Here is a 57,671-nt window from a genome sequence, read left to right on the forward strand (position 1 = left end):
AAGAGCCTCTAAGCTTGTGTCTACGGGAGCCAAAGTTGGGGTTAACTATTTAAAATATTACGGTGATAAAATGGTCAGCTCTAAGGAAGCGGCCAAAGAACGTCTTAATCAGAATAATGCCGAAGATATTTACGACAGTTTAAAAGAACTGAAAGGAAGTGCCTTAAAAGTGGCACAGATGTTAAGTATGGAAAAAAGCATACTGCCGCAGGCTTATGTAGAAAAGTTTTCATTATCCCAATTTTCCGTTCCGCCCTTATCACCACCTTTAGTAATCAAAACATTTAAAAAATACTTCGGAAAACACCCCGAAGATTTATTTGATACTTTTAACGCAACTTCAGTAAACGCTGCGAGTATAGGCCAAGTGCATATAGCAGAAAAAAATGGGAAGAAATTTGCTGTGAAAATCCAATATCCTGGAGTTGCTGAAAGTATAGCTTCTGATTTAGCGCTGGTAAAACCTATAGCGATTAAGATGTTTAATATTAAAGGAAAGGATTCTGACAAGTATTTTAAAGAGGTAGAAAATAAACTGACAGAAGAGACCAATTACATTTTAGAAATCGCTCAAAGTAAAGAAGTGGTGGCGGCATGTCAGCACATTCCGAATCTTAAGTTTCCATCCTATTACGAAGCCTATTCCTCCGAGCGTATTATCACTATGGATTATATGGAAGGTGAACATCTTTCAGAATTTGTAGCCCATAATACCGATCAGGAAAAGGCGAACCAATTAGGACAAGCCTTATGGGACTTTTACATGTTTCAGATTCACCATTTAAGAAAGGTCCATGCTGATCCGCATCCCGGAAACTTCTTAATTTCTGAGCAAGCCGAATTAATTGCCTTAGATTTTGGATGTATGAAGGTCATTCCTGAGAGTTTCTATATCCCGTATTTTGAATTAGCAGAAAAAGCATGCATTGAAAATCCGGAGTTATTTACCGCGAAACTCTATGAGTTAGAAATTCTTAAACCTGAAGATTCCGAAGCAGAAACCACGTTTTTTACGGCCATGTTTCACGAATTGCTCAGTTTGTTTACTCGCCCCTTTCATTCTGAAACTTTCGATTTTTCAAATCCTGAGTTTTTTAATCAGATTGCTGAAATGGGACAACGCTACTCTAAAAGCACCGAACTTAAAAACATGAATGGTAATAGAGGATCGAAGCATTTTATTTATATCAATAGAACCTTCTTCGGACTTTACAATTTAATGTTCGACCTTAAAGCAAAGCAAGTTCAAATCAATAATTTTAAAACGTTATAAGTGGCTGAATATTCACAAGAAGACCTAAAGCAATTAGAGCATCTCTTCAAAATTAATCTTATTAATAGTTGTTCTGGCTATAAATCGGCGAACCTCATCGGCACCAAAAGTAGCGATGGCATTTCTAATGTTGCTGTATTTAGTTCGGTGACGCATGTAGGTTCCGATCCGGCATTATTAGGCTTTTTTATGCGTCCCACAACCGTGATGCGAAACACCTATCAGAACATAAAAACCAGTAAACAGTATACGATTAACCCTATTTTTGAAGCGATTATTGAAGACGCCCACCATACGTCGGCTAAATATGATGGAGGGATTTCAGAGTTTGATGTCACCAAACTTGAAGAAGACTATAAAGATCAATTTTTAGCACCATTTGTAAAAAATGCGCCGCTACAACTCGCCATGCAATTTGTTGAGGAATACCCTATAAAAGCCAATAATACCATTTTAATTATAGGGGAAATTAAAAAATTATATGTGCCTGATACCCTGATAGAGCAAGATGGTTTTATTAACTTAGCAAAAGCCAAGGTGGCTGCAATCAATGGTTTAGACGGTTATAGTATTCCAAATTTAAAAACACGCTTAGATTATCAGCGTCCTAAACCTCAATTTAAAAACAGTGACGCTACATGAAAATTCTTATCACAGGAATCACAGGATACATCGCCAAACGACTTGCTTTACAACTGCTAGATCAAAATCACGAATTGGTTTGCTGTGTCCGCGATCTTAATCGAATTCCTGATGCTCTTGAAGAAGCCCCTAACTGTTCTTTTATAAAAGTTGATTTTCTAAAACCTCAAAATTCAGAAATTCCTAATGATATTGACGCCGCCTATTACCTTATTCATTCTATGGCGACCTCTTCCCAAAACTTTGAAAGTTTAGAAGAACAATGTGCCTCTAACTTTAAAGCCTTAGTCGCTAAAACCCAATGCCAACAAGTCCTTTATTTAAGTGGTATTGTAAATGCGGACACCTTATCTAAACATTTAAAATCAAGACTTTTAGTTGAAGACACACTAAAATCTGAGCATTATAGCCTTACGACCTTTAGAGCCGGAATCATTGTAGGCAGTGGAAGTGCATCGTTTGAAATTATAAGAGATATCGTAGAAAAATTACCTTTTATGATCACGCCCAAATGGCTAAACACCAAAACGCAACCGCTTGCTATTAGAGATGTCTTAAGTTTTTTATCTGGTGCCTTAGGGAAAAAAGAATTGTATAATAACGCTTATGATATTTTTGGACCCGAAATTTTAACCTATAAAGAAATGTTACTTCAATTTGCAGAAGTACGCGATTTAAAACGCTATATCCTTACCCTTCCGGTCTTAACCCCTAAACTATCTTCCTACTGGTTGTATTTTGTAACCTCAACCTCTTTTAAGCTAGCCGCCGCTTTAGTCGATAGCATGAAAGTTGAAGTTATTGGAAAACCCAGTGCAATTAACGACATTATTGGCATCACCCCTATCGATTATAAAACAGCGGTAGATTTGGCCTTTCAAAAAACAGAGCAAAATGCAGTAATTTCAAGTTGGAAAGATGCGGTAAGCAGCGGCAGATTTAAAGACCAACTATCAAAGTATATAGAGCTTCCACAATACGGATGCTTTACAGATACCCGACAACGTTCTATAACTAACGAAGCCTTAACCTTAGAGAAAATTTGGAGTATTGGAGGTAAAAATGGCTGGTATAGTTTTAACAAGCTATGGAGAATAAGAGGTTATCTCGATAAACTTTTTGGCGGTGTAGGCTTACGCCGAGGACGAACCCACGATACCGATTTAGAAGCCGGAGATCCCTTAGATTTTTGGCGTGTTTTATTAGCAGATAAAAACGAAAAACGTTTGCTTTTATTTGCTGAAATGCGATTGCCTGGAGAGGCTTGGTTAGAATTTAAAATTGAAAAAAACCAATTGTTTCAACGCGCGGTATTTAGACCCAAAGGCGTTTGGGGCCGTTTGTATTGGTATTCCGTATTACCGTTTCATGCTTTTATATTTAGTGGTATGATCAATGCTTTAGTTAAACCATGAAAACTCGTAAAAAAGTAAATTTCCCCTCCAAAGTCTGCCCCGTCTGTCAGCGGCCTTTTCAATGGCGAAAAAAATGGAAATTAAATTGGGATACCATCATGTATTGCAGTAAAAAATGCCGCAGTCAAAAAAACTAAAGCGATTTAATCTAAGCAGATCGAAAATATCAGACGAATCATTTGGCGGCAACACCAATTTTCTCTCATCCCTACCATCATTCAACATTTATCATCATGAAGACGAGTAAAGCCATACTTATATTTCCGCATCAACTCTTTAAGACGTCTGAAATTCTAGAGTTAGACCATCCTGTTTATCTTATTGAAGCTTTTTTATTTTTTAAACAGTATAAATTCCACAAACAAAAAATAGCCTTTCATAGAGCTTCCATGAAAGCCTATGCGGCATTTTTAAAGGAAAAAGGCAAATCGGTGACCTATATTGAGGCCACTTCCGAACGTTGTGATGTAAGAGCCTTACTCCCTCAACTCATTGAAGAGGGCATCAAAGAATTCCATATTATAGATCCCACAGATAATTGGTTAGAACAACGCCTACGTAAAGCTGCCGAAAAGGCTAGCATAACATGGTATAACAATCCGCTATTTATAAATTCTAAAGCCGATTTAGAACACTTTTTTAAGCCTTCTAAAAAGAGTTTTTTCCAAACTACATTTTACAAACAACAACGCAAAAAACATGATCTCCTTATGGTTGGCAAGGAACCTGAAGGGGGCAAATGGTCTTATGACAGTGAGAACCGAAAGAAATACCCCAAAGATAAAACGCCACCAAGCATTAAGTTTCCAGACTCCACAGCGTTTCACAAAGAAGCAAAAACCTATGTAAACACCCATTTTAAAGAGCATTATGGCCAACTGACAGATTTTAGCCTCTACCCTATTGATTTTACAACTTGCGAGGCTTGGTTAGACCAATTTTTAGAACAGCGCTTTCATGAGTTTGGTGTTTATGAAGATGCCATTGTAAAAGAAGCCCATTTTTTAAACCATAGTCTTCTGTCACCACTCATAAATGTGGGTTTATTAAAGCCTCAAGACGTTATTGACAAAGCTATAGATTATGCTAAAACAAACCATATACCTCTGAACTCTACAGAAGGTTTTGTGAGACAAATTGTAGGCTGGCGCGAATTTATAAGAGGTATCTACGAACTTAAAGGCAACGAAGAACGCACAAAGAACTTTTGGAATTTCAACCGAAAAATTCCCGATTCCTTTTATAAAGGCACTACAGGGATTCCTCCCATAGACGACCTGATTAAAAAGATTTTAAAAACAGGATATGCCCATCATATTGAACGCTTAATGTTATTGGGCAATTTTATGTTACTCTGTGAATTTGATCCTGATGAAGTGTACCAATGGTTTATGGAACTTTTTGTGGATGCCTATGATTGGGTGATGGTTCCCAATGTTTATGGCATGGCACTTTTTGCAGATGGTGGCCTTATGGCAACGAAACCCTATATTAGCAGCAGTAACTACATTTCAAAAATGAGTAACTACCCTAAAGCCGATTGGCAACCCATTTGGGATGGTTTATTCTGGAGGTTTATAGATAAGCAAAGAGCGTTCTTCTTAAACAACCCTCGATTAGGCATGCTTATTAGTACTTTTGACAAAATGTCGCCTGAAAAAAAAGAACAGCATTTAGATACCGCAGAATGTTTTATTGATGCACTTTAAACTCAAATGCCTCATCGTATTGTTTCTAAGCATGAAAACCACTTTAGAGTTTTAACTCTCTTAAAATGATCCTTCCAAACATCATTACGAGCTAGCACTCTCAAACCTATAGCGATAAGCACTTAACCCGTTATGAAATATGAGCATCTTTATAAGCTAAAATCCCTTTTACTACTGTGCTCTCCTAACGCTTAGAAATTGCTTTTTGGCTATTGAAAGTAATAGTCGTATAAAACGACTAAGACCGTAAGATGTTTGTGGAGGATCTCACTAAGAAATACCCATCATAATTAAGTGTTAATTTTTGTTTAACTTTTTAATATTTAAATTAAACATTTTGTACATTTGAGTAGTTATGATTTTAAACACAACACATTACAACGCTGAACATAAGCAGATCATTTCAGACTTAATTGGCAGACCTTTTAGTTTGGTACAAAAGTTGAGAATGAAAGGTATAGGCTCTAAGCGTATGATTATTGATGAGGTGAGTCCTAACATGAAATCCTTAATGAATAAAGTTTCTGATATCAATTATGCCAATATAGAATTAAGACCAAAGGGTATTGTGATTAGGATTAATAAAGGATTGAAAAATTTCACTTGGGTTATTCCCTACTATCAATTAGTACTTTATAAAACTAATGGATCTAGTATACATGCTCAAGGCCGATTCGTTCATTTTAGAAACAGTAAGACCTTCAAGGAAAATAAGAAATTCTTTGATAAACTATTAGACTTAAAAGTCCGTTATGATCTTACCTATACCATGCCGACCGATATATGAATTTAGAACCAAGAACCGTAGACCGTATTATAGAAATGGCCTGGGAAGATAGAACGCCCTTTGAAGCCATCTCTTTTCAATTCAAATTAAAAGAACAAGACGTGATTCAATTAATGCGAAGAGAATTAAAACCCAGTAGCTTTAGATTATGGAGAGCACGCGTACAAGGCAGAGCCACCAAACATCTTAAAAAAAGAACATTTGATAAAGGCCGCTTTAAATGCTCGCGTCAAAAAAGTATATCAAATAACTCTACTTCTAAACGTTAACCCGTGCTTTGATTTAAGGTAGGAGTCCTTAAATACAGCACATTAAAAAGATTTTATGACTTTAAAAGCCACTTCTCAATTAACGGAAACCACCTTAGAAAGCTTTTCTTCGGATGCTATCGGTGACGATCATTTATTTACTAGCCTAGACACCCCAATGCGAGCGAATGCTTTTGAGATGTCTCATGAAGACAAGAAAGACCGCATTTCATTATTATTTTCAGAAATTATGGATGTCCTCGGATTAGATTTAACCGACGACTCCCTGAGTGGCACTCCAGATCGGGTGGCAAAAATGTATATTGATGAAGTTTTTTCGAGCTTAGACCCTAGAAACAAACCCAAGGTATCGCTCTTTGATAATAAATACCAATACCATCAGATGGTGGTAGAGAAAAACATCACGTTTTATTCGTATTGCGAACATCACTTTGTACCTATTATAGGAAAAGCGCATGTAGCCTATAAATCATCAGGAAAGGTTATCGGACTGTCTAAACTTAATCGTATTGTACAGTATTACGCCAAACGTCCGCAGGTTCAAGAACGTTTAACCAACCAAATAGCCCATGAACTTAAAACGGTTTTAGAAACCAAAGATGTGGCTATAATTATAGATGCAAAACACTTATGTGTAGCCTCAAGAGGTGTTAAAGATGACGCTTCGGCTACCGTAACCACCTATTATGGCGGTGAATTTAATACACCTTCAAAAATTATTGAATTACAAAATTATATAAACCATTAAGCTATGAAAACAGTAGAAAAAGCTTTAGAATTTGAAAATAGAAAATTCTCATTTAAAACCACTAGCGATCGCATTTTAGCGGCGCGAGAAGCCAAAGATTTAATCTTAGAAATCAATGAAATTTATAAGAAAAAGAAGGACGCTCAACTTATGGATTTAATGAAGCGCCTAACGATGATTAAACAGAAAATTGAAAAAAGATTAAAAGGACGTCCATTAACAGCCTCATAAGTATGAAAAGACTTATAGTTATTGGAGGAAGTCGTGGAATTGGTAGCGCTATTATAAAGGCATCCCTATCGGTCTATGATGAGATTGTAAATATCAGCAGAACGGCTCCTGAAGTCAATCATGCTAATGTAACGCATTACACCTGTGATATTTTAAAAGATGATTTACCCGATATTGCGAGTGCCGACGGCTTAGTCTATTGTCCGGGAAGTATTAACTTAAAACCAATCAATAGACTAAGTTTGGAGGACTTTAGGACGGATTTTGAAATTAATGTGCTCGGGGCAGTTAAAGCCATTCAGCATTACATTCCGGCTTTAAAGACGGGGAACAAACCTTCTATTGTTTTATTTAGTACGGTGGCCGCAAAATTAGGTATGCCATTTCATGCTAGTGTTGCAGCTTCTAAATCGGCTATTGAAGGACTTACTAAAAGTTTGGGGGCGGAGTTAGCGCCAACGATTAGGGTTAATGCCATTGCCCCTACGGTTACCGATACGGACTTAGCGTCTAAATTACTTCGGAATGACCGTATGATGGACCAAATGAAGGAACGACATCCTTTAAAGAAGTATTTACAACCTGAAGAAGTGGCACAAATGGCCGCATTTTTACTTTCTGATGCCGCAGCATCCCAATCTGGACAAGTTTTCGAAATGGATTGCGGAATTGTGAGTTTTAAACTTTAATTGCTTAAATTTAAGCAATCATCAATTAAAATCCTTAATCATATGATCTCCACGGCAACATCGGCCTTTTATGATATTAGTATTAATAATTTACAAGGCGCCCCCATAGACCTTTCCACATTAAAAGGAAAAAAAGTACTTATTGTTAATGTAGCCTCAAAGTGTGGTTTTACGTCTCAATATAAAGACTTACAGAAACTACAAGATCGTTTTAAAAACCAACTTGTAGTTATGGGTGTTCCTTGTAATCAGTTTGGCCATCAAGAACCGGGTGCTCCTGAAGAAATTCGAGAGTTTTGTGATGTAAATTATAAGATTAATTTTTTAATGACCGAGAAAATTAATGTTAAAGGCGAAGAACAGCATCCGCTTTACCAGTGGCTTACCGATAAAACCTTAAACGGAAAAAATAGCTCAACGGTAAAATGGAATTTTCAAAAATACCTTTTAGATGAAGACGGGCAGCTTATAGATCATTATTATTCCATTACTAATCCTAGCAGTTCTAGGATTGTAAAACATATAGAATAACCCCCACAGTAATCCGAATAGGATCTCGCAGGACCATTCAAGGCGTGGATATAAAAATAAGGATTCATTTTAACCTTTAAAATTACCGTATAAATTGAAAGCAAAATATCTGTTTATTATATTTCTTATTCTCAATTTTGGTGGCCTTGCAATAGGTCGTTATTTTATGGGTGATGAAGTTTCAGGTGTTTGGTACAGCCAATTAAACAAAGCACCTTGGACACCTCCGGGGTGGGTATTTGGTGCAGCTTGGTCATTAATTATGCTCTGTTTTTCGATCTATTTAAGTTATTTATTTAGCATTAGAAATTCAAAAGTGGTCGTTTTTGTGTACAGCTTAGCGCTCCTCCTTAATGTGTTATGGAATTACCTCTTCTTTCATTTGCATTATGTCTCTTATGCCCTCATCAATATTGTCTTACTCACTATTGTAATCATCTATTTCTTTTGCACATTTGGAGATGAAAAATTATACCGCTTTAAGTATTTATTGCTGCCTTACATCTTATGGCTTTTTGTAGCGATCTCCTTAAACACCTACGTGGTTTTATACAATTAAAAACTTCAGTGGGCACTTTATTAATCCTTCACATCGTTTTTAATGCCATTATATTCCTATGAAAATTTATACCTTACACAAAAAGCAAAAGCTCCCTATTACAATGGATCAAGCTTGGGATTTTTTATCAGATCCGGCTAATCTAAAAATTATCACACCAGATTATATGGGCTTTCATATCCTTTCGGGGGCAGATAGACCGATGTTTCCTGGTCAAATTATTCAATATATCGTTACTCCAGTGTTGGGAATAAAAACCAAATGGGTCACTGAAATTACCCACATTAAAGATCATCAGTATTTTGTAGACGAACAACGCTTTGGGCCTTATGCCTTATGGCATCATAAGCATTTTATAAGAGAAATTGATGGTGGTGTAGAAATGGAAGACCTTATAGACTACAAACTTCCCCTTGGGGTATTAGGGCAACTCGCCCACCCGATACTTGTACAACCAAAATTGAATGAAATTTTTGAATACCGGACTCAGAAATTAGAAGCCTTATTTGGGACGTTTAAGGGTAAATCATAGACATTTAATTCAGCTTTATAAATTATAATAGCAAACACAGTATCAAAGTAACTATGAGTAAAAAAGTAACTATTTTTTGGTTTCGACGCGATTTAAGATTGGATGATAACCTTGGGTTTTACGAGGCCTTAAAAGGAGAACATCCTGTTTTACCTATTTTTATATTTGACACGAACATCTTGAAAGAATTACCTAAAGATGATGCACGTGTCACCTTTATCCACCAGACCTTACAGACCATGAGGCAAACACTACAAGACGATTACAACAGTAGTATTGCCCTCTTTAATGCTGAACCTGAAGCTGTATTTAAACAACTCCGTAAAGACTATGATATTGCTTCGGTCTATACCAATCACGATTATGAACCGTATGCTACGGAAAGAGATGAAGCTATAAAAACGTTTTTAAACGCTCACGACATTGCTTTTAAAACCTATAAAGATCATGTTATTTTTGAAAAAGACGAGGTCGTAAAAAAGGATGGGGATCCTTATTTGGTTTATACCCCTTATATGCGCACCTGGAAAGAAAAGTTCAAGAACACCGACCTCAATATTTATTATACCAACTCCGTTCTTAACAACCTTATTGCACATAGCCGTCTCCCCAATTTAAGTCTTGCCGATATCGGCTTTGAAACATCATCACAAGAGATCACGCCTTATACGGTGACTCCGACTTTAATTCAGAATTATGAAGATCATAGAAATTTTCCGGCTGAAGATGCCACATCGCACCTAGGGCCACACTTACGATTTGGCACTGTAAGCATTCGTAAAATGATAAAGAAGGCGATTTCTGAAAATAATGAAGTGTTTTGGCAGGAATTGATTTGGCGTGAATTCTTTATGCAAATACTCTGGCACTTTCCTGAAACTACCACCAAGGCCTTTAAACCAAAATACGACCGTATAGAATGGCGTTATAATGAAGACGAATTTAAAACCTGGTGCGAAGGTAAAACCGGTTATCCTTTAGTCGATGCTGGAATGCGACAACTGAACGCTACAGGATTTATGCACAACAGAGTGCGTATGCTTGTGGGCAGTTTTCTATGCAAGCACTTGCTTATGGATTGGCGCTTAGGTGAAGCTTATTTTGCTGAAAAATTACACGATTATGAAATGGCTAGTAATGTTGGCAATTGGCAATGGGTGGCCGGTTGTGGTGTTGATGCGGCACCCTATTTCAGAATATTTAATCCTACAACCCAGATTAAAAAATTTGATAAAGACCACGAGTACATTAAGCAATGGGTTCCGGATTATCAAGAGCTGAGCTACCCAAAACCTATGGTAGACCATAAAGAAGCAAGAGGACGCTGTTTAACCACCTATAAAGCAGCCTTAAACTAAAGCTTCAAAAGCCATCTTAAAGATGAGTGTATTCGATTTTAGCTTAGGTTTTGTATTAAGTTATCGCCCTGATCCGAACTATCGATTCTTGAGTAAATTCAGAATCTAACATTAAATTATAACCCATAAAAAAAACGCTTTAAGGATTTCCCTAAAGCGTTTTTTATATCAATTGTATGATATTAAAAAGGATTAATTTCCCTCTACACGTTCAATTTTAGCACCAATAGCTCTTAAACGTTCATCTATATTTTCATAACCTCTATCAATCTGCTCAATATTATGAATGATTGATGTTCCTTTTGCCGATAAAGCGGCAATTAATAAAGAAACCCCAGCTCTGATATCTGGTGATGTCATCGTGGTTGCTTTTAATGTGGATTTAAAATCGTGACCAATAACCGTTGCACGGTGCGGATCACAAAGAATAATCTTAGCGCCCATGTCAATCAATTTATCGACAAAGAACAAACGACTTTCAAACATTTTTTGGTGTACAATAGCACTTCCTCTTGCTTGGGTTAATACCGTTAAGATAATACTCAATAAATCTGGAGTAAATCCAGGCCAAGGCGCATCAGAAATGGTTAAAATAGAGCCATCAATAAAATTCTGAACCTCATAGCCGTCGGTATGTGCTGGGATATGGATATCATCACCTTGACGTTCTACGGTAATTCCTATTTTTCTAAAGACACTAGGAATCACGCCTAAATCGTCCCAACTCACATTGGTGATGGTTAATTCACTCTTTGTCATTGCAGCAAGACCAATCCAACTTCCAATTTCAATCATATCCGGAAGCATACGATGTTCGGTTCCACCAAGAACTTCAACACCTTCAATGGTCAGAAGATTAGAACCAACACCAGAAATTTTAGCTCCCATACGGTTCAACATCTTACAAAGTTGTTGCAAATACGGTTCGCAGGCTGCGTTATAAATGGTTGTTGTTCCTTCTGCCATAACTGCCGCCATAACAATATTAGCGGTTCCTGTTACAGAAGCTTCATCTAAAAGCATATACGTTCCTTTCAGCTTATCTGCTTCTACACCATAAAACAATTCTTCTCTGTTGTAGCGAAACTTTGCACCTAAGTTAATAAAGCCTTCAAAATGGGTATCTAAACGACGACGACCAATTTTATCACCTCCTGGCTTAGGAATATACCCCTTTCCAAAACGCGCTAATAAAGGCCCAACAATCATAATAGATCCTCTTAATCCTTTACCGTCTTCCTTAAATTCTGGTGACTCTAAATAGGCTAAGTTAAGATCGTCTGCTTTAAACGTATACGACCCTTTCCCTAATTTATTGATTTTAACCCCAAGCTTTTTTAATAAAGCGATCAGTTTGTTAACATCAATAATATCTGGAATGTTATCTATTTTTATTTCCTCTGCAGTTAATAAGACTGCACATAAGATTTGTAATGCTTCGTTTTTGGCACCTTGAGGCTGAATTTTCCCTTTTAAACGGTGGCCTCCTTCAATTTTAAATGTACTCATTCCTTCTTAGTAACGTTTTCTGTTATTAGAGTATTTCTTCTTGTTTGTGGTATTGCTTTTTTTACTAGAGTTACTTTTACTCCCGTATTTAGATTTGGTACGCATTAAACTACTCGCGTCACTAAGATCTTCTTTGGTGTTCTTAAGGTTAATGTTCCCTCCAGAAAGTTCAAATAAGTGATCATAAATCACATCATCTTCCACAGTATCTTTATTCCAATTTAGGAAACATTTTTTCATATGATTCGCAATTGTAAAGGTCAAGGCTTCTTTAAGTTCTCCTTCCTCCCAACTCACTGCCACATCGATCATTGTTTTTATATTATTCCCATAAAAACGATATTTAGGATGATTTTGCGGATATTTTAACGGCTCTGGTCGCGCTAAAATTTCCTCTTTAGAAGGCATACCATAAGGGGCATCAACGTCTATGTCAAAATTGGCCATTATAAATAACTGATCCCATAACTTATGCTGAAAATCAGGCACGTCTCTAAGGTGCGGCTGCAAATTCCCCATTACAGAAATGATTGCTTTTGCCACTTTATTACGCTCTTCTTTAGTTTCGCGCGATTTGGCATGATTAATCATCTTTTGGAGATGACGTCCGTATTCTGGAATAATTAAATGCTCGCGCTCTGTGTTGTATTCTAAATCGTCAATCAAAATTATAAAATGTAAAAAATGTGTAGTGTCTAAATCGTTAAAACCCGTAGTCTCTAGGTTTGGTTGCAAAGTACAAAAAAATACCTAGCCTAAAAGGAATTTACAAGGAAATTACGCCTTCTACGTTTTCTGCGACCTCTTTGTATTTTGCAATTACAGCTTCTGGGTCTTTCATTTTAACGTTTATAGAGACACTTGTGTATTTCCCATTTTTAGATTCGGTGGTCGTTATAACGGCTCCAAGGTTATCAAATAAGGCATCGATATGATTGACTCCTGATCCCGCTGTAAGCACAATAAATTTATATAAGTATTCCGATGGCCATTGGGCCGTATCGTAAAGTTGAGATTTTAATTTGTCGTAAAACTCGTCTGTTTTTTTAGAATTATCCATATTGAAATTTTTCAGTTGTAAAGATACGCTTAACTTTACATTTTTATATTTTATTTTTATATCAAAAATATTGCCAATTTGAATCCAAAGAAAATAGTTATTGCCGGAGGGCCTGGAACAGGGAAAACCACGCTTATAAATGAGCTAAAACAGCGTCAGTATGTGTGCTATGATGAAATATCGAGACAAGTGACCTTACAAGCTAGAAAAGAAGGTATTGAACAACTTTTTTTAACCGAACCTCTACGCTTTAGTGAGAAACTTTTAGAAGGAAGAGCCCAACAATTTAGAGATGCTGACAAAGAGACCGATCCCCTTGTCTTTTTAGATCGTGGCCTACCCGATGTCATTGCTTATATGGATTATATTGGAGATCGCTACCCCGATCATTTTGTGGCAACCTGTGAAGCCCATAAGTATAATGCCATTTTTGTTTTAGCACCATGGCAAGACATTTTTACAAGTGATAGCGAACGTTACGAAAGTTTTGAAGAGGCCATTGAAATTCACAATCACTTATTACAGACCTATAAGCGTTTTGGTTATCAATTAATTGACGTCCCTTTTGGAAGTGTAGATGCTAGAGTTGATTTTATTCTAGGCGCTTTAAATACATAAAAATGCATCCTTTAGAAGTATTAGAACGCTATTGGAACCACACCTCCTTTAGACCGTTTCAGGAAGACATTATCAACTCGGTTTTAAACCGAGAAGATACCTTTGCACTGCTCCCAACCGGAGGAGGGAAATCGGTATGTTTTCAGATTCCGGCTTTAATACAAGATGGAATTTGTATTGTGGTCTCTCCTTTGATTGCCTTAATGCGCGATCAAGTCAATACTTTAAAGGCCAAAGGCATTAAAGCCATTGCGCTAACTTCTGGAATGTCTTATAAAGATTTAGACACCCAACTAGACAACTGCATTTACGGGAATTATAAGTTTCTCTACCTCTCTCCTGAGCGTTTACAACAAACCTTAGTGCAAGATCGTATACAGCGTATGCGGGTTAATTTAATTGCTGTAGATGAAGCCCATTGTATTAGTCAATGGGGTAATGATTTTAGACCCGCTTACAAAAACATTACCATTTTAAGAGAAATGCATCCCCATGTAAATTGTATAGCCCTTACGGCTACGGCTAAGCATACAGTGGTGGATGATATTGTTGAAAATCTTGACTTTATTAATCCTAAGATTTTTAAGGCTTCTTTTGCGAGACCTAATATTTCTTATCAGGTGATGCATGCGGAGGATAAGCTGTATCAGTTAGATTATTTATTGAACAACTACCCTGGCGCTTCTATTATTTACGTTAGAAATCGCAGGGCAACCACCAATATTGACAATTATTTAAAATCGAAAGGCTTCTCCTCTACCTTTTATCACGGCGGAATTACGAATAAAGAAAAACAAGACCGCTTATACCAATGGAGCCATGGTCAAACCCGTATTATGGTGGCTACTACCGCTTTTGGAATGGGTATTGACAAGGCCAACGTGCGTACCGTGATCCATTTTAATTTGCCAGAGAGTCTAGAGAGTTATTATCAAGAAGCAGGGCGTGCTGGCCGAGATGGACAATTAGCACATGCTTTTGTTTTAAAACAAACTATAGATGAAGATCATCTGCGCAGTCAGTTTTTAGGGACCTTACCGTCCGTTAAATTCGTAAAAACAGTTTATAACCGCTTGTGCAATTATTTTCAAATATCATATGGTGAAGGTGAAAATACCATGCATCAATTCGATTTTAGATCGTTTTGCAGCCATTACAAGCTTAATACAAGCATGACTTATAACGCCCTGTTGTTATTAGACCGAAATGCCATTATTACCTTAAACCAAAATTATAATTTTAGAACCAAAATACAATTTATCACCACCAACACGGTCTTGTTTCAATATTTAGAAAGACATCTCGATTTAAATATTTTAGTAAAGGTTTTGTTACGCACCTATGGTGGTATTTTTGATTATGACACCAAGGTGAATCTGAACTTAATTGTTTCAAAAGCAAAACTTTCAGAAAAACAAGTCATTGCACAGTTACAACGCTTAGAAAAAGATGAAGTCATCCGCTTACAAATGGCCGACACCGATTCCGAAGTGACCTTCTTAAAACCTCGAGAAGACGATATTACCATTAATCCGATTGCCAAAACCATTAAGCATCAGCATACCTTAAAACACCAGCAAATAGAATCGGTTATTCGCTACATAAAAAATGATCAGGTATGCAAAAGCCAACAACTCCTTCATTATTTTGGAGAACCGAGCAAGACCCCTTGTGGAATTTGTTCCGTTTGCAAAGCTAAAACTGCTACGACACCGCCCACAGCAACAACGCCTTTAGAATTACAGATCACAAAGGCTTTAGCGCAACAAGCCTTATCCTCGCGGCAATTATTACAACAACTAGAGTGCTCTCAAGAGCACTTATTAGAAGCATTAAAAAGGCTCTTAGCCTTAAAAAAGATAAAATTAACACACGCTAACACCTACATATTAGAATGACAGACCAACGCGACTTACGAATTGTATTTATGGGCACGCCCGATTTTGCCGTAGCGACTTTAAAAGCCCTTATAGACCACAAGTATAATGTGGTTGGCGTTATTACAGCGCCAGATCGCCCTGCAGGACGCGGTCAGAAATTGAGAGCTTCCGCTGTAAAAGAATTTGCCGTAAAGGAAGGGCTCAATATTTTACAACCTACCAACCTAAAAGCAGAATCGTTTTTGGAAGACTTACGTGCCTTAAACGCCAACTTGCAAATTATTGTAGCGTTTAGAATGCTCCCTAAAGTGGTATGGCAAATGCCCGAATATGGTACGTTTAATCTGCACGCGTCATTACTTCCACAATACCGAGGTGCGGCCCCAATACATTGGGCGATTATAAACGGGGAAACCCAAACCGGTATTACCACATTCTTTATAGATGAAAAGATTGATACAGGAGCGGTTATTATGAGTGATGCCGTTGTTATAGGTCCTACCACAACGGTTGGAGCCCTGCATGACACTTTAATGATTAAAGGAAGTGCCTTGGTTATAAAAACGGTTGAGCAGATTGAAAACCAAACGGTGACTACCACAGTACAACCGCAGACAGACGATTTAAAAACAGCCTATAAGCTGAATAGAGATAATTGTAAAATTGACTGGAGTTTACCTATAGACACGATTTACAATAAGATACGCGGATTAAACCCATTTCCTGCGGCTTGGTGCTTCTTAGAACAAAACGAATCAAAGCCTTTATCGGTTAAAATTTATGGCGTAGAAAAACTAGAAGCTGTTCATAATTTTGAAGCGGGTCAATTATTTGCAACTAAAGACACGTTAAAGGTAGCCTGCCAAGGGGGATACATTAACCTGTTAGAAATTCAGCTCCCAGGAAAACGAAAAATGAAAGTTAAATCATTATTAAATGGGTTTGAATTTTTAGAAGGCGCAAAACTCTCGTAAACCCCTATGTTCATTGGTTTTATAAAAAACCCGATGAAATACATATCATTTATTAACAAATTATCGAAGTTATTAACAATCCCCTCTATTTCCCTTGCTATTACTTGTGTAGCTTAATTTTCCTGATAAATTTGTGTACGGCTTTAAAAAAATAATCACTTTTATAACCGGTATTTTAACAATTTAAACTTAATATTTATGAACAAAACAGATTTAATCAACGGAATGGCAGAAAATGCAGGAATCACAAAGGCAGCTGCTAAAAAAGCATTAGATTCATTATTAATTGATATTGAAGGTGCTTTACAAAAAGGAAACAGAGTATCTTTAGTTGGTTTTGGTTCTTGGTCCGTATCAAAAAGAGCCGCAAGAGACGGAAGAAATCCACAAACAGGAAAAACAATAAAAATTAAAGCAAAAAATGTTGTGAAATTTAAGGCAGGTTCTGACTTAAGTAACGCTGTAAACTAAGCATTTTTTTGGTTTCAAATATAGAACCTGCTCTATGAGCAGGTTTTTTTTATCTTAATTTAAATGGTATTTAGTTGGTTTTTTAACAAAAAAAACATAGATTTAAAGAACTAATTATAGACTATTTAAGATGAACAAACCCGAAAAAGGCAATTTACTCATTGCCGAACCTTCCATTATCGGTGATATTTCATTCAATCGTGCTGTGATTCTCTTAGCGGATCACAACCCTTTAGGATCTGTTGGGTTTATTTTAAATAAACCTTTAAACTACAATCTTAAAGATCTCATTGAAGGCACAGAATCTGATTTCCCGGTATATAATGGTGGTCCCGTAGAACAAGACAATTTGTACTTTATTCACAAATCACCAGAGCTCATACCCAATAGCGTTGAAATCTCTCACGGCATTTTTTGGGGTGGCGATTTTAGTATCGTTTTAAACCTTATTAACCGTGGTGAAATTTCTAATGAAGACATTCGTTTCTTCTTAGGCTATTCCGGCTGGGATGAGCAGCAATTAGACCATGAACTTGCCTCTAATGCTTGGTTAATTTCAGAAAATATTTACCACAACCAAATCATTTCTAAATCTTGTAATAGCTTTTGGCGTGAAAAGATGTTAGAACTGGGTGGCGATTATAGTATTTGGTCTAATGCCCCAGAAAACCCAAGCTATAATTAAGTCGTTTCCGTTTTTTAGTACTCAGGCCAAAGAAAAGCTACGTTAAGCTTACTGTCTAACGCTTTTATACGCTTGTGCGCTAAATTCTAAGACAAAGCCGCTACTTCACCTAAGCACTTTCCGCTCGCAGATTTGAAACCCGTTTAAAGTACTTTGAACTCGGATTAAGACAATAATCTTAATTTTGCATTTAGCTTGTTTAATACCTTCTCTGCAAAATCGCTACTATACGTTTTTTTGCGGTACTTGGTTACGGGAACAATACCTTGGATTACGTTTGTTATAAATAATTCATCTGCTTTTTGAAGTTCAAACGGACTTATACTAGCCTCTTCTACAATAACGTTTACGTCTTTATCAAGGATTTCCAACACTTGCTTTCGCATCACCCCTTTTAAACAACCATCTTCTAAAGGTGGTGTTTTAATTTTGTCGCCTTTTACAAGAAATAAATTTCCATTTAAGGCTTCTATAATACTCTTGTTGGTATTCAGCACAAAACAGTTGTCAAAATCATTTTCCTGAGCGTAAATACTTCCTATGACCTGTATGGCTTTGTTATTCGACTTTAAACCTGACAATAATCCTGGCGCTACGTAATAATCTTTATAAAGATCAACAAGACAAGTGGCGGTTTCATCAATAGTATAAAACGGATCGTGATGCACTTCCGCCGTAATATTAAAAGCCACATTAGCTTCTTTTGAAGGGAAATACTTTCCGCCTTCACCACGATCTACATTAACGCGAACACGTGCTGCTGATGTCAGTAAATCATTAGCCTCAATGGTTTTTAAAATTTCAGCTTCAAGAAATTCCATCGTAAAAGCCATAGGAATGTCCATTCTTAAAATACGCATTGAAGACATCAGCCTAAAATAATGATCTTCCCAAAAGAAGATTTTACCATTGACCACTTTTAGAGTTTCAAAAAGAGCATCTCCATATTTATACCCTCTATTGGCTATTGTTAACTTTGCATCGTCTTGCGACACTAGTGTGCCATTATAATTTACCATAGTATTGGTTCTTCGCTATTATCTATCGTTCTAAATGATTTTTACTCAATAAAACCTGATTTAATTTTTTTTTAAAGCTTTCAGAACACAATTTGAAATTGCCCCCTGAGGCTGGTATAAATTTGAATAAAAAAGTCCCAATTTGATATTGTGATATCAAATCGGGACAAAGATATAATAGAATACTTATTTAGTGCTTATGCAGAGCCTAAAACTTGTTTTAAACTAGAGATTTGATTGGTCCAAAGCATTTTGCTTTCTTCTACTTCGTCTTCTTCAGCAAAGTCGGTAATCATTAAAGAAACATCTTTAGTAATTTCATCCACTTGAATTCTAATTTCGAAAAAACAGCTAGCGCCCTCTTCCTCATCGTATAACCATCGGAATTTGATGCGTTCGCCACTCTTTTTACTAAGAAGTTTGGCTTGTTCTTCGGAACCATCCCATATAAAAGTGAATAGTTCTCCTCTTGAGTTAACATTATCTGCAAACCATTCTGATAAACCAGAAGGTGTTGATATATATTGGTATATAAGGGTTGGTGATGCCTGGATCACAAACTCCATTTCAAATTTTTCTTTATCGTCCATATTAGTCCTTGTATTATTTGCTCAATATATGTAAATATCCTTGAGTTTTAAACATTAAATTAATTTTATTTTTTTTTAGTTTTTAATGTTTGTGATATTCAAAAATCTTTATATATTTGCAGCCGCAATTACGGGTATGTTCACAACACTAAGTTTTGAAAATTTTAATTGCGAATTATGGCGAGGTAGCTCAGTTGGTTAGAGCGTTGGATTCATAACCCAGAGGTCACGAGTTCAAATCTCGTTCTCGCTACGATCTTAATAGGTTACAAACAAACGGTTTAGTTCACTCTAAACCGTTTTTTTATGACTATACTCAATGAATTTCTTACCTTTGAACATAATTCTGAACACGATTCTGCACACAATTTGTCACACAAAAGAGATTTTTCAGCTCCCAAAATTTACTCCGCAAAAGGCGATATCAAAAAGCGTTGGTACGTATATTTCTCATTTAGAGATCCTGAGACCAAGAAGCTAAAACGTCAAAAAAATATTTACGGAAACGCCAATACTTATAAAACTAAAGAAGATCGTTTAGCGTTATTATCGCGATATCGCAAAAGGCTTTTAAAATTGCTTCAGCAAGGCTACAATCCTTATGTTGATAATACCGAGCTATTCAAAAAACTTTCAGAAGAAGCCAATGCTATACCAAAAGCATCGGTTCCAAAGAAAGCCTATGTACAACCTATCACTTTTCCAACGGAACTTCTGAAAAAAGAAACTCCTGCACCAAAACGGGAATTTTTAAGAAAGGAAATCCCAAAAGTAGAAGGCTTGCCATTACGCAAAGCTTTTGATTTCAGTTTAAAAATTAAGGCCAACCAAATTTCAAAGCGATCACTTAAAGATTATGAGTACACTACCATTGCTTTTATTAAATGGGCTGCTGAACATAGGCCTGATGTGACCTCTATTAGACAAGTGGATAAGAAAGTAGCACTAGATTACCTTAATGCTGTTTTAATTCGCTCTAGTGCTCGAAATAGAAACAACAACAGACTTAATTTAAGTAGTTTATTACAAACCTTAGAGGAGAATGATCATATTGATTATAATCCGATTAAGAAGATACCTGCATTACGCAGTATCCCTACAAGGAACAAATCATATACCACTGAAGAGCATCAGAAGATTTTTAAATATTTAAAGACGGAAGACCCTATCCTACTCCTCTTTATTAAGTTTATCAGTTATAATTTATTAAGGCCTGTTGAAGTCTGTAGGTTAAAAATTAAGGATATCAATATTCAAGATAAAACAATTCAGTTTAAAGCTAAGAACAGTCCGTTAAAAACGAAGCTTATTCCAAATAAGATTATTGAAGAGCTGCCTGACTTATCAAAACTAGATCCAGAAGGCTATTTATTTACGCCTATTAAAATTGGTGGCGAATGGGATGCCACCGATGTAAATAAGAGTAATTATTTTTCTAAGCGTTATAAATCTGTTGTAAAAGATCACTTCAACCTAGACAAAGATCAGACCTTATACAGTTTTAGACATACGTTTATTTCAATTTTATACCAATCTTTACTTAAAGGTTCATCGCCTCATGCTGCAAAAAGTGAATTAATGAATATTACAGGACATGCCACTATGGATGCCCTTGAAAAATATTTAAGAGATATTGATGCGGTAATGCCTAAAGATTATTCTAAGCACTTTGATAATGACTGATATTTCTGAACAATTAATAGCGAATATTACGAAAAAGTATATCTTTTTCTTTCCTAGTGCGATCTATTCTGATGTTGAAACCTCTATACTCGCAGGGATGATCGCCAAGGATTCCTATGATGTTGTTGCTTACAACCAAGATCAGCTAGGAGCTATTACGCATGATATAGAACAAATTGCTCTAGTTGATATCTTAAATAAGAATAAGGTGTTACAGAACAATTTGTTGTTACTCTTAGACACCAAGGACAAGGTGAGTAAAAACGTCTTTCAGTTTATTCTTGATGACTACAAACAGCATATGGATTGCCACTTATTTATCACCTCTTGGTTAGTGGATAATGTGAAGCACACTTTCCCTAATCTGAATATTTCAATTTTTAATGCCTTTAAAAGTCAAAATCTCTTTTTTACAAATCATTATGCGCAATTAGAGCAGTACTTTAATTTGAATCCATTAGATGCAAAACCAGACCGTACTGCTATTCTAAAAAACATGAAGTCGACCTTTTCCATACCTGAATTGGAGAAGGCCTCGTCAATGGTTCCAGTAAAGCATAAACCAAAGACACCTAGGAAAAGACCTAAACTACAGATCGATGATGATGCGATTGACCACTTTTTGTTGAAAACGGTTTTTAATGTTGATTTATAGTCATATTCTAAGCTAAAAACGGTAAATAATGTTAATTTAGCGTCAAACAAACGTTTATTACACGCTAAATGACTCATCAACAATTTTATACTTGTGACTATTGTTTTAAGGAATTTGAACCGAAAAGACGTCGTGTACAAAAATATTGCAGCGATACCTGTCGCTCAAAAGCTTATCATGCCCGCAAAACATCTACCAAGCTAGCAGCTCCATCGGAACAAATAACGGTCCCCGATTTCTCTACTTTACCAAAGCCCAAAATGTCTTTAAGTGGTGTGGGAAATGCCACGGCAGGAACCTTAGCAGCCGATGCCATTAAAAGCTTACTAACCAAAACGACCAATAAACCTGCAACCAAAGGCGATTTAAAGGCTTTAATAGAGACTTTAAATGGACGCTATCATTTGGTTAAAAATATGCCAGCCAATGAATTTGGGCAATACCCATACTTTGATTTGGTTGAGGGGGTTTTGGTTTATTTGAGTATCAACACAACTATTTAGTCTATATTCCTTTTCAGATATTAATTATATTTCTTAAAATTCTCTGCCTGTTCAAAGATCTCTTTAAATACCTCATCTTTTGTAACTGGTGGGTAGTCGTTCTCGGCTAATAGAATAATTAAATCTACCTTTAGTTCTGCTTTGATATCGTCTCGTTGATTCCAGTCGGTATATTTTGCTTTATCATCCACTACTTTCTTCACTTCTTTAGATAAGTGAATGAGTTTATCTTCTGGATAATCAAAATCATATTTATGGGCAATGGCTTTTAAAATATCGTAAAAGGCTTTTTCTTCAAAATCAATCCCCATATCTTGAAACGACTCTTTTTCTTTTCTAAGCTCATGATACAAGTCTATTATCTCGTCTGTAAAATCTTCTAGCACGTTACTTTGTAGTATATCTTGTTCACTGCGCTCATTATATCTATCTACTATACTTTTAAACTTTTTAGAAAAATCAATCCCTTGCATTTTGTTTGTTTTTTTAAGCTCATCTATGGCTTTTAATAGTAGCTGCTGCAAGAGTTTTATTTTGGTATTTGGTAATTTTATTTTATCAATTTTAGCTAGGTATGCATCGTCAAAAATATCTATTTCGGTTTGCTGGTCTTCGCCTAGCTTAAAAATCTCTTCTACCCCATCGCTCTGCAAAGCTTCTTTTATCATTTCGCGCACTCTTGCATTCATTTGTGCGGTATCTGGTGCATCGCCTTTGGTTAGTTTGAATACGATAGAACGAATGGCAAGGTAAAAATGTATATGGTCTTTTTGTTCTTCCGTAAATGCATTGGCACCACAACAAATATCATAACCGGCTTTTAAACGTTTTACAATATTCATAAAACGGGTTTCTATTTGTTTTGTACGTTGTACAAATTCTGCAGCTAAGTTTAAGCATTCTAATTGTTTGCTTCCTTCTCCAGAAAAATAATTTGAGGCATCAAACTTATGAAACAGTTTTGCTAACAAATCTAACTGGTCTTTAACCACTACAATAGAGGTTTGTATGTCTTCAAAATTCTGACTATCTACGGCAGAATATTGTTTTAAGGCTAAATTCATTTGTTTTTTAAAGCCTATATAATCTACCACTAAACCTTTTGACTTGGTCTTGTACTTTCTATTTACTCTAGATATGGTTTGTATTAAATTATGTTGCTGTATGGGTTTGTCTATATACATGGTATCTAAAAATGGCACATCAAAACCTGTAAGCCACATATCTACCACTATGGCGATTTTAAAATTAGACTTTTCGTTTTTAAACTGGCGGTCTAATTCTTTTCTATCGTCTTTAGTGCCCAATAAATTATACATCTCTTCTAGGTCGTCTTTACCGCGTGTCATTATCATTTTAATGCGTTCCATGGGTTTGATGTCCTTCTTCTCTTTTTCCGTGAGTGTTGACCCTTCCTCAAAAGCCTTAACCTCAGCCCATTCTGGACGCAATGCAATAATCTCTTGATATAGATTAAAAGCTATAGGCCTAGAACTACATACAAACAAGGCTTTCCCTTTTATGGTTGCCCCCTCCTCTATTCTGGTTTCATAATGCTTTACAAAATCTTCTGCCACAGCTTTTAATCGGTCTGGATCGCCAATAATGGCATTCATATTTGCAGATGCTTTTTTACTTTCTTCTATTTGATAATCGTTTGCACCTTCTTCTGCACATTGGTTATAATAGGCTTCAATTTCTTCTAATTTGGAATTCTCTAAGACTACTTTAGCAGCACGACCTTCATAGACAATACGCACTGTAATTTCGTCTTTTTCGGACTCTGTCATGGTGTAGGAATCTATAATATCTCCAAACACATTTAACGTAGCATCTATTGGTGTGCCTGTAAAACCAACATAGGTTGCATTTGGCAAAGAATCGTGTAAGTACTTCGCAAAACCATAGGTCTTTTTGACACCATCTTCGGTAACTGTTACTTTTTGGTCTAGATTAATTTGACTACGGTGTGCTTCGTCTGAAATACAAATCACATTGGTTCTATCGGTTAACACGTCTAGGTCTTCTGTAAACTTATGAATGGTAGTTAAAAATACACCACCACTTTTACGGTTTTGAAGCAATGTTTTTAACTCATTTCTACTTTGAACTCTAATTATATTATTATCGCCAACATATTCTTTTGCATTGGTAAATTGACCAGATAATTGGTCGTCTAAATCGGTACGGTCTGTGATAATTATTAATGTAGGACTTTTAAAATGCGGACTACGCATTAACAATCTAGACAAAAACAACATGGTATAACTTTTACCACAACCAGTTGCACCAAAGTAGGTTCCTCCTTTTCCGTCTCCTTCTGGCTTTTGGTGTTGTTTTATATTTTTAAGAAGCTTTGTAGCTGCATAATATTGCGGATAACGACATACTATTTTAAGCTCGTGTTTATTAGAATCTGGAAAGTATATAAAATTATGAATGACCTCACGCAGTCTGTTTTTGTTAAACAAACCTTGTATCATGGTGTACATACTATTAATACCATCTACTTCTTTATCTAAGCCTAATACTTTTCGCCATGCGTAGTAAAACTCATAGTTAGAAAAAAACGAACCCATTTTACTATTTACCCCATCGCTAATAATACAAAAGGCATTGTACTTGAAGAGTTCTGGAATATCTCTTCTATACCTATTAGTTAATTGGTCGTATGCATTCCAAATAGTTACATTTTCTTGAATAGCTGTTTTAAATTCAAAAACGACTAAAGGTAAGCCATTGATATATAAAATACCATCTGGTATACGCTTTTCGTAACCATAAATTTCTAACTGGTTAACAATTTTATAGGTGTTGTTGTCTTTATCTGAATAATCTATAAGATGAATGTATAAGTCTTTTTTAGAACGGTCTTCTCGCTCTAGCTGAAACCCATTAGAGATCAGTTTCATGATTTGCTTATTAGACTCATATAAATCTGAAGCGCTAAATACTTCTAGCTTACGGATAACAGAATTAATTTCGGTATCTGTAATATTATCGTCTTTATATTGGCTTTGCAAATAGCTTTTAATATCTGCTTTAATAAGCACATCTTCAGGCTTACGCTCAATGGTATTTCCTAACACATGTGGAATACCTTCGTGACCTAATAACTCTATAAAAACGTTTTCTAATTGTGCTTCTGTGAATTTGCTCATTTTAACTATAACTAACTTAGTTCTCTAAATATAACTCTTTTGTAGAAGTTATATGAGGCTCTTTAATTTCTTTAATGCCTATTTCTTGTTCTTTTACAATAGCAGCAATACTCACCAAAACATTAATGCCATGCATACTATCTGGGTTTTTAATTCCTAAATACATCTGTTGAGTAAATTTACTTGTAATCTCAACATTAGCAGCTATGATATTTTCTCTTGTGCCAATAGGATAATCTTTAAAAGCGTCTTTATTTAAAAAGAGACTATTATTTGAATGATCTAATAAATACACATCACAATAATCTGCTCCTGGTGGAGTAGCTAATTGATCTATAGCAAAGCCTAGGCTTCCTGTACTATCCACTAAATTACTTAAATCTGAAACTAAATTAATTTGTTCATTGGTGCTTTCTATCAAATCATTATCTCTAAAGGACGACACTGTATAATACCATTTTACTGTATTTTGAGGTAAAACAAAAGGCAGTGTAACTCTAGACTTGCCTCCTTTAAACATAGCATTAGAACCACTATTCACATAGAAATGCTGATTTTTAGTCACTTCCTTTACTTTATATGACTCGCTTTTAACATATTCTTCTTGTCTAACCGTATATGTTGTATCTGTTAAAGTACGTTCTTTTACTGTGGTATTAAATGAAATTAAATCTTCTGAAACTGGAATTCTATCTATTTTAAAGTTACATATACGCCTTGCTAATGACGTATTTTCAAATTTAAAAATATAAATCCCAGTCCTTTTTATCACAACCTCCTTCTGATTAATAGTTATAACATTAAAGTCTGAGTACACTTTAGAAGCCTTATATTCAATTATTTCAAAATTCTTGAGTTTTTTACCACGTTCTTCTGAGTAATTAATAATTATCTTATCCCCTTCTGCAAAACCATAAGCCATGTGATGCGTTGACATTGGCGCTATTCTAAAATTTAAGTCAGCAACGTTTATTGGGCTTGTTTCTGCTTTTAATTGGGTTGAAAAGGTGAGTAATAGTAACAGTAGGTAAATCTGTTTCATTTTTAATTATTTAATTTTAGTATTAAGTTTATAATTGTTCGTAATAAGTTTTAATTTTAGCAGCCATTAGCTTACGTCGTTCTACAAGAAAATCATTATAATCTAAATGCGTTGCCTTATGTAATGTTTTTGGTATATCATTTAGCAAAAGGTTTTCTTCTAATCCTATTTTAGAATCTAAAGTACTAATATCAAAAACGCCATCTTCAATTTGTGTTGCAACCTTAGCTATGTAATTTTGTGGTGTTAACATGCCCACTTTAATATTAGTAGCTTGTTCTGTGTACACAAAATTTGCTACTTGATTATATTGCTTTGGTATAAACCCATTTTGTGCTAAGTATTTTTTTGGAAAAATATGATGTACATCGCCGCGCTGCTCAATTAAGCTACTAATTTTCATGCTTTTTGATAAAAATGCTGGTGCATTACCATAACATTGCGCTGCTAAATACACATTATAGGCATTGTTATTAACACTAGAAGATTCTAATTGATTTACCAATGAAAATTCCCAAAATCCCTGTCCTAAATGGTTTTGTTCCATTTGCTGTAAATATACCTTAACACCTTTCTCATTAATTTGTTTGATGTCTTCATCAATCATAGATTCTACAGACCCTGAATAACGACCAATAAGTAATGACATTACTAACCAACGCTTAACATAGTGTTGAATCTCCGATTCTGGCATACACTCATTCCGTAGTTTTAAATACAAAGCATAGGAAAAGTTTAAACTGTTTTTTGAAGCGATTAACTTCTGACTTATTAAACCTGCTGACTTTACCAACATAATAAAACGTTGGTAACTGGTTTGGTTAACAAAATCTGTTAAGCCTTCTGATAGCAGATTATAACTACATTCTGCAATATCGCTCTCATACGTTCTAGTTTCAAAATTACGACCAGACAGCAACGCTACTAAATCGCTAAATTTTCCACGACTAAATTTATAGGTAAATGCCACACGTAACACATCTATATAATCTGGAATGTACAAATCGTCACTACCTGTTGCCATCCATTTAGACGCTTTGTAATAGTCGCTATTAGCGAATACAGTATCGTTATCTAAAATGTGTTTATTGAAATCTTTATCCACTAATAGTCTACAAAAATAATCGACTAATTTTCGCATTTTATTTCCGCCATAAACCTCATCGGAAGCTATTTTAGACATCACGAAGTCTGCATTACTCAGCACCACCCCTTTTTGGTTGATACGAATAAAGATATCGGTTACTGTATCTATATCTAAGGAATGGTCTAACTCAATAATACCAACCTGTTTGGTTTTTACACCTTTTAGCTTTTCTATTGTTTTAATAACACTTCGTTTGTCTACTTCTGGATTTAAATTCATGTACTCATCTATAGCTTCAAAAACAGAAATCTCGTCATTAACTATAGGGTTGATATTATTTATCCATTCTGAACTTTTTTCAAAAGCCTTATTTAATACCTCAAATTTTTCTGTTATTGGATTAAAGGCAATTCGAATATTAATTTCCTTATAGTTTTTATTTAAAACACGTTGCCCAACCACAGCAGCGGTTAACGCGGTAATACGTTGCTGCCCATCTATTAAAACTTTTTTTCCCGCAGATAATTCTCCGTTTTTTAATTTTACATCTGGATTACGCCATGTAATAATATAACCTACAGGATAGCCTTGATATAAAGAGTCTATTAAATCTCTCACTTTTGCACTTTTCCAAACAAACGGCCGTTGTATTTCTGGTATGGCAATTTCACCAGATTTTATCCAGCTTAATAAGGTTTCTACAGGTTGTTGGTGTACTGAGTATTTTGCCATTTAGTATCGCTTGTTTAATTATTTTTAATTTCTTGCTTTAGAATTTTTTCGAGCTTAGTAAAGACGTCAACAAAACCATCACCTTTTAGTTTGTTATATATAACATCTCCCAAAGTTCTTATTTCTGATTTCTGGAGTTTGTAAGATCTAACAGCAAAATGCGCATAAACTTTATTTTTAGAATTATAAAAACTAGCATTTTCCTCACCTGATAAGGTTACACCTCTATAACGTTCTTTATTAATTAAGGCTTTCCCCTTTAACTCAACAATTAATCTTAAAGTGCCATCTGTTTTAAGCAAATCTCCATAAATAATAGTAAACATTAAATTTTTGTCTAATTTAGAGATATAGTAAGATAAGACATTACCTAAATTACCCGAAGACTCGTAAAGTTTAATATTTAATTTTTCACCTTCTAATAGCCTATATGCTTTTTTAACTTCATTTTCTAGATGTTTTCTAGCAGAAGATTTATAAGCTATAAGATTGTTGATTTTTTGTTGATTTTCAAAATAAAAGTTAAAATCATTTTCGTTCATAAGTGGCTGGCTTAAGTTTATTGTGTTTTGGTAAAAGTCTTTTAAAAACACCACGTATTTATCATTGGCATCTAACAGGTAGTTACCCAAATTTTGCATGACTTGATTGAGTAATTGCAAATGTGTAATATTTATAAAATATGGATGATATATTTTAGAAATTGGATGTAACGACAAAACCACACCCATTTTTTTGGTTGCTACCACATCAGTATAATATAACTCTAAATCGTTATTAAGATGATGATACACTTTGTTTTCTATAATTACGGCTTGCTCATTATTTTGTAATAGAATATCTATACGTTTTTGATCGCTCACACCATACTCCGTAAATACTTTAAAATCAAAAAACGGATCTATAAGTGTGCTATCTTTATTAATGAGCTCAAACAAACTTGTAACAAATAAATCCTTAAACTTATGCACCTCATTAACTCTAAGATAAAACGCATAAATATTAGACAACACATTCTCGTAATGTGGTTGTTTAGCGATGCCTAAAAAGGTTTTGGGTTTGCCTTTAATTTTAGGGATTTCGTTTTTATCTAAAAACGCTTGTAATGACTCTAAATTAATCTTTTCTTTTCCTTCTAACATGTTACTTCCCAAATTATAAGTCTTGTTTCCATATTAATTTTGTCCGCTAAAATTAGCTCGTCATGCAAAATATTAGCATTAAAACTTAAATTCAACTCATTCATTTTCTCAATAAAACGAAAGTCAAAATTTGATGTTTTTTTTGAACACAAAGCATTGACTAATTGTTCTTTTATTTCATAATTTGAAGGAAACGGTCCTAAAAGTCTAGATTGTAATTGATGCCCTAACATTTTAGCATCTGCAACACAGATAAAATACGCTTTGCGTTTGGTAAAATAAGTATCTAGCCCTAAACGAATCATATCGTTTAGTGTTTTAATTAATTTAGCTGTTTTATTTATAGTACCTTTTTCGTTACTGTTTTGTTTAAATAAACCAAATTCTGCACACAAATTTAGTTTATCGACTACCAAATCCATTTTTGGGTTTTCTTTTCGGTATGAATGCATATTTTCTCTTGGTGTATAACAACATTTATCTATACTGTTTTCCAATACTATTTCATAATTTTTTAAGTCACGTTCTAAAGTAAGTGCTGTAAAAAAATCATAACGCACAGAATCTTCTCCCATTTCTAATAAAGGGATGTGACTACAACGCTCTGTAAATAATTCCTTAAACTTTATAAATACATCTTCCATAATTGCTATCGTCTATCAAAATTAACCAACTCCCATTGTGCGATGCTTTGCTGGCTCTCTTTAGCTTTACATCTTATATCTTGTATAATTTGCAAATAGGTATCTGCACATTCTAACTGCGTCCAATTCACTAAAGGTTGCTTGTATAAGCGTTGTTGTATAATTCTGTCTACAGGGCAATGTGGTGGTTCTGGTATAATACCCAAACACCAGTAATATTTTAAAGCCAGATTTAGTAGTTTTTGGCTGACACCGATATTAATAGGAGCTTTTAGTACATGACTAAAGTTTTCTGTAAACCGACTTATGGCTTGCATATTTTCTATATGAATGCTATCCTCTGTTATTGGTGTTTTGTATTGACTTACAACAGTATTCTCTACTTAACCTCTTAGCTTGTTTCTAAAATAGGTACGGTCTTTTTCTTTGGTATTGGGTTTGTAAATACCTGTATGCTGAAACGCACCACCAAAGGTTAGTAACCAAATTTCTTCTATTAAGAAGGCTTGTTGTTCTTTTTGCATAATTTAACTATAATATAGTTCTGCTATATATTAATATGAGTATCGTATAATTTTTTATTGTCTCTAATTTCAATAGCCTTTTCTATATAAGTTTTATGAGATACTTTAAAATCTTTCCACTTAACATTTAAAATATAAGATGCTTCACCCGAGTAAACATAATAACCACTACAAATCCTTCTATCTGGATTTTTCACATTAAACATATTTGCTTTAATAATTTCAAATAATAAAGAGGTCTTATAATTAGTGCAATTACAATCTGAATCTTCTGAAATATACCAATCGTAAGAATTATTTTCATCAGGTAAAACCACTGCAATAACTCCATTCATTCTACTGGTTCTATCTGCTCTTGTCGTTTGTCTTAAAGAATAAGAAACTTCCCACGGTATCCATTGGTCGCTTTCAGCTTTAAATGTTTCTTTCATTCCTTTTGAAATCATAACAATTGTTACACTACTATTAAAAATTTTATCTTTTAAAGCAGACTTAATAGTTTCATCAGCAAAATGCAGAAGACTTTCTCCATCTTTTTCCCCTAAATTGATATTATCCTTACCAATTATTTCCTGTAACTCATCCACATAATCCCTAACTCTCGTTGCTCTCGCCGTTCTATAAATTCTTCCAAAAATCTCAATTTCATCTACCTTATTTAAATCTGGCACATGTGTATCTCCATATTTATACGACACAAATACTTTTCTTCCCATAACTATATTTTATCAATTAGAAGTTCTTGAAATGTTGATGAAAACGCATAATCATTTTGAAATCTTTCATTTTTATTAATGCTATTTTCATATATGAATTTTGCAGCAGCTCCTGTACTTGCTAGTGGAATAATTAGAGCCTCTGGATGAAATTCTCTAAACATCTTATATTCTTCTTCCACACCTTCCATTCCTCCAATAAAAATACCAGCTGCAAATTCATTTCCACCAAACATTAATTCACGCATGAGTCTGATACTTTTATCTTCATCATCTAAAAGAATAGGAGTCTGAATTACATTTTTAAATTTATTGTTATCCTCTGGATAAGATTTTTTAAAAAATTTAGATTGATATAGAGTTACATGATTTTGAATATCCATATTCAGCTTTTGCAATACAAAATTAACCAAAGGTGTAATTGATGGATGTCCTCCCCAAATCAATCTGTGATTTGGCAATACAGTTGTACACAATGCGATAACAGCATCACGGATAGCAATAACGTCAGCAGTTTCATAATATCGAGGATCTCTTTCAGGAAGTGGTATGCTTGCTGAAAGAAATATGTTTTTTAATTCTTTTCTAGCCATTCGTCAAAATTTTGTTTCTTAATTGTTTGAACCTTCAAATAACCATTTAACCAATCTAAATGGTTGAGCCATTTATTTCTTATTCTTAGATCGTCATAGATTAAATGAACGCTATCTACTTCAAAGTCTTTTATTTCTTTAATGATTTCTTCTGATTGATTACAATTTACCGATTGTGGTACACCTACACTCGGAATAAAAATTCTCCTTTTTCCATTATCTAATTCTTCAGAAATAAATCGTTCTGGTTGTAAGTTTATTTTTTTACCATGCTTATTAGCATAATTGGTAAACTCAGTAATTAAATTATCTTGTCTAGATGCTAGATTTCTAGCTCTCAAAGACTCCACCTCTTTTACCAAATCATTTATAAAAACTTCGGTTAGTTTAGATGTGTTTTCATCATTAAATACACCATTTTCAAAATCAGTATTTTGAAGTTGTTTAGGTAAACAAACATGTGCCATAGCCTCCAATTTATGATTTGGCCAAACTAGCTGAATTATACCTATTTGTTTTGCACTAGCTTCTGCAATTTCTTCTGTACACCAATAGCTTTCTAAAAATTTAGGTGTGTTTAAGAGTACAATGACATCACAATCTGTCATTCTATGCCAAAGTTCTTCTTGAAAGGGTTCTCCTGGTTTTATTGAATGTGTATCTAAAAAAACATCAAAATTATTTCTTTCTAAGGCTTCATATAATTGTATTGCTACAGATGAAGATTCACTTCTCTTGTAACTCACAAATACTTTTCTAGAAGACCGTAATAATTCAAATGCTTCTAATGCCAGATTAACAATCTTTATATCTTTAGTAGCATCATATAAAAGACCATTTTGGTTTTCAAGTATTTTAGGAATCTCATCACTGAAGCTATTTTCTGTATAATAGACTGGTAGTATTAATGTACCATCTTTTATTAAAGTCTCCGTTATTGTTAAGTCTTTAAAACTTCCATTTTCATCACCAAAATATATTGCAAATGCTGGCTGATTACCACTATACTCTGTATTAAAATTTCCGTGATTTATTATTTTAAAATAATCTCGCTCTAGTTTTAGTTCCTCTATTTTTTTATAAAATAAATCTATTACTTTATTTGAAAGACTACCAAGATTACCTAAAACTATTAATCGATATTTATATTTCATAAGCTTTAAACTTTTACTGTTTTGGTGTCTACTTTTGACATTTTGGAAAGAATTATATTTTTAGTTTCAACCAACAAATCAATTTCTTTATTAATTAATTCTGTCTTTTTAGTTATTACTAAAAGGTTAGATTCTAGCAATTCTCTAGTTTTATAATTTGGCAATAAAAAAGGGATTGCTTGTATTACTTCTCTTTTGGCTATGTTTGGTATTGCACTACCACCTGATTCGCCAATAAGTAAACGTTTACCTTCTTTTGAACTTAAAAAATATTTAATACAAATTGGACTTATTATTGAAGAGTCAACTCTTAATATTAAAAGAGCTTGATTTATAATACCTATTGGATCTGTAGTTTTAACGTATGATAATTTACCTAAATTAACTCCAGAACAACTAATTAAAATATCATTTGCTTTTACTGAGAATCTTTCAAGTGACTTAAATTTATCCTTATCAACATAATAACGGAAATTTCTATGTTCATCCAAAACATGTTGTTGTTCATAAACAGGTATACCAGAATCTCTCATATCTGCAACTTTCAATGCTGATCCAAATGGGCCTCTTATATAACCTTTGTTATCTAGCAGACTGCCTAAATCACTCACTACAAAAATCTCAGGAATCTCCATATCCAACTCCTCATTATAAATCATTTCTCCACCAGAGGATTTATATGGTTTGCCTTCTGCATTAGGAAACTCAAAATCCACAAACCAATGTTTATACAAGGCTTGTGCGGTGTCTTCTAGTTTTTGGTTTAGGGTTTCGTTTAGTTTTATACGGTTTACAATGGTGTTGTATTCTGCTACTAATTCACGTTGTTTTTCTATGGATGGGATGGGTAGTTCTGTTTCTTCTAATTCTTCCCAATCAAAAGTTTCTCTGGCGCTCCCATGCGATTTGAAACGTGCATAACGGTCAAATTCTGGTCGTCTAAACCACATCATTAAATATTCGGCATTTAATAATTCATCATCTATAATTTCAAAAACGGTATAAGCTTGAGAGACTAATGCTTTATCGTATTCTTCTAAAAGTGCAATAGAAATTTTGTCGCCATTTCTAGAGGTTACAGGCCCATAAGCAAATTGATTTTTCTCAATAATTTTATAACGAGACATATCTGTACCCACAGTGTTGGCGATAGAAGGCATTAATACTTTTTTTATACTAACACCTAAAAGTGTTTCAACTTCAAGATTTTTGTTTCTAATATTAACTACCTGAATGTAATCACCTAAACGTTTATAGTTTAATTTAGCTTCGCTGATTTCACAATTCATACCCTAAATTTTTAAACACGTTTAGCAATTCAGTTTTAGATTGTGCTTCTTCTTTTAAAAGCTCTGCAAATTCGGTCTGTAAACTTTTCATCTTCTCATCAAAATTGATGTTTTCGTCTCGGTTGACAAACTCAACGTATTTACTTGGTACTAAAGAGTAATCTTTTTTACGCACCTCTTCTAAAGAAGCAGAATAGCAAAACTCTGGAATATCTTTATAATCGCTTTCAACTTGTTGCCATTTGTGATAGGTTTCACTTATATCACTAATATTATCTTCTGAAAACTGAGTATATTTCTTCTCAAAAGGAATTCCTGTCTGTCTTAAATCCATAAACAAGATTTCGTCTTCTCTGTTTCTGTAGTTTTTTTCTACATCATTCAGTTTAACTTGACGTTCTTTTTTATTATTATTTATAATCCAAAGCGTTACCGAAATATCTGTGGTATAAAACAAGTTACGTGGTAAAATTAGAATAGCTTCTACCAACTTATTTTCAATCAGTTTTTTACGTATCTCGTATTCGGTTCCTCCACCAGATAAAGCACCATTGGCTAGTATAAAACCTGCAACACCATTGTCTGAGAGTTTAGACACCATATTTAGTATCCAACCATAATTGGCGTTTCCGGTTTGTGGTACTTCGTAGCCTCGCCAACGTGGGTCGTCTAATAACTCGTCTGCTGCTCTCCAATCCTTTTGGTTAAACGGTGGATTTGCCATAATATAATCTGCCTTTAAATCTGGGTGTTGGTCTTTGGCAAAGGTATCTGCTGGCACATCGCCCAAATTGGCAGCTATACCACGTATGGCAAGGTTCATTTTTGCTAACTTATAGGTTGTTGCTGTGTATTCTTGCCCATAAATAGAAACGTCTTTTTTATTACCATTGTGGCTGTCTATAAATTTCATAGACTGTACAAACATACCACCAGAACCACAAGCAGGATCGTAAATTTTACCTTTATAAGGTTCTATTAACTCTGCTATAAGGTTTACAATACTTTTAGGTGTGTAGAATTCGCCTTTTCCTTTTCCTTCTGCAATGGCAAATTTGCTTAAAAAGTACTCGTACACACGCCCAACAATATCTTGTTGTTGGTCTTTTAAAGTGTCTATATTGTTTATGGTATCTAGTAAAGCGGCTAGTTTACTCACGTCCATATTTAAACGAGAAAAGTAGTTGTCTGGCAATGCACCTTTAAGCGATGGATTGTTTTTTTCTACAGTATATAAAGCGGTATCTATCTTTAATGCAATATCATCTTGTTTGGCATTGGCAATGATATAGCTCCAACGGGACTCTTCGGTTAAATAGAATACATTGTCTTGCGCATAAAATTCTACCATATCTACAAACCGTTCTTTGCCATCGTCTATGAGCTCTTGACGACGTTTCTGGAATTTATCACTAGCGAATTTTAGGAATATTAAACCTAGAACGACGTGTTTGTATTCTGAGCTTTCTACCGTTCCTCTTAGTTTATTTGCTGAATCCCAAAGGGTTTCTTCTATAGATTTTGTTTTTTTGGTGGTTGCTTTTTTAGCCATTTATCTTATCTTTTCTTTTACAGTAACGTATTGTGCTAATTTAACACCTTTACTTATTTCTGTACCATAAGATTCTGGCATTTTAGCTGCTTTAGCTATTTCTTTTTTATTATATCTACCTTCTTTAATTTCTTTGGCATATTTGATACCAAAAAGATGAATCATCGCAACGGCTTCTCCTTCTTGTGCATTGTGATAGAGATTTCCTAATGCTGTTCCTAGCTCGTTAATTGTCATTGTTATTAGTTTTGGGTTATTAGTTTCAAAATAGTTGTATTACATCACTTTTTCAGCTAAATACTTTTGTACTTCGTACACATCGATACTTTTATTAAACTTTTTGCTTACCGATGGGCTATTCTCACTGGAAATCCAAATTTTGAGTTCGGCATCTAAATCAAAGGTTCCTGAGGTTTCTAAAGAGAACCGAGAAATGCTTTTGTATGGCATAGACTTGTACTCTACTTTACTTCCTGTAATCCCTTGCACGTCTATAAGTATTAAACGCTTATTAGTAAACATAAACACGTCTCTAAACAATTTAAAACCGAGTTCTATTTGCTCATTATCGGTTAATAAGCGTCCGTATTTTGTAGTTAATTGTTCGGTTGAAGCTTGGCTTGCGTTGCCAAGTATTTTGTTCAGTAGTCCCATAGTTTTTTTGTTGGTATATTGAAATTAAAAATATAAAGGTCAATCGTTACGTAGTTGTTTAGGAAACATGTCATATGTTGGTAGTTAGAGCTACAAAACAAATATCGTTGTCTGTTCGAGCGCAGTCGAGAACTAATCGCATAACCAAAACAGGTTTCGACTTCGCTCAACCAAACATTTAGGTAAAATTTGAACACGCGTATAGGTAACTATCTACTGACCGCTATAAAAGTAATCATTTAGCTTTTTAATTCTTCAATTTTAAGTTTAGCTTCATTAAAATTGGCTTGAATTGCTTCTAAATTTTTTATAAATAAGGTTTTATCTGCCCCATACTTTTCTAATTTAATATACCAGGTGGCTTTACTTTTATTTACAAAATACCCCAATTGAAACCCATCCTCAGTGATAAATTTATTTTCTAAATAATCAGGACTTAGCTGAATATCAGTTTCTACTTCTAGTTTTAAGCTATTAAAAGCTTTTATAACTTCTAATAAATCTGAATATTCAATAGATGCCGTTGAATTTCCATATTTACCAGGTTTTTCTATTTGATAAAAATAACTAATTTCATTCCCACTATTTAGTTTCCTTATTCTAGTAGTAGCAACTGTATAATTAGTTTTCAAGTCCGTTAAATTAGTATCTGTAAATTTTGTAATAACCCCTGTTCGAGAAGCAAATTTCTCCATTTTTGTTTCTTCTTTCTCTACCTTTTCCTTAAGGTTCTGAGAAAAACTAAATGTCGTTATCATTAATGCTAGAATTGTTAAAAATTTTTTCATTTTTTTTGTTTTTAAATTGGTTTTATAAAAATCAATCAATTAATGGAAAACTATAATTACATTGTAATTACCTATTAGACAAGTAAATTATAGTTGCAAGTACAGTAATCCATACGGTATTCCGTAATAACAAAAGTTTAATGTTGATAGCATCTACCACTGCTATTTTTAGTTTTTCGTTTACAACGTTTACCTGCTTGCGTTTTCGCTGTACATTGAGTGGCAATGGTCTTTTTTGAAGAATTAGTTTTTACTTTAGATGTTATAATTTTAGCTTTTGAAGCTGATCCTTGACTATTGTTAGCTATTGGCTTACATATCTTACATGCTATATATCCTAAACTAATCGCTTTTTTTAAATCTATCTCTTTTTTAGAATGCTTGAGGTATTGGCAATTGCTTTTATGATACTTCTCTCCCGTTTGCGTTGTATATACGGCTTGAGCTAACGTGACAGAACTAAATGCCAACGTTAGAAAAAATAATAAAAGCTTTAACTGTTTCATTATTTAGCTTTCTTTTTTTTATTACTCCTCCAACTCCATGGCGCAATAGCATTTGGGTCTCCCCAAAGCCCTATTTTAATTTTACGCGCTTTATCTTCTATATCTTGTAATGTAGAATCATTAGAATACCTTACATAGTGCCAGGCATATCCTGCTTTTAGCAACTCTTCACTGAGATTTTTATCTACATCGTAAATAACATTGGCTATATACCTGCCATAACGATCTTTATTTAACACTACAATCTCTATATTTTTGCCAAAAACAGCATCTGAAGCAAATTGTTTTGCGCGTTTAGAGAACGGCTGTTTTCGCTCTGGGCAATCTATATTTGCTAAACGGACTCTAATTAAAGTAGAATCTTTTTGTAAAAGTTTAAACGTATCACCGTCTGTGATTGCTGTTACTTTGCCATATAATATGCTTTGAGCATTAATAGTAAAACAAGACAGTAAAATAATTATAATAATTCTTGATTTCATTAATTATAATATTATAAGTTTTTAAAACTAACGTTTTAGGCTTTCTAATTATAAGAATTAACGAAAATTTTACCTCTTAACTAATTTACATTTTTTACAACTCATTTTATTTGATAGAATCATTTTATGATTTTTAAAAGTCTATGAGTCGCTGATAAATAATCAAATCAGTTTTCTTTAACCAATGCATTAATTGCTTTAATTCTCATATCCTTCTGATGCTCAATTGTTATATCATAATCATTTTCTTTATCCCCATATTTGGACATTAACACAAAAAGTTCTATCGCTAAAAAAAAGAAAAACCAAAGTAACCAAACCCCAAGTGAGACGTTAGAAGTAGTGATAATTTCGAACATTACTTCTATCTCATCTAAAAACCCTTTCTTTTGCATTAATTCCTCCCTTAAACCCGATCTCATATTTATTAGTTGCTGAGAAAGTTCATTTCTGTTAATTCGAAGATTTTCAATTTGTCCATCAATTGTTGGTAAAAATTCAGCTTTGGGATTAGGTATGGATGAAGCTGTATAGGTTCGCTCAATTAATGTTGTATCCTTTAGTCTTGTAACGGCTTCTCCAGAAATTATTTCCGTAGTTTCTACCTTTGACGGGGTTCTTTTAGTAGTGCTTGTCGGAATTTTTATTGTTGGTTGTTTTGTAATTTCTTCTATTAATAATTGCCGTTCATTTTCCTTATCCGCAATAACACTATCCAATTGTACAACTTGATTGTTTATTTCATTTGTTCTTTGCGGCAAAATTACTTCCACTTCATTTTCTACCGAGAAAATTTTATGTTTCTCAACATCTTCTTTAAATAAAATTTGATCTATAATAACAGAACCTAATACTGCCATTATTATACCTATTAATACTCTAAATACAGCCGCCGCTTTACTTTTACTTCCTAAAATAATTTGCCGTTCTACTTGTATAATAATAACAACCATAACTAACGCTGCAACAGTTGCTCCTAAAAAATTTAATTGTACATACTCACGCGTAAACAAAAAACCAATTAAGGCCCACAAAATCATAATTATCAATAAAGCTGCCGTATATTTCTTTACAGATTTTTTACTCGCTTCACTGCAAGATTTTATTAAAGGATAATTATATCCACATAAAAAACATCCAAATTTTAACCACCAATTTTTAAACATTTCTTTCTAAAATTTCGTCTGACATTGCTGCCAATCCTCGTGAAAACCCTCGTTGATATGACAAACTAATTCTTTCAACCAAACCAATTCCTTCATTAAATTCCTTTTCAATATTGTTCAATTCATTAATTGCTTCATCAACTTTAGTGAGTTGAGATTCTAGTAGTTTCACTGTATCTATCAATCCTGCACTTTGTCTAGATTGTATATGAAAATTAAGGTCTTTTTTATAGTCTTCATAGGATCTAAAAGCTCTTTTAATCATAATCTGCAAATCATATTTTAAGAGCTTTAAATTATCCTTGCTGTACGATAAATCAGGATTTATAATAGCATCATCATATCCATTATTTTCGAAATCAGTAGCAGCATGCTTATAAATCATTTCTAAATTAATCATTGATGATATATTTGAAGCAGGTACATCCTCAACATCATTTTCTTCAATGAATAATTCTTTTGACGGAATATTAGAAGTCCGCTCACTGTTTTTTTTATTAAAAAAACTAAATAATCCCATAAATTAAATATATTTAATTGGCACTTTATATAATTGATGCCCTTTTTGATGACAATTTTTACAAAGAGTTATTAGCAAATCATCTTTATATGCCCATGGCTTTTTGAATTTTCTGTTTTTTGAAAAAAAATGATATTGCCTATGATGAACTTCTAGGTTTTCAGCATTCTTACAAACTCGACAGACACCTTCATCTCTTGCTATTATACGCAACCTTTTATCTCTCCATCGTTTATCAAATAACAAGGCTCCGTAAGACCCATGATTTCCATTAATTAGATTAGTTTTTTTTTCTTTTTGAATTTTATATCTCAAAATTTTCAGATTATCATTAATAAACTAAATATCTAATTATTATTTAAATCAACGTTCTCATCCCAAAGAGTAATAGGTTTCATACAATGAATCCAAATCATCGCAATAATTGGTGATACAAATCCGAAAAAACCCCAACCACCTGAACTTCTATTTAATTCTGTTGCTTTGTTTGCACATACTATCATGCCTACAACTCTTAATCCCAATTGAATAATAACAACTGCTCCTTCCATTTTATTACATTTTAATTTCTAGCTCTTCTTTTGCTCTTTGCTTTAATTCGGAAAGCTTTTGAAAATTTCGTTTGTGTTTGGTTATTTCTTGAAAAATCGATTCTGCTAATTCCTGCTTTTCAGAATTAATAAATCTATCTGGATGACAAAGCCTACTTAAATTCTTATATAATCCTCTAGAACTATTAATACTATTCATCACATTTCCCATATCGATACTTGATGATTTTACAGAATTTAATTTGTCTTTTGATATATCTGCAAAGTCAAGGTTGACGTTTCTCTTTTTTAATTTAAAAACAAGGTAAATTATAATTATGCATTCAATAATTGCTAACCAAAACCATATCGAAATAGATAAATCAATATTTGACGCAGTCACCTCTGTCCCTTCTGCAATAGATTTTGATAATGCACTATCCTTTTTAATTTGAATTAAACTAACTATCATAATTACTAATTTAAGAAACCACCAATTTTAGCAAACTCTTTTAAAGCCCACTTAACACCATTATAACCTTTATTTGAATGAACCTCCAAAGTATCCCATCCTAACGTAATTAACTTTCTAGTTAATTCTTCGTTATCCAAAATAACACGTCCAATCTCTACTAACTCACCTCTCTCCAATGGTCTACCCGAAAGCGCTTTTATCCTAAAACCACTCGCCATCCATTTTGAAAATGCATGCTTATATGTACTTTCTCCTCTTGTAATTTTTGCCTCTAATAGTGTAGGCGCAGTTCCTTGGATGAAAGCATATTTAGCTGCCCTATTAAAATCCTTCACTAATCTGTAGCGTTCTGCCACCTCGCCAAACCATTCAGTTATTTCTATTATTTTATACCACATCTTTTCACTAATTATTTATTCTAAAAGAGTACCATCTTCAAAAATTATTTTTTCTGGCTTCCATACAACCTTTAGATCCTTTAAATCCTTATTTCGCAATGCCTTATCACTATCTGTAAATTGATTGTAATCTGTTTGGGCATTATAAGTAACTTCAGCCCCAGCGTTAATTGGTTGATCATAAACGAGGTTCAGTGACTTTATATCTTCATCAAATAAATTCGTGAACGTTATTGAGCCTTTTATTGCCCTTATATTCTTATTAGATTTGTTTTGAATAATAAATTTGTAAGTGATATAATCCTCGTAACTGTATTTTGTAAAGCCCTTTGAGAAACAAGAGACCAAAACAGATTCAGATAATCGTTTTATTTTTTCATTTTCAATTCTCAATGCCTTAGCCGCTAACTCTTTTTGCTCTAATTCAATTTTTTCTTGAGCTGATTTCCATTTCTTTCCATCTTCTAATATTTCTGAATAAGTCATATCTTCCAATGTTTCTCCTTGAAATTTAAGTCTCATCATATTTCCTGTCATTAAGGAAAAGTCTGTTGAATCCATTTTGGCCTTTAATTCTTGTATATCTTGTTTAGCTGTATTTTCATTAAATTTTCTATCTAGTGGAGATGAGCAAGAAGCAGAAAATATTATTATTAGTAGAAGTAGTAGTTTAGTTTTCATTACGTTAATTATTAAGATTAAAAAAAGGCTGTATATTTATTTTGTTGAATATGAATTATTTAGTATAATAATAGAAACCATTAATTTTATTTTATCGACACGAAAATTCTATATAATCGTCCAAGCATTTAGAAAAATTCTAATTTCTAATTTCAGAGGGTACTCATAACTAATTTCATGAACACCACTCCCTATTTACTTGTCTATTTTATTTACTACTAATACTAGACATGGTTTTAGATTGATACAAACTTATACTCATTAAAAATCAAATCCTTACGGGAATCCTCAATTGAATAAAAAAGAGGAATGACATATCAATTGATTTCATTCCTCTAAAGTATTCACTCTTAGTAAGAGCTACTCACCATTATTTGACATTACGGAGATGTTGTTGGAGGTGTTGTTGGCGGCGGAGGAGGTGGTATTTCTCCATTTTCACCACAACAGGCTTGTGGTGCTACATCTTCAACCATACTTTCTGGATTACATGATAAAAAAACAGAATTAAGGAAAACCGTAAGTATTATAACATATATTTTTTTCATTTTGCTTTGTGTTAAAATTGAACAATAGTGTTGCTGTCCGAGAAATTCTCAGAGATATTATTGGACTGCTAAACAGACTGTTTTTGAGGTAGAAACCTCTATTAAGGGAAGTATGAAATCGGGATATAAAAAGCGCATTACCTTCCCAAATATTGCGGCTATTTACATGACGACTTCATTATAGAATTGCTATTCGTAAGTCTCATTACGAGTGAGACGGTTATCAATTCTGAAGCAAATGAATGGGTTTTATTTAGGAGACAATGGAAATACTCTGGAAAGAATCTGGAAAAGAAATTCCACATTAATTCCATTATGAATTATTAACTTTAAACCATTTTAAATCAATAAAATGCATAAACAATTACTTATAAAAGCTTTTGAAAAAGCAGAAGAAGAAATTAAAACAGAAAGCGTATCACCAAGGGCACAATTACTATCTGATTTTATTTTAGAAGATAGTAAAGCTCCGTATGGTGAACGTATACTACGTGATAATTACAATAAAATAATTCATAATTCTGAAGAAGAAATTCGCTTAAAAAAACATGTAGAAGTTGCGTTAAGCCATTATTTAGGCTATAGCGATTATTTAGATTTTATAGAAAAAAATAAACCACCTGTAAAGCCAGACCATTCAAATCTTGAGTCAAAATCTACAAAACCAAAATTATTTTATAAGCCTAAATTATTCTTACTATTGTTATTATTTCTGGTTATTGGCTTTATAATATATCATTATACTACGAGACAACGTTGGATGGTTTGGAATGAAAATCAATATGTAGAAGTACAATTTGAGGTTGATAAACACCACTTAAATCAAATTAAAGTTTATAAAGAAGAACGCATCAAATTATTTAAAAAAATCACCCCTACTTGTGACTATTTATTCTTTGATAAACTCGGAGGTGTTAGATTATGGTACGGGAAGAATAAAGCAAAAAAAATAGAGTATTTTACGAGCCTCGGTCTACATCCAGAAACAGGAAAAACACTTAAACCGATAACCAATTACATGATCAACAAATACATCTGTAAATAAAAATTCACTTCAAAAAATAAAAAACACTAAAAGTTAGTGCATATTAAATTATGACTATCTTCTAATCAGAATCACTCAATAAAGTATAAATAGAAAACATTATAGTCATATTAAGAGGCAAAGAATTGTGGAGAAAATAATTTTCATTTCTTTCTGATTTTATTTAATGGCACAAGACCAACTATTTTACAAAAATTTAATTTGCAATTTCAAATAACAAAACGTGTTATTAGTTTGTCTAATTCAAACTCCCATTTTGTCTTAGTATAAAAAATGAATAGCCAAACTGAAACTGAGAAAAATTATTATCCCAATCGTCTAATTGAGTAATAAAAATATACCTAATAAATAATTTACCTGTATTAGATGTATTCACATAGAACTCTAATTTAGAAGTGTTATACCAGTGTTTCATATTTATAAGTTCTTCATTATGTATGGAATTTATAGTAAGTGCGTCATCATTATAAATCTCAAAATAAGTTACTCTATTACTAGCATTAAATCCATATCTTTTTTCTGGCTTGAATTCAAGATTAAGAAGAAGTGAAGTTGAAATTGTATTAAAAAAGTCTGTTTCTACTTCATTTAATTCCAAACCACTTCTACCATAGCGTAGACCGATATCCAAATTCGTATTTACCTTTTTATTTTGATTTTCTAAATAGATTAAATTCAAATCAGCACCAATTGAAAAAGTTTCGTACTGTATTATTTTTAAGGGTTGATAAAATAAATCTCCGCCCAAAGTATCGCGGGCTAAGAACTTATTATTCTCTTCAATTTTCGATAATTTAACTTTAACATCCAAGTATTCTAATACTCCTATACCTTCAGCGAAAAATGCAGGAGGATAAATAGGTAATAATAACCAATTAGCAACATTACTCACAGACTTCCTATCTGTATTGATATAAAACTTTTTAGATAATTCAGTTTGAATAATACCATTTGGATTTTCTTCATCAAAAACTCCCATAAAATCAGAAAACACAATCGCTTCAAATAATTTTGTACTATCCTCTTTATATAAAACTGTAGAATCTTGCACTAGGTCTAACTTAAGTAGTGTTGGTTTGGGACTTATATCATTAGCATTAATATCAATCTCTCTATCGTAATCAATAATATCAGCGAAGTTTATTTCTATAAACTTACCGCTAGAATCCCGTTTCAATCCGTTGTTTTCCCATTTATATTCGAAAAAACTGAATATCGTATGTTCATCAAATCTTTTAATTCCATTGGAAGAAGAAATACCAATTGAATGTGTATTTGTAAATCTTACCCTTCTTTCTTTAACAATACCCTCAAGTTCGACTTTTTCTATGAAACCATTATAAAATGTAAGCTCTAATTTACAATCCGAAACAATACCTGTTACCCTTGGATCATCATCATCATCATCATCATCATCATCATTATTTATAGGTAAAACAAAGGGAATGTTTTTTTTCAATTTAATTTTAGCCACTATAGGTTTATCCTCTTCAGTTCTCTCTGCTGTAACTAATCGCGCGAATAACGTAGATATTTGCAAAGAGTCATAACCCGAATCTGAAGTTACATTTTCACCCTCCGCTTTTAAAACAAGTTTAGAAAAATGATTCTTAAATTTAGTTTCAAATAAATCTAATGATAAAGGATAGAGTGTAAAGGACTCTGTTTGATCATTTGAAGAAATTAGATCTACCTGGTAATATTTATAGTCTGTAATACTTACTTCAATAATATAGTCATGAGTAAATTCTATATTAGCTTCTTTACCCGATTTGTCGTTATGTTTTAAATTTTTAAAAATTTTTGGATTTATGGATTGACTAAACTTTTGAGCATTGGATGTAATAAAGAATAAAAGCGTAATAATTAATAATTTAGTTTTCATAATATGGTTGGTTTAATTAATATTAATTACATATAGGATAGCCACACTTCATCTTCTAAACGTGTTAAGCTATTCTGAGTAAGTACCATATTTTGCATCTTTGGGACTGACGCTTAAGGGATTGACTTTAAGTTAGAATATATAATTAAGGATAGAACTAAATATTAGTTAAAAGGTCAAATTCAACTATTAAACGCTAAAAACAAGACCAATAAAACTAAAACTGTTGATTTTAATATCCGAATAGTATTCAAAATAATTAATAAAATACCGTCTAAAATCACCTAAATATCGCACCCAAAAAACCCCTATATTTTAGGCTATTTTAGCTTTTCGAGTTTTGAGGCATTTTTAGGCAAAATTTCATAAACGCTCAAAACCCTTACTATCATTGACATTAGAGCACATTCCCCTCCTGAAAAATTTAAAAATTTAGCCCATTTTACTGTTTTTGTGAACACGATTGCTATCTAAAGTTTTAAAATGAAGGCAGATTGTAGTCAAAAAATACATTTATGCTATTATTTAATGACTACGAATAAGGTCAACAATAGAAAGACTTTAGCGAAAAAATCTATTTTGAAAACCATAAAAATTCAAAAATTTTTCTAAATTTGATTAAAGAAAATTACTAACAAAAAGTGAACATAAAACCGAACATGGTTTTGTACACTATAAAGAACATAGCGGGTTTTCAATCATCTGTAAATCAATAGTTTAAAAATTTAAAAAACTTTTGATTGAAATTCATAACCCAGAGGTCACGAGTTCAAATCTCGTTCTCGCTACAGAAATTTAAAGTCTGGTACGAAAGTGCTGGACTTTTTTTTATGGTTGTCTGTTATTTGCACTTTTAATCTGATGCAATGCATGTTCCGACTATAGACGACGAACTTAATACGAATTACTAAGGTTTTATTACGGTAATCCGTAAGCTAAACCCTATGCAAAAAAGTGTGCATATGTATATGTGCATTAAAGCGTAGCTCATTGGAGATTGAGGGTATTTTTTGTTGAGTACGATTTAGGATCGTTGCTATGTCCCTTAAAAGCAATTACCGTGTTCTCGGTAGAAATTATGTTTAGTATTTTAATATGCGAATCATTTTTTTCTAGGTAAACACTCTATCGATGACATCGATTTTTATAAGAAGATGCTAACCTAGCCATACCTTATATGCTATATTGGACTGTTTTTTATTTTGTTGTAAAACAGGTTTTCTTTCAGTGAAAAGTTTGTTAGTAGAAGGATACGAAATCTTAAAAATCCGCCAAAAATTTGACCGAAGAAATTCACTCTTAATTCAGAATAAAATCTTGAGAGCCAGGTTCCGGCTTTATTATTGCCTACTTCTTCATCTCAAGCCATTACCATTCCCGGTATGAAAAGAAATATAAACAGGCTTATATAAAAAATCAAAGATTTATAAATCCAATTATTCTTTAAATTTAATAAAGGATATTGAAAATAGATTATTGGAATTGATATTGAAATATCAAGTCTATTGTAAGGATAATCATTACCAGATCCATTCCATAACTGGAGATATATAGAGGTTAATACCATTCCTTGGCAAGTTTGGGTTTGTAACTTGTTAGTGAGAATTTATGGAAAACAATTAAATTTGCTTTTTTAAAAACCGCTATTTCAATCCATCAATTTTTTTAATTTCTAAATTTTCTTTCGGAGTATTGTCCCAAGAAATAGGCAATTAGTATGGGAATTATTGAAAAAGCAATATATTTTTCTAAAATTTCATATTCAGATAACACTATTAAAATTGCTGTTGATAAAATGATAAAAATGATGTCAAAAGTTCTTTTCCTCATTATGTCTTATTTTTAATTACCGATGCATAAACAAACTCCTTAAGAGCGATTTACAATGTTCGATTTTAGGTTTTCCAAATTCAGATTAGCAAAATCAATTAAGGGTTTTATCTGCTATATTTTCTATTTCTATATGATGCTTCTCAAGGGCAAAGCAACGTGATTATGTGTGTTTGGTGGTGTGTTTTAGCCTCTAATTTAGCAAAAAAAAACTGAATAGAAAATCTGATAGGCTTTTTGTAAGTAGTCCCGAACTAGCCATTAGTTCTATACGGTGCTGGCAACAGTTTTTATTCCATTTCTTATTCTTCTTCGTTCATTTTAGGTGGCATTGGTGTTGAAGTTTGTCTTAAATAATCAAAGAAAACCCTTAACTCAATAGTGTCATTTATTTCTTCTTTTATCTCGTCAAATGTTCTTGTTAGTGTTGTTAGCAGCGCTTTAAGTTCCTTTCCGTTTTTACTTGTATCTAATGTTACTTCCACTAGTGCTTTTCTAGGTGAATCGGAATAATAAGGAATTTCACCTTTGTTTAGATAGTGCCGCTTTAAAATTCGTTTCAGTTTATTGATTGAATATCCATCATCAATTAAAATTGAGTCAGATTTTATTCGTAAAACATTCTTTTGTTTTATTAACCCTTCGTCATAGACGTAAGGTAGTACACGCTTTTTTAATTTTTCATCTACAAACTCTACTTTCAGTTGTCCATAAGTTTCTTCTTGAAAAGAACTAATTCTATTGGTTATCTGCTTAAAATTTAAGTCTGTTGTTTCAAGTTTGATTAACTCTCCAGTTTGCATTTTAAATTCTCGGTCAGTTGGATATTCGTAAATCTCACGTGGTCCATCACCCCTCTGTTTTGGTTTCTCTTTTTGGTTGCAAGACATTAAAATTCCGAATATTAATGTTATGTAGACTATTTTTATCAAAGGTGTGGCAATGTGTTTGTATATGGCTTGTTGCTTGGTTTAAGTCCTGAAGTTAGTTAATAAAACGGAATAGAACATCCTCTAGGATTTTTGTAAGTAGGCTTGTATTAGGAATAAATTATTCACGGTGATGTAGTGCGTTTTCTTATTTTATTCCAATCCATTTTTCAAGTTCCGATGTATTTTCGTTGACAGCCAACCATGTGTTTATAGTTTTAGTATTATAGTTTTGGTAAGCACTCAAATATTGCAAATGAATTTTTTCTCCAGTTTTTAATTCAGGAACATTTGTTTGGATTGAGGACTCGTTTAAATCGATTATTTCTTGCCAATGTTTTTTTGTATTTAAAAGTCGAGTTGGAAACCAATCAGTATTTTCAGCTCTATTATTCAATATTTCTCCATCTTCTGTTCTGAGGTGTAATTTCCATTGGTCATTGTTGATTTCGAAAGCATCTAAATTTTCGCCATTGGCAAAGTCAAATTCAACATTTTTAAGGTAATTAGAAACAGAAACTTTGATTTCAAGATTTTCAAATATGTTTTTAACTTTTGTAATTCTCCAAATCCAACATTTAGAATCAGACATTGTTTCTCCAAGATAATTGGGTTGTTTTACTTTAAATTGAATTAGATCAATGTCGACTGCAGAGGGTTTAAACTTTTCATAAATTCCATTTTCATAGTGTCCAGCATTTTGAGTTTCAATAAATGAGAAGTTTGATTTTAGAGCACAAGAAATCGTTGCTAATGGTGTTTTAAATGTTCTCTTTGTTAATGTGTTTTTCATTTCTGAAATGCGCTACAACTCGTTTCATTATAACTTTTATAAGTGCTATTCTATAAATTTAAGGGTTTTGTGTATGATGGAAAGTAGCAGACTATAATTGTAATTCTTATCCGTTTAAAAATAAAAATAGCAGAAAAGTAAAGACATTGAAGTTTAAACTTAACTGCTATTTTTAAGATCTCTTGTTAGCAAACGTTGTGTTTTATTCTTTTAAAAATTTGAAAGTACTTCCATTATCAAATTTTAAAAAATAAATTCCTTTTGTTAAATTTTGTGTATTAATTTTTTCTTGATTAGAAATGCTCCCATTTTTAACTTCATTTCCTAAACTATTGTAAATTTCGTAATGCTGTGTTTCTAACAATCCTGAAATTTGAAGAAAATTAATTGATGGATTAGGGTACAAGCTAATTGTTTTATTAAAATTCACATTACCAGTTGATAAAGTGGATAGCGTAAATTTTGAGATTTTATTACCATCTCGTTCAGCAATATAAAGATCAGTCCCATTAAAAATAAGTCCTTCAGGCCCAATTAATCCTGTAACAACATCTGTTACCGTTGGCGTTACTGCTGTAATATCAATTTTTGAAACCTTATTACCTCCACGCTCAGCAATATAAAGATCATTCCCATATAGCGCAATTCCGGAAGGATTGTTTAACCCTGTAACGACATCTGTTACCGTTGGCGTTGTTGCTGTAATATCAATTTTTGAAATCTTATTACCACCATATTGAGCAATATAAAGATCGTTTCCATTTAATAAAAGTCCAGAAGGACCACTTAATCCTGTAACAACGTCTATTGCTGTTGGTGTTGTTGCTGTAATATCAATGATTGAAATCTTATTGGCATAATATGTAGAAACATAAAGGTTATTCCCATTTAATGCAAGTCCACCTGCTCCGTTTAGACCTGTAACAACATCTGTTGCCGTTGGGGTTGCCGCTGTAATATCAATTTTTGAAATTTTATCTTCAAACAATCGAGCCACATAAAGATCATCTCCGTTTAATACCAGTCCTCTAGGATTGTCAACACCTGTAATAATGTTTGTTATTGTTGGTGTTGTTTCCGTAATATCAATTTTTGAAATTTTATCACCATCCACTTCGGAAATATAAAGATCATTACCGTTTAATAAAAGTCCCCAAGGATTATTTAATCCTGTAACAACGTCTGTTACATTTTGCGCTTCGGTGCTGATTGTAAATAATAAAATAATTAAGATTAGAATGTAATTTTTTTTCATTAGTTATGTCAATTTAATTGTTAATATTGGTTTTAATGTTTGCCTACTCGTTACATCGTAACGTTCATGAGTCCTATACCGCAAATCTAACCTTTTTTACTTATGATTTCTATCGAGTTTCAACCTGTAATTTAACCATTAGAGATAGAAAAGAAAAGTTGATCAGATTATTATACTTAAGTCTCCATAAACCATTAAGTATTCACAACTTAAAATTATAGTTTTGCCTTTTACTCTTACGATATTAACAGCCCATAATGTTTACACTAAATCACATAAATCCCCTACATTTTTAACTAAACCTTCCGTATCAATAATTTTATAATTGACATAAAAAAGCATATTTATAATTCAGTTTACTTATACAAAGTAGCGCTATAACATCTGTATTTATAACACAGCCAAACTATCTACTTAAAAATCTATTTATTAAACGCTTAGCACGTTACCTTATAGTTTTAAGGTTTTTAAGATTTTAATTTTGATATTAAATAATGTTTATTGATAAATTTTAACTCCCCATACTTAAACCCTAAAAAAACAAAACCTTACAAGAATCCGTAAGGCTAAGCTTAAACTATAATAAGTAGCAAATTTTAGAGAAATTCAATAATCTGCCCTGAAACAATTACTTTATATTTATTGACAAATAAAAAGCCACTAGACTTGACTTCGACAATTTCATTAACGACCGTTCTAGACGCTCCTTCCATACCTGCAGATTGTAGCATTTTTGCTTTAGCTTCAGCAACTAAACCATTTTTAGATAAACCTCCGATACCAAAAATATAAGTAGCTGACGCTTCTCCTTTAACGATTTTAACCACCTTAAAGTTATTTTTTGTTAATACGACTTCAGTAGTGTTTTGATTGTAATTTTGAGGTAAACCATAATGGGCAGCACAGCTAGTAAAAAGAGTTGAGGCCACAATTAATAACATTATTATTCTTTTCATGTTGAAAATTTTATAGATCACTTACTCCTGTTTAACGTCTGTTTTCAGCTTATTCCGACTTTACAGAACGAACTTAATAGCAATCCCTAAGACTTCCTTACGGGAATCCGTAAGCAAAATCTTAAACAAAAAAAGTGCACATTGTTACATGTGCACTCCCCTATTCCCCCTAAGAATTCATATTATTAACTAATAATATACCTCTCAAAGGTACGAAGGCCTTTTTGACGTTTCTTACGGAAAACCATAATGCTTCTTAAAAACTCTAAAAAAAATTAAAAACAAAAAAAGGCAACTATTTCTAGTTGCCTTAAATCACTGTTTTAGTAATAATATAAAATCCCCTACAACCCCATATTATAAACAGTGTGAATCTCTATTAATGTTAAGTTTTTTTAGCTATATCAAACCCAAATCTTTGACAAGGGCTACTAGATGTATAGCATTATTGGCTTTAAATTGGTCTTTAAGCTTATTTATTTTTTTTTCTATGGTACTTAAGCTATTGGGGCTTATTCCGTTGGCTTTAAAATTCTGACTAATCTCGTCTTGCGATAAGCCTTGCGACAATAATTTCAGCAATTGTATATCGTAATCATAGATTTCTAAATCGTTTTTCTGTTGTACCGCTTGCGCCACTTGCGGTGATAGGTAGCGTTGTTTTTGTGCTACGGTTTTAATGGCTTCCTCTAATTGAATAGACCCTTTTCTGTCCTTGCACACATAGGCATTAACATGATACTGATTAACCAACTGCCGTACTTTTTGTAATTGATCTTTCATGGAATACACAATTATTGGCAGTTGAGAAAAATCTCTTCGCAACGCTGCAATTAAGTCTTCTCCAGACTCGAAGTTGGCATTTCTATGATCTTTCTTAAAAGACAGATCGGTTATTACTAAATCGTAATCTACATCATCTAAGGCCGCACGTTTTACTTTTAAAAAAGCGTCATCACAATACTGAACCACATCGGTAGTTTTTACCTTACAGGCTGTTAAAACCTGCTGAACACTTTTGCTTATGGCATCATGATCATCTACAATTAAAACCTTTTTAAACATGCTATATCACAATTTTTGTTTTAAACCCTTTATTCCGTTCGGTTTCAAAAGTAATTGATCCATTTAAGGATTCAATACGGTTTTCCACATTCTGTAAACCATTACTTTTATTTAAGTCACTTCCTACCCCATTATCAGAGTAAGTAATGATGGTTTTCCTTCCGTCTTTCGCAAAAGTTAATACCGCAATGGAGGCTTGACTGTGTTTTTTCATATTAATAAGCAATTCTTGCAACACCTTATAAACTGTTGTTCTTTTCATTTTTGAAAAGGTCTCCCAGGCAATATCGGATCGTCCTTTATCTAAGACACGCACTGAGGTATCGCTAAAACTTAGTACTAAATCTTTTATCGTATCTGCAAAGACGCCTTCCCCTTCAATAAAACTATACTCTTTTGAAATGTCTCTGGTTTTACTATAAATGTCTTGCAACTCATCAATAAGATGCTCATTTGACAAGGCTTCACTTTCTAATTTTGTCATAAATTGAAAAACATCATTAGCCACCTCATCGTGTATTTGTTTCGATATTCTAGATTCAGCATCATAGACTTGCTGTAACTTTTCTTTTTTATGTTTCGATTTTAAGATGAAATAAATCAGTACCGCTATTAATGCTATTGAAGCCGCAACAATGATAGCAATAATTGATTGCGTTCGCTGTTGTGCTTCTTTTAACTGACTTTCTAAAGCTTTTCTTTTGAACTCAGCATTATCATACTTCATAAAAGCATCTTTACTTGCACGCTCTTTATCGGCTTTAGTAAGACTGTCATTTAATTTTTTATAGGCCTTAGCGTGAGTATCCGAACTTAATTTAGTGAGCATCCCCAAAGCATCATGCTTATACATAGGTGAGTTAATATGCGCTGCAAATTCCTTAGCTTTTAAAGCATGATGGGAAGCTTTCTGTAAACTATCTACATCATAATAATATTGGGCTAAATGTGAATGGCTTGTGTAAAGTGAAAGGGTATCTTTTGCCAGCTCTCTATAGTTTAAAGCAGACTTCATTAAAGGTAAATCCTTCTTCCTATTGTTTAAAAGCGCATAGACAAACCCTAAATTGTCTTCAATTCGCGCTATAGTAAGCGTATCCTTTAATCTAGGAATAAGGGCATAAGCTTTTACCAACTGAGCTTTAGTATTTTCGTAATCTTCATCTCTTTTATAGATGTTGGAAATGTTATTATAAACAACAGCACTATCTCTAGCATTTGTTGTAATTTCTAAAACCCTATCATAGAGTTCTAAAGCTTTAGGATTGTTTCGCTGTTCGTAATATAGAATACCAAGAAGTGTATATAAACTTTTTCTAAGTTGCGTGTTATAATCCGAGCTTGGACTCGAATCTAAAATTTTAATGGCTGCTAAGGCATGGTTTTCACTAGCCTCATAAGCGCCTTTTTTATGATTAAGACTTGATAAGTAATATAAATCATTGAGAATAAGTATTTTTTTATTTTCCTTTTTTGCTTTACTATAATGCGCCGTAAAAAATTGATACGCCTTATCCAAGTCATTTGGACTTTGTGGACTTAAAGCGATATGAGAATAATATGCTAAACTGTCTTTTTTTGTTTGTCCTTGCACAAAATGTAATGTTTGCACAACGATTATACAATATATAATACAAAAAAGGTAAGGTCTTTTTATGGTAACGTTCATAGAACTAAATTAATACCTTTATTTGTATTGATAACAATTTAGGGCCTTGAATCATGACATGATATTTATTGAAATTTTAGAAACATCACGTTTTTAAAAAATTCTAAATGTTATCTATGTACTATAACGAAACCTTCTTCAAAATATAAGGAGCTACAAACTAAAGTCGTGCACCTTTATTCCATGTCCGCTTCATTTAGCCCTGGGGCTGTTTGTCTTCAAAATAAATAAAACGCTCGCTTTAGTTTAATTCTAACGAAAAAGGCTTCAAAAAAACAAAAACGCTTCATACCACCTGAATAACGTGATATGAAGCGATAAGTTCTTCTGTATAAAACCTACTTACTGCAGACTTATTCCTCTACAAAATCAGCATCGGTTAGGGTTTTCATAAAAGCGACTAGACTCGCTTGTTCCGCTTTAGTTAGATTTAAGGCATCAAAAGGTAAGGTTTGAAATTCTTCATGAATGCCGATTCCTTGACCTCCGCCACGATTATAAAAATTGACCACCTCTTCTAAGCTAGTATACACGCCATTATGCATGTAAGGTCCGGTAACCTCACTATTTCTAACCGTAGGGGTTTTAAAAAAGTGCTTCCGCTGATCGGTTTTAAAAACATTATAACGCCCTAGATCGTCACTAATTATTGCGTTAACCGTATCCTTAGTTTCGGGTACACCAAGGAGTTCTACTTCGGTATCATTATAATGCGGCGGAACCGTACCATTAAATAATGGTGGAAAGTGACACGTGGCACAGGCTGCCTTTCCCATAAACAAATTAAAGCCTTGCTTTTCTTCAGTCGTTAAAGAGGTTTCAACTCCCTCTATATTTCTATCAAATTTAGAGTTGAAAGCATTTAAACTCCGCACATAACTTGCAATGGCATGTCTAATATTTAACTCCACACGCTTACTCCCATATAAACTATCGATCGTCTTTTTGTAGGCCTCATGCTTTAAAACACGGTTCACAATAGAATCCATAGGTAAATTAAATTCATTATGATTTTCAGCCACACCTACAACCTGCCCTTCTAAACTTCCGGCACGGCCGTCCATAAAAAAAGATTGCTGATATGCGCTGTAGGTCAGTGTTGGTGAATTTCTGACCTGTCTGGCATCAAAAGTCTTTCTACCATCCGTAAACGCTTTTTCTTCTATATGGCAACTTGCACAGGCCATATCCTTATTTCTAGATAATCGATCGTCATTAAATAGCGCTTTCCCAAATGCTTCTTTTTGTTTTAGGTGCAGCGTATCGCTTTTATAGTCTGAAAAATACAGCACATTCAGTGTATGGGCACCAAAAAAAGAAGTCGCGGTGTTAGAAACAGCCATTTCAAACGGGAAATTAACCTGCCAATCGTCTTGAGTCTTGACCAATAATTTTAATTGCGGATCGGTATAATTTTTAATAAAACTGAAACGATCAAAAGTATCAAAATCGGCATTTAGAGCCACAATTCCATTTTTAAAGGACGCTCTTAAATCATCATAAATTTCAACTGTATTAAACTTATCTTTACATAGCTCTAGTAAGGTGATAAGAGTTTGGGTAGTATATTGACTTTCTGTTAAAGCTTGTCCTAAAACAGGAGAATCAAATCCTGTAATCCCCGTTGCTGCTGTTCTTAAAATTTGATCTCTAATTAACCAAATAAGATGATAATCTTTCAACTTAATGTGTGTATTACGTTGCAACAATTTTAAACGATCGGAAGTCACGGTTATAGCATTCTGTAATACCTCAGCTTCACGTTCTTCTTCATGCAACAACTCTTCAATTACCTGAAAACCAAATGGATTTCTAATTTTAACATCCGTTAAGTCCTCTTCTTGAACTTGTAAGATGTTTGGCGCATTTAAGGATTTAAAATTATTCTTATCTATAGCTGCCAAAATAGGCTCCATGGCTTTAAAATGTTGGCGTGCTTGTTTATAGTAAGCAATGCGTTCCGCTGTGTTTTTAGAGGTTGAAATGGAATCTAAAAATGCAATACATTGTTCTAGTTCCGTATGGTAAAAGGAAGCGATTTTTTTATCGGTGGTAGCTTCCGTTACAGGTTCTAACTGCTTTTTACAGGATACCGTAATGAAAAGCAAAAGACATATACAAAATGTATATGTCTTAGCTTTCATAAATAAGTTCTTATTCATGATGTTAGCGTCTTATCTGTCTAAACCTTTAATGAGGTAAAGCATTGAACCTTCTTTAGCATTTGCTAAGTTAGAATTTGCTAATGGATCTGTAAAAGATGTTCCGTCAGCAGGCTCCCAACCATGATTTTGTGTCATCACTAAGAAAGTATTCTCTCCATTGTTTACCACGTCTGTTACATCAATCATCCCTGTGATTTCCCAAGTTCTTGATGTTGAACCGTAGCCTAAACTTTCTGCTCTAACTTGGTCTGCTTCTAAAACTGTTTTTAATTCCCCTGTATTTAAGTTGTATTGGTAAAGCTTAGCATAACCATTAACTGAAGTGTCTAAATATCCATTAGGATCTTCTTGAATGTAAGCATAATTTTCAGTCACTAAAATATTATCAGGAGAATGAAATCCATCTGCTACACCACCAACAATATCACCATCTAATACACAAGTAATCGTTGCAGGTCCTGTTGGATCCGTTTCATTTAAGGTTACTTTGTAAACACGTCCTAATGCTGATCCTTTTCCTGTTAAACTTGGCGAGATACGTCCTGTTACACAAAAATAAATTTCTCTTTGGTTGGCAGCAGAACCTCTTCTCCAATCGATATCCTCTAATCTAGAGAATCCCATAACACCTTTGGTTTTTGCTTCGGTATCTAAAGCATTAATTTCTGTTTCATCTAATTGAACAAATTCAGCACTGTAAGACACGCCTTCTTGCATATCCATTTCAAAATCGATGCCTGCTGCTGTTACTTTTAAGCCGTATAATTGACCACCATTTAAGTCACCACGATTTCCAACATACATCCCTAATTGACCTGAAGGTACTGAGTTATCTGAATGATCATCGCCAATAAACACAACCGTTTTATTAGGATAAGCGTCTTTCCCAATAGGAACCGCATTCTCAGTAGACCACTGTCCTAAAGCTGGTAAGGTTTCTCCTGTACTTGCATCGTCAACACTTTTATTAGGGTCAATTGCAAACACGCCTTTTGAAGCGCCCCCCCATTCGCCACCTGACAGGTATAAGGGTCCGAAACCATGTTCTTCTGGAGTAACTAATGTTCCTGAACACATTGCTGTCTCTGCTGTTGCTGTAGCGTTTAAAATATACTCGCCACTATAAGGTCTTAAGTTTTCGTTTAATAAGATTCTAGCAATAGAGTAATCGGCTTCAATATTATTGATTAAAGTAAATGTATTATCACCATTATCAATTAATCCAGCGCCATCTGCCATAGATCCATAAATAAAGTTAGGTGTATTAGGAATAATATCTTCTGAACTTAAAAGAGTTGAAATTCT

At 33.4% G+C, this 57,671-nt stretch carries 62 protein-coding genes and 1 tRNA gene (2 of these 63 running past the window's edge); 24 read left to right on the forward strand and 39 right to left on the reverse strand.

All coding sequences use genetic code 11. From position 1 onward, the window contains the following. The 14 genes from DFQ08_RS09515 to DFQ08_RS09580 all read left to right on the forward strand — a co-directional run. On the forward strand, positions 1-1,273 hold the 3' portion of the coding sequence (locus tag DFQ08_RS09515; protein WP_114309795.1) for an ABC1 kinase family protein. 38 nt of this gene lie to the left of the window's left edge; the window shows 1,273 of its 1,311 coding nt (coding positions 39-1,311); the start codon falls outside the window, past its left edge; it ends in the stop codon at positions 1,271-1,273. Next, positions 1,274-1,915, forward strand: coding sequence for a flavin reductase family protein (locus DFQ08_RS09520; RefSeq protein WP_114309796.1), 642 nt, complete (start codon positions 1,274-1,276; stop codon positions 1,913-1,915). Next, on the forward strand, positions 1,912-3,330 hold the full coding sequence (locus DFQ08_RS09525) for an SDR family oxidoreductase (RefSeq protein WP_114309797.1): 1,419 nt from the start codon (positions 1,912-1,914) through the stop codon (positions 3,328-3,330). Before DFQ08_RS09520 ends, DFQ08_RS09525 begins: the two co-directional genes overlap by 4 nt. Then, the gene (locus DFQ08_RS09530) at positions 3,327-3,467 is read left to right on the forward strand and encodes a DUF2256 domain-containing protein (protein WP_114309798.1); all 141 of its coding nucleotides are present in this window, start codon (positions 3,327-3,329) and stop codon (positions 3,465-3,467) included. The genes DFQ08_RS09525 and DFQ08_RS09530 overlap by 4 nt, the downstream gene beginning before the upstream one ends. A gap of 96 nt (positions 3,468-3,563) precedes the next feature. After that, on the forward strand, positions 3,564-5,039 hold the full coding sequence (locus DFQ08_RS09535) for a cryptochrome/photolyase family protein (protein ID WP_114309799.1): 1,476 nt from the start codon (positions 3,564-3,566) through the stop codon (positions 5,037-5,039). A 355-nt stretch (positions 5,040-5,394) separates the two neighbouring features. Continuing rightward, the gene (locus DFQ08_RS09540) at positions 5,395-5,826 is read left to right on the forward strand and encodes a hypothetical protein (protein WP_114309800.1); all 432 of its coding nucleotides are present in this window, start codon (positions 5,395-5,397) and stop codon (positions 5,824-5,826) included. Next, positions 5,823-6,095 carry a TIGR03643 family protein gene (locus DFQ08_RS09545; protein ID WP_114309801.1) on the forward strand — a complete coding sequence of 91 codons (273 nt, stop codon included), beginning with the start codon at positions 5,823-5,825 and terminating at the stop codon, positions 6,093-6,095. The genes DFQ08_RS09540 and DFQ08_RS09545 overlap by 4 nt, the downstream gene beginning before the upstream one ends. 55 nt (positions 6,096-6,150) lie before the next feature. After that, positions 6,151-6,843, forward strand: a complete 693-nt coding sequence (gene folE, locus DFQ08_RS09550; RefSeq protein ID WP_114309802.1) for a GTP cyclohydrolase I FolE — start codon at positions 6,151-6,153, stop codon at positions 6,841-6,843. Positions 6,844-6,846: 3 nt separating this feature from the next. Then, a complete protein-coding gene (locus tag DFQ08_RS09555) occupies positions 6,847-7,074 on the forward strand; it encodes a hypothetical protein (RefSeq protein WP_114309803.1) in 228 nt (75 codons plus the stop codon). A gap of 2 nt (positions 7,075-7,076) precedes the next feature. Next, on the forward strand, positions 7,077-7,763 hold the full coding sequence (locus DFQ08_RS09560) for an SDR family NAD(P)-dependent oxidoreductase (protein ID WP_114309804.1): 687 nt from the start codon (positions 7,077-7,079) through the stop codon (positions 7,761-7,763). A 42-nt stretch (positions 7,764-7,805) separates the two neighbouring features. After that, the gene (locus DFQ08_RS09565; protein WP_114309805.1) at positions 7,806-8,294 is read left to right on the forward strand and encodes a glutathione peroxidase; all 489 of its coding nucleotides are present in this window, start codon (positions 7,806-7,808) and stop codon (positions 8,292-8,294) included. Between the two features lie 94 nt (positions 8,295-8,388). Further along, positions 8,389-8,853, forward strand: coding sequence for a TspO/MBR family protein (locus tag DFQ08_RS09570; protein WP_114309806.1), 465 nt, complete (start codon positions 8,389-8,391; stop codon positions 8,851-8,853). A 58-nt stretch (positions 8,854-8,911) separates the two neighbouring features. Continuing rightward, a complete protein-coding gene (locus DFQ08_RS09575) occupies positions 8,912-9,385 on the forward strand; it encodes an SRPBCC family protein (RefSeq protein WP_114309807.1) in 474 nt (157 codons plus the stop codon). A gap of 53 nt (positions 9,386-9,438) precedes the next feature. Continuing rightward, on the forward strand, positions 9,439-10,743 hold the full coding sequence (locus DFQ08_RS09580) for a cryptochrome/photolyase family protein (protein ID WP_114309808.1): 1,305 nt from the start codon (positions 9,439-9,441) through the stop codon (positions 10,741-10,743). Positions 10,744-10,935: 192 nt separating this feature from the next. On the opposite strand, the gene murA is transcribed toward DFQ08_RS09580, so the two are convergent. The 3 genes from murA to DFQ08_RS09595 all read right to left on the reverse strand — a co-directional run bounded on the left by murA (position 10,936) and on the right by DFQ08_RS09595 (position 13,312). Continuing rightward, complete coding sequence (gene murA, locus DFQ08_RS09585) at positions 10,936-12,252, reverse strand: UDP-N-acetylglucosamine 1-carboxyvinyltransferase (protein ID WP_114309809.1); 1,317 nt, start codon at positions 12,250-12,252, stop codon at positions 10,936-10,938. Between the two features lie 6 nt (positions 12,253-12,258). Further along, complete coding sequence (locus DFQ08_RS09590) at positions 12,259-12,918, reverse strand: DUF4290 domain-containing protein (RefSeq protein WP_114310175.1); 660 nt, start codon at positions 12,916-12,918, stop codon at positions 12,259-12,261. A gap of 100 nt (positions 12,919-13,018) precedes the next feature. Then, entirely contained in the window at positions 13,019-13,312 is a 294-nt protein-coding gene (locus tag DFQ08_RS09595; RefSeq protein ID WP_114309810.1) for a DUF493 family protein, read from the reverse strand. A 78-nt stretch (positions 13,313-13,390) separates the two neighbouring features. On the opposite strand from DFQ08_RS09595, the gene DFQ08_RS09600 reads away from it, so the two are divergent. The 5 genes from DFQ08_RS09600 (at position 13,391) to DFQ08_RS09620 (ending at position 17,940) form a co-directional block, all read left to right on the forward strand. Beyond that, the gene (locus DFQ08_RS09600) at positions 13,391-13,930 is read left to right on the forward strand and encodes an AAA family ATPase (RefSeq protein WP_114309811.1); all 540 of its coding nucleotides are present in this window, start codon (positions 13,391-13,393) and stop codon (positions 13,928-13,930) included. 2 nt (positions 13,931-13,932) lie between these two features. Next, positions 13,933-15,828 (forward strand): RecQ family ATP-dependent DNA helicase, encoded by a 1,896-nt coding sequence (locus DFQ08_RS09605; protein WP_114309812.1) that lies wholly within the window; start codon positions 13,933-13,935, stop codon positions 15,826-15,828. Then, entirely contained in the window at positions 15,825-16,784 is a 960-nt protein-coding gene (gene fmt / locus DFQ08_RS09610) for a methionyl-tRNA formyltransferase (RefSeq protein WP_114309813.1), read from the forward strand. The genes DFQ08_RS09605 and fmt overlap by 4 nt, the downstream gene beginning before the upstream one ends. A 198-nt stretch (positions 16,785-16,982) precedes the next feature. Further along, on the forward strand, positions 16,983-17,255 hold the full coding sequence (locus tag DFQ08_RS09615; RefSeq protein WP_114309814.1) for an HU family DNA-binding protein: 273 nt from the start codon (positions 16,983-16,985) through the stop codon (positions 17,253-17,255). A gap of 130 nt (positions 17,256-17,385) precedes the next feature. Beyond that, positions 17,386-17,940 (forward strand): YqgE/AlgH family protein, encoded by a 555-nt coding sequence (locus DFQ08_RS09620; protein WP_114309815.1) that lies wholly within the window; start codon positions 17,386-17,388, stop codon positions 17,938-17,940. Positions 17,941-18,104: 164 nt separating this feature from the next. Here the strand turns inward: DFQ08_RS09620 and DFQ08_RS09625 are convergent, their stop codons facing one another. Together DFQ08_RS09625 and DFQ08_RS09630 are read right to left on the reverse strand one after the other, a co-directional pair. Continuing rightward, a complete protein-coding gene (locus DFQ08_RS09625) occupies positions 18,105-18,959 on the reverse strand; it encodes an aminotransferase class IV (protein WP_114309816.1) in 855 nt (284 codons plus the stop codon). A 197-nt stretch (positions 18,960-19,156) separates the two neighbouring features. After that, positions 19,157-19,549: an START-like domain-containing protein gene (locus DFQ08_RS09630; RefSeq protein ID WP_114309817.1), complete on the reverse strand. Its 393-nt coding sequence runs from the start codon at positions 19,547-19,549 to the stop codon at positions 19,157-19,159. A 179-nt stretch (positions 19,550-19,728) separates the two neighbouring features. On the opposite strand from DFQ08_RS09630, the gene DFQ08_RS09635 reads away from it, so the two are divergent. The 4 genes from DFQ08_RS09635 (at position 19,729) to DFQ08_RS09650 (ending at position 22,390) form a co-directional block, all read left to right on the forward strand. After that, positions 19,729-19,802 (forward strand) — tRNA-Met (locus DFQ08_RS09635). A gap of 53 nt (positions 19,803-19,855) precedes the next feature. Continuing rightward, positions 19,856-21,232, forward strand: coding sequence for a tyrosine-type recombinase/integrase (locus DFQ08_RS09640; RefSeq protein ID WP_114309818.1), 1,377 nt, complete (start codon positions 19,856-19,858; stop codon positions 21,230-21,232). Then, positions 21,225-21,887: a hypothetical protein gene (locus DFQ08_RS09645; RefSeq protein WP_114309819.1), complete on the forward strand. Its 663-nt coding sequence runs from the start codon at positions 21,225-21,227 to the stop codon at positions 21,885-21,887. The genes DFQ08_RS09640 and DFQ08_RS09645 overlap by 8 nt, the downstream gene beginning before the upstream one ends. A 68-nt stretch (positions 21,888-21,955) precedes the next feature. Beyond that, positions 21,956-22,390 (forward strand): hypothetical protein, encoded by a 435-nt coding sequence (locus DFQ08_RS09650; RefSeq protein WP_114309820.1) that lies wholly within the window; start codon positions 21,956-21,958, stop codon positions 22,388-22,390. 20 nt (positions 22,391-22,410) lie between these two features. Here DFQ08_RS09650 and DFQ08_RS09655 read toward each other — a convergent pair whose 3' ends face one another. The 25 genes from DFQ08_RS09655 to DFQ08_RS16180 form a co-directional block, all read right to left on the reverse strand. Beyond that, positions 22,411-25,551: a type I restriction endonuclease subunit R gene (locus tag DFQ08_RS09655; protein ID WP_114309821.1), complete on the reverse strand. Its 3,141-nt coding sequence runs from the start codon at positions 25,549-25,551 to the stop codon at positions 22,411-22,413. A 16-nt stretch (positions 25,552-25,567) separates the two neighbouring features. After that, complete coding sequence (locus DFQ08_RS09660) at positions 25,568-26,593, reverse strand: hypothetical protein (RefSeq protein ID WP_114309822.1); 1,026 nt, start codon at positions 26,591-26,593, stop codon at positions 25,568-25,570. A gap of 28 nt (positions 26,594-26,621) precedes the next feature. Then, positions 26,622-28,412 (reverse strand): GmrSD restriction endonuclease domain-containing protein, encoded by a 1,791-nt coding sequence (locus DFQ08_RS09665; protein WP_114309823.1) that lies wholly within the window; start codon positions 28,410-28,412, stop codon positions 26,622-26,624. 14 nt (positions 28,413-28,426) lie between these two features. After that, the gene (locus DFQ08_RS09670) at positions 28,427-29,554 is read right to left on the reverse strand and encodes a PD-(D/E)XK nuclease family protein (protein WP_114309824.1); all 1,128 of its coding nucleotides are present in this window, start codon (positions 29,552-29,554) and stop codon (positions 28,427-28,429) included. Next, positions 29,548-30,198, reverse strand: a complete 651-nt coding sequence (locus DFQ08_RS09675) for a hypothetical protein (RefSeq protein WP_114309825.1) — start codon at positions 30,196-30,198, stop codon at positions 29,548-29,550. The genes DFQ08_RS09670 and DFQ08_RS09675 overlap by 7 nt, the downstream gene beginning before the upstream one ends. Positions 30,199-30,203: 5 nt before the next feature. Beyond that, the gene (locus DFQ08_RS09680) at positions 30,204-30,515 is read right to left on the reverse strand and encodes a hypothetical protein (protein WP_114309826.1); all 312 of its coding nucleotides are present in this window, start codon (positions 30,513-30,515) and stop codon (positions 30,204-30,206) included. A 66-nt stretch (positions 30,516-30,581) separates the two neighbouring features. Continuing rightward, on the reverse strand, positions 30,582-30,722 hold the full coding sequence (locus DFQ08_RS16170; protein ID WP_181858390.1) for a hypothetical protein: 141 nt from the start codon (positions 30,720-30,722) through the stop codon (positions 30,582-30,584). 23 nt (positions 30,723-30,745) lie between these two features. Then, on the reverse strand, positions 30,746-31,438 hold the full coding sequence (locus DFQ08_RS09685; RefSeq protein WP_114309827.1) for a TIR domain-containing protein: 693 nt from the start codon (positions 31,436-31,438) through the stop codon (positions 30,746-30,748). Positions 31,439-31,440: 2 nt separating this feature from the next. Further along, positions 31,441-32,031: an SLOG domain-containing protein gene (locus DFQ08_RS09690; protein ID WP_114309828.1), complete on the reverse strand. Its 591-nt coding sequence runs from the start codon at positions 32,029-32,031 to the stop codon at positions 31,441-31,443. Further along, positions 32,013-33,185: a toll/interleukin-1 receptor domain-containing protein gene (locus DFQ08_RS09695; RefSeq protein WP_114309829.1), complete on the reverse strand. Its 1,173-nt coding sequence runs from the start codon at positions 33,183-33,185 to the stop codon at positions 32,013-32,015. Before DFQ08_RS09695 ends, DFQ08_RS09690 begins: the two co-directional genes overlap by 19 nt. A 5-nt stretch (positions 33,186-33,190) precedes the next feature. Then, positions 33,191-34,474, reverse strand: a complete 1,284-nt coding sequence (locus DFQ08_RS16265) for a restriction endonuclease subunit S (protein ID WP_220235583.1) — start codon at positions 34,472-34,474, stop codon at positions 33,191-33,193. Further along, positions 34,464-36,026, reverse strand: coding sequence for a type I restriction-modification system subunit M (locus DFQ08_RS09710; protein ID WP_114309830.1), 1,563 nt, complete (start codon positions 36,024-36,026; stop codon positions 34,464-34,466). The genes DFQ08_RS16265 and DFQ08_RS09710 overlap by 11 nt, the downstream gene beginning before the upstream one ends. Continuing rightward, positions 36,027-36,263 carry an HTH-like domain-containing protein gene (locus DFQ08_RS09715; RefSeq protein ID WP_114309831.1) on the reverse strand — a complete coding sequence of 79 codons (237 nt, stop codon included), beginning with the start codon at positions 36,261-36,263 and terminating at the stop codon, positions 36,027-36,029. It lies immediately after the preceding gene. A gap of 39 nt (positions 36,264-36,302) precedes the next feature. Further along, positions 36,303-36,680: a PH domain-containing protein gene (locus DFQ08_RS09720; RefSeq protein WP_114309832.1), complete on the reverse strand. Its 378-nt coding sequence runs from the start codon at positions 36,678-36,680 to the stop codon at positions 36,303-36,305. 239 nt (positions 36,681-36,919) lie between these two features. After that, complete coding sequence (locus DFQ08_RS09725; protein ID WP_114309833.1) at positions 36,920-37,468, reverse strand: hypothetical protein; 549 nt, start codon at positions 37,466-37,468, stop codon at positions 36,920-36,922. A 137-nt stretch (positions 37,469-37,605) separates the two neighbouring features. Then, positions 37,606-37,974, reverse strand: coding sequence for a hypothetical protein (locus DFQ08_RS16175; protein WP_181858391.1), 369 nt, complete (start codon positions 37,972-37,974; stop codon positions 37,606-37,608). Further along, positions 37,974-38,456 carry a thermonuclease family protein gene (locus DFQ08_RS09735; RefSeq protein ID WP_114309834.1) on the reverse strand — a complete coding sequence of 161 codons (483 nt, stop codon included), beginning with the start codon at positions 38,454-38,456 and terminating at the stop codon, positions 37,974-37,976. Before DFQ08_RS09735 ends, DFQ08_RS16175 begins: the two co-directional genes overlap by 1 nt. Before the next feature lie 167 nt (positions 38,457-38,623). After that, positions 38,624-39,622, reverse strand: a complete 999-nt coding sequence (locus DFQ08_RS09740) for a DUF4407 domain-containing protein (protein WP_114309835.1) — start codon at positions 39,620-39,622, stop codon at positions 38,624-38,626. Next, positions 39,615-40,142, reverse strand: a complete 528-nt coding sequence (locus DFQ08_RS09745; protein WP_114309836.1) for a hypothetical protein — start codon at positions 40,140-40,142, stop codon at positions 39,615-39,617. Before DFQ08_RS09745 ends, DFQ08_RS09740 begins: the two co-directional genes overlap by 8 nt. Positions 40,143-40,145: 3 nt before the next feature. Continuing rightward, positions 40,146-40,457 (reverse strand): HNH endonuclease, encoded by a 312-nt coding sequence (locus tag DFQ08_RS09750; protein ID WP_220235584.1) that lies wholly within the window; start codon positions 40,455-40,457, stop codon positions 40,146-40,148. A 32-nt stretch (positions 40,458-40,489) separates the two neighbouring features. Continuing rightward, on the reverse strand, positions 40,490-40,693 hold the full coding sequence (locus DFQ08_RS09755) for a hypothetical protein (protein WP_114309837.1): 204 nt from the start codon (positions 40,691-40,693) through the stop codon (positions 40,490-40,492). 4 nt (positions 40,694-40,697) lie between these two features. Further along, positions 40,698-41,144, reverse strand: a complete 447-nt coding sequence (locus DFQ08_RS09760; RefSeq protein WP_114309838.1) for a molecular chaperone DnaJ — start codon at positions 41,142-41,144, stop codon at positions 40,698-40,700. 5 nt (positions 41,145-41,149) lie between these two features. Continuing rightward, entirely contained in the window at positions 41,150-41,545 is a 396-nt protein-coding gene (locus tag DFQ08_RS09765; protein WP_114309839.1) for a hypothetical protein, read from the reverse strand. Between the two features lie 15 nt (positions 41,546-41,560). Next, positions 41,561-42,226 (reverse strand): hypothetical protein, encoded by a 666-nt coding sequence (locus tag DFQ08_RS09770; RefSeq protein WP_114309840.1) that lies wholly within the window; start codon positions 42,224-42,226, stop codon positions 41,561-41,563. A gap of 380 nt (positions 42,227-42,606) precedes the next feature. After that, positions 42,607-42,774 (reverse strand): hypothetical protein, encoded by a 168-nt coding sequence (locus DFQ08_RS16180; RefSeq protein WP_181858404.1) that lies wholly within the window; start codon positions 42,772-42,774, stop codon positions 42,607-42,609. A gap of 352 nt (positions 42,775-43,126) precedes the next feature. Between DFQ08_RS16180 and DFQ08_RS09775 the strand changes: the two genes are divergently transcribed. Then, on the forward strand, positions 43,127-43,819 hold the full coding sequence (locus DFQ08_RS09775) for a hypothetical protein (RefSeq protein ID WP_114309841.1): 693 nt from the start codon (positions 43,127-43,129) through the stop codon (positions 43,817-43,819). 238 nt (positions 43,820-44,057) lie between these two features. Here the strand turns inward: DFQ08_RS09775 and DFQ08_RS09780 are convergent, their stop codons facing one another. From DFQ08_RS09780 to DFQ08_RS09820, 9 genes are all read right to left on the reverse strand, one after another. Continuing rightward, positions 44,058-45,704, reverse strand: coding sequence for a hypothetical protein (locus tag DFQ08_RS09780; RefSeq protein WP_114309842.1), 1,647 nt, complete (start codon positions 45,702-45,704; stop codon positions 44,058-44,060). Positions 45,705-47,836: 2,132 nt separating this feature from the next. Beyond that, positions 47,837-48,424 carry a hypothetical protein gene (locus DFQ08_RS09785; protein ID WP_245935410.1) on the reverse strand — a complete coding sequence of 196 codons (588 nt, stop codon included), beginning with the start codon at positions 48,422-48,424 and terminating at the stop codon, positions 47,837-47,839. 187 nt (positions 48,425-48,611) lie between these two features. After that, positions 48,612-49,256 (reverse strand): hypothetical protein, encoded by a 645-nt coding sequence (locus DFQ08_RS09790; RefSeq protein WP_114309844.1) that lies wholly within the window; start codon positions 49,254-49,256, stop codon positions 48,612-48,614. A 202-nt stretch (positions 49,257-49,458) separates the two neighbouring features. Further along, a complete protein-coding gene (locus DFQ08_RS09795; RefSeq protein ID WP_114309845.1) occupies positions 49,459-50,511 on the reverse strand; it encodes a T9SS type A sorting domain-containing protein in 1,053 nt (350 codons plus the stop codon). A gap of 596 nt (positions 50,512-51,107) precedes the next feature. Beyond that, positions 51,108-51,467 (reverse strand): DUF6567 family protein, encoded by a 360-nt coding sequence (locus DFQ08_RS09800; protein ID WP_114309846.1) that lies wholly within the window; start codon positions 51,465-51,467, stop codon positions 51,108-51,110. Positions 51,468-51,866: 399 nt separating this feature from the next. Next, entirely contained in the window at positions 51,867-52,532 is a 666-nt protein-coding gene (locus tag DFQ08_RS09805; protein ID WP_114309847.1) for a DNA-binding response regulator, read from the reverse strand. A gap of 1 nt (position 52,533) precedes the next feature. Beyond that, the gene (locus tag DFQ08_RS09810) at positions 52,534-54,126 is read right to left on the reverse strand and encodes a sensor histidine kinase (RefSeq protein WP_147269464.1); all 1,593 of its coding nucleotides are present in this window, start codon (positions 54,124-54,126) and stop codon (positions 52,534-52,536) included. A 428-nt stretch (positions 54,127-54,554) separates the two neighbouring features. Further along, positions 54,555-56,345, reverse strand: a complete 1,791-nt coding sequence (locus DFQ08_RS09815; RefSeq protein ID WP_114310177.1) for a cytochrome-c peroxidase — start codon at positions 56,343-56,345, stop codon at positions 54,555-54,557. 30 nt (positions 56,346-56,375) lie between these two features. Next, a protein-coding gene (locus DFQ08_RS09820; protein WP_181858392.1) for an alkaline phosphatase PhoX crosses the window boundary here: on the reverse strand, positions 56,376-57,671 show its 3' portion. It continues 225 nt past the right edge of the window; only the last 1,296 of its 1,521 coding nucleotides appear in the window; its start codon lies beyond the right edge, outside the window — the gene reads right to left on this strand; its stop codon occupies positions 56,376-56,378.

The organism is Winogradskyella arenosi (assembly GCF_003337305.1).
GTDB lineage: Bacteria > Bacteroidota > Bacteroidia > Flavobacteriales > Flavobacteriaceae > Winogradskyella > Winogradskyella arenosi.

Excerpts from the sequence above, each read along its gene's own strand:
- DFQ08_RS09525 (WP_114309797.1), top strand. The coding sequence starts at position 1,912 with ATGAAAATTCTTATCACAGGAATCACAGGATACATCGCCAAACGACTT.
- DFQ08_RS09530 (WP_114309798.1), top strand. The coding sequence starts at position 3,327 with ATGAAAACTCGTAAAAAAGTAAATTTCCCCTCCAAAGTCTGCCCCGTC.
- DFQ08_RS09535 (WP_114309799.1), top strand. The coding sequence starts at position 3,564 with ATGAAGACGAGTAAAGCCATACTTATATTTCCGCATCAACTCTTTAAG.
- DFQ08_RS09540 (WP_114309800.1), top strand. The coding sequence starts at position 5,395 with ATGATTTTAAACACAACACATTACAACGCTGAACATAAGCAGATCATT.
- DFQ08_RS09545 (WP_114309801.1), top strand. The coding sequence starts at position 5,823 with ATGAATTTAGAACCAAGAACCGTAGACCGTATTATAGAAATGGCCTGG.
- folE (WP_114309802.1), top strand. The coding sequence starts at position 6,151 with ATGACTTTAAAAGCCACTTCTCAATTAACGGAAACCACCTTAGAAAGC.
- DFQ08_RS09555 (WP_114309803.1), top strand. The coding sequence starts at position 6,847 with ATGAAAACAGTAGAAAAAGCTTTAGAATTTGAAAATAGAAAATTCTCA.
- DFQ08_RS09560 (WP_114309804.1), top strand. The coding sequence starts at position 7,077 with ATGAAAAGACTTATAGTTATTGGAGGAAGTCGTGGAATTGGTAGCGCT.
- DFQ08_RS09565 (WP_114309805.1), top strand. The coding sequence starts at position 7,806 with ATGATCTCCACGGCAACATCGGCCTTTTATGATATTAGTATTAATAAT.
- DFQ08_RS09575 (WP_114309807.1), top strand. The coding sequence starts at position 8,912 with ATGAAAATTTATACCTTACACAAAAAGCAAAAGCTCCCTATTACAATG.
- DFQ08_RS09580 (WP_114309808.1), top strand. The coding sequence starts at position 9,439 with ATGAGTAAAAAAGTAACTATTTTTTGGTTTCGACGCGATTTAAGATTG.
- murA (WP_114309809.1), bottom strand. The coding sequence starts at position 12,252 with ATGAGTACATTTAAAATTGAAGGAGGCCACCGTTTAAAAGGGAAAATT.
- DFQ08_RS09595 (WP_114309810.1), bottom strand. The coding sequence starts at position 13,312 with ATGGATAATTCTAAAAAAACAGACGAGTTTTACGACAAATTAAAATCT.
- DFQ08_RS09605 (WP_114309812.1), top strand. The coding sequence starts at position 13,933 with ATGCATCCTTTAGAAGTATTAGAACGCTATTGGAACCACACCTCCTTT.
- fmt (WP_114309813.1), top strand. The coding sequence starts at position 15,825 with ATGACAGACCAACGCGACTTACGAATTGTATTTATGGGCACGCCCGAT.
- DFQ08_RS09615 (WP_114309814.1), top strand. The coding sequence starts at position 16,983 with ATGAACAAAACAGATTTAATCAACGGAATGGCAGAAAATGCAGGAATC.
- DFQ08_RS09620 (WP_114309815.1), top strand. The coding sequence starts at position 17,386 with ATGAACAAACCCGAAAAAGGCAATTTACTCATTGCCGAACCTTCCATT.
- DFQ08_RS09625 (WP_114309816.1), bottom strand. The coding sequence starts at position 18,959 with ATGGTAAATTATAATGGCACACTAGTGTCGCAAGACGATGCAAAGTTA.
- DFQ08_RS09630 (WP_114309817.1), bottom strand. The coding sequence starts at position 19,549 with ATGGACGATAAAGAAAAATTTGAAATGGAGTTTGTGATCCAGGCATCA.
- DFQ08_RS09640 (WP_114309818.1), top strand. The coding sequence starts at position 19,856 with ATGACTATACTCAATGAATTTCTTACCTTTGAACATAATTCTGAACAC.
- DFQ08_RS09645 (WP_114309819.1), top strand. The coding sequence starts at position 21,225 with ATGACTGATATTTCTGAACAATTAATAGCGAATATTACGAAAAAGTAT.
- DFQ08_RS09650 (WP_114309820.1), top strand. The coding sequence starts at position 21,956 with ATGACTCATCAACAATTTTATACTTGTGACTATTGTTTTAAGGAATTT.
- DFQ08_RS09655 (WP_114309821.1), bottom strand. The coding sequence starts at position 25,551 with ATGAGCAAATTCACAGAAGCACAATTAGAAAACGTTTTTATAGAGTTA.
- DFQ08_RS09660 (WP_114309822.1), bottom strand. The coding sequence starts at position 26,593 with ATGAAACAGATTTACCTACTGTTACTATTACTCACCTTTTCAACCCAA.
- DFQ08_RS09665 (WP_114309823.1), bottom strand. The coding sequence starts at position 28,412 with ATGGCAAAATACTCAGTACACCAACAACCTGTAGAAACCTTATTAAGC.
- DFQ08_RS09670 (WP_114309824.1), bottom strand. The coding sequence starts at position 29,554 with ATGTTAGAAGGAAAAGAAAAGATTAATTTAGAGTCATTACAAGCGTTT.
- DFQ08_RS09675 (WP_114309825.1), bottom strand. The coding sequence starts at position 30,198 with ATGGAAGATGTATTTATAAAGTTTAAGGAATTATTTACAGAGCGTTGT.
- DFQ08_RS09680 (WP_114309826.1), bottom strand. The coding sequence starts at position 30,515 with ATGCAAGCCATAAGTCGGTTTACAGAAAACTTTAGTCATGTACTAAAA.
- DFQ08_RS16170 (WP_181858390.1), bottom strand. The coding sequence starts at position 30,722 with ATGCAAAAAGAACAACAAGCCTTCTTAATAGAAGAAATTTGGTTACTA.
- DFQ08_RS09685 (WP_114309827.1), bottom strand. The coding sequence starts at position 31,438 with ATGGGAAGAAAAGTATTTGTGTCGTATAAATATGGAGATACACATGTG.
- DFQ08_RS09690 (WP_114309828.1), bottom strand. The coding sequence starts at position 32,031 with ATGGCTAGAAAAGAATTAAAAAACATATTTCTTTCAGCAAGCATACCA.
- DFQ08_RS09695 (WP_114309829.1), bottom strand. The coding sequence starts at position 33,185 with ATGAAATATAAATATCGATTAATAGTTTTAGGTAATCTTGGTAGTCTT.
- DFQ08_RS16265 (WP_220235583.1), bottom strand. The coding sequence starts at position 34,474 with ATGAATTGTGAAATCAGCGAAGCTAAATTAAACTATAAACGTTTAGGT.
- DFQ08_RS09710 (WP_114309830.1), bottom strand. The coding sequence starts at position 36,026 with ATGGCTAAAAAAGCAACCACCAAAAAAACAAAATCTATAGAAGAAACC.
- DFQ08_RS09715 (WP_114309831.1), bottom strand. The coding sequence starts at position 36,263 with ATGACAATTAACGAGCTAGGAACAGCATTAGGAAATCTCTATCACAAT.
- DFQ08_RS09720 (WP_114309832.1), bottom strand. The coding sequence starts at position 36,680 with ATGGGACTACTGAACAAAATACTTGGCAACGCAAGCCAAGCTTCAACC.
- DFQ08_RS09725 (WP_114309833.1), bottom strand. The coding sequence starts at position 37,468 with ATGAAAAAATTTTTAACAATTCTAGCATTAATGATAACGACATTTAGT.
- DFQ08_RS16175 (WP_181858391.1), bottom strand. The coding sequence starts at position 37,974 with ATGAAACAGTTAAAGCTTTTATTATTTTTTCTAACGTTGGCATTTAGT.
- DFQ08_RS09735 (WP_114309834.1), bottom strand. The coding sequence starts at position 38,456 with ATGAAATCAAGAATTATTATAATTATTTTACTGTCTTGTTTTACTATT.
- DFQ08_RS09740 (WP_114309835.1), bottom strand. The coding sequence starts at position 39,622 with ATGTTTAAAAATTGGTGGTTAAAATTTGGATGTTTTTTATGTGGATAT.
- DFQ08_RS09745 (WP_114309836.1), bottom strand. The coding sequence starts at position 40,142 with ATGGGATTATTTAGTTTTTTTAATAAAAAAAACAGTGAGCGGACTTCT.
- DFQ08_RS09755 (WP_114309837.1), bottom strand. The coding sequence starts at position 40,693 with ATGGAAGGAGCAGTTGTTATTATTCAATTGGGATTAAGAGTTGTAGGC.
- DFQ08_RS09760 (WP_114309838.1), bottom strand. The coding sequence starts at position 41,144 with ATGATAGTTAGTTTAATTCAAATTAAAAAGGATAGTGCATTATCAAAA.
- DFQ08_RS09765 (WP_114309839.1), bottom strand. The coding sequence starts at position 41,545 with ATGTGGTATAAAATAATAGAAATAACTGAATGGTTTGGCGAGGTGGCA.
- DFQ08_RS09770 (WP_114309840.1), bottom strand. The coding sequence starts at position 42,226 with ATGAAAACTAAACTACTACTTCTACTAATAATAATATTTTCTGCTTCT.
- DFQ08_RS16180 (WP_181858404.1), bottom strand. The coding sequence starts at position 42,774 with ATGAAAAAAATATATGTTATAATACTTACGGTTTTCCTTAATTCTGTT.
- DFQ08_RS09775 (WP_114309841.1), top strand. The coding sequence starts at position 43,127 with ATGCATAAACAATTACTTATAAAAGCTTTTGAAAAAGCAGAAGAAGAA.
- DFQ08_RS09780 (WP_114309842.1), bottom strand. The coding sequence starts at position 45,704 with ATGAAAACTAAATTATTAATTATTACGCTTTTATTCTTTATTACATCC.
- DFQ08_RS09785 (WP_245935410.1), bottom strand. The coding sequence starts at position 48,424 with ATGTCTTGCAACCAAAAAGAGAAACCAAAACAGAGGGGTGATGGACCA.
- DFQ08_RS09790 (WP_114309844.1), bottom strand. The coding sequence starts at position 49,256 with ATGAAAAACACATTAACAAAGAGAACATTTAAAACACCATTAGCAACG.
- DFQ08_RS09795 (WP_114309845.1), bottom strand. The coding sequence starts at position 50,511 with ATGAAAAAAAATTACATTCTAATCTTAATTATTTTATTATTTACAATC.
- DFQ08_RS09800 (WP_114309846.1), bottom strand. The coding sequence starts at position 51,467 with ATGAAAAGAATAATAATGTTATTAATTGTGGCCTCAACTCTTTTTACT.
- DFQ08_RS09805 (WP_114309847.1), bottom strand. The coding sequence starts at position 52,532 with ATGTTTAAAAAGGTTTTAATTGTAGATGATCATGATGCCATAAGCAAA.
- DFQ08_RS09815 (WP_114310177.1), bottom strand. The coding sequence starts at position 56,345 with ATGAAAGCTAAGACATATACATTTTGTATATGTCTTTTGCTTTTCATT.